This is a genomic window from Aeromonas sp. 600276 (genome assembly GCF_049175815.1).
GTDB classification, from domain to species: Bacteria; Pseudomonadota; Gammaproteobacteria; order Enterobacterales; family Aeromonadaceae; genus Aeromonas; species Aeromonas dhakensis.
The window spans coordinates 1-55983 of record NZ_JAAKVU010000007.1 but is presented as its reverse complement, the minus strand read 5'-3'; the positions used below and the strand labels follow the sequence as shown (position 1 = coordinate 55983).

The window sequence follows — 55983 nt, the reverse complement described above, 5'->3', positions numbered from 1 at the left end:
CTGTGATCGGCATAACGTAGTGCCGGCGCCATCTTGACGGGCGGGGGGCGACTCCGGGATTGGCTTGTGCGACAATGGCGCCGCCCATATTTTGGAAGAGACATCATGTACCAAGAACTGATCCGCAATGAATTGACCGAAGCTGCCGGCGTGCTCCAGGCGTTCCTGGCAGATGAGCAAAATCTGAAGAACATCGAGGCCGCCGCCAAGCTGCTCGCTGACTCCTTCAAGCAGGAAGGCAAGGTACTCTCCTGTGGCAACGGTGGCTCCCACTGTGACGCCATGCACTTTGCCGAAGAGCTGACTGGCCGTTATCGCGAGAACCGTCCCGGCTATGCCGGCATCGCCATCTCCGATCCCAGCCACCTCTCCTGCGTTTCCAACGACTTTGGCTACGACTACGTCTTCTCCCGCTATGTGGAAGCGGTCGGCCGTCGTGGCGACGTGCTGCTCGGCATCTCCACCAGCGGCAACTCCGGCAATATCCTGAAGGCCATCGAGGCGGCCCGTGCCAAGGGCATGAAGGTAATTGCACTGACCGGCAAGGATGGCGGCAAGATGGCCGGTCTGGCCGATGTGGAGATCCGGGTGCCGCACTTCGGTTATGCCGACCGCATTCAGGAAGTGCACATCAAGGTGATCCACATCCTGATCCAGCTGGTCGAAAAAGAGATGGCCAAGTAAGGATGTGATCCCGCGCCGGAACCGCTGAATCCTGCGGGTTTATGTTCCGGCCGGCGTGATCCGGTGCAAGAGGTCGGCCGGCAGAGTTCTGAATCCCCGCCGGGCGACCCCTTGAACGTGCGACGATCAAGTAAGCAAGGAGCCCGCAGCCTATGTGCGAACTGCTCGGCATGAGTGCCAATGTGCCGACCGATATCTGCTTCAGTTTCACCGGCCTGATGCTGCGCGGCGGCAAGACGGGACCCCACAAGGATGGCTGGGGCATCACCTTCTACGAAGGGAAGGGCTTTCGAACCTTCAAGGATCCCGAACCCAGCGCTCAGTCCCCCATCGCCAGGCTGGTGCAGGCGCTGCCCATCAAGAGCCGCGCCGTGGTCAGTCATATCCGCCAGGCCAACCGTGGCTGTGTGTCGCTGGAAAATACCCACCCTTTTACCCGTGAACTGTGGGGCCGTTACTGGACCTTTGCCCACAACGGTCAGTTGACCGGCTACAAGAAGCTGGCCACCGGGCGACACAGGCCGGTGGGGGATACCGACAGCGAGCACGCTTTCTGCTGGTTGCTCGAGCGGCTGGAGCAGAAATACCCCAGGCGCCCTGCCAATTTCCCCGCCATGTTCCGCTATCTGGCGACCCTGTGCGACGAGCTGCGTAGCCTCGGGGTATTCAACATGTTGCTGTCGGATGGGGAGTTCGTGATGACCTATTGCAGCAACAACCTCTACTGGTTGACCCGGCGAGCTCCATTCGGGGAGGCACGTCTGCTGGATGAGGATGTCGCCATCGATTTTCAGAGCGAGACGACCCCGAACGATGTGGTGACCCTGATTGCCACGCGGCCGCTGACCGGCAATGAAGACTGGGTCAGGATGGCGCCTGGCGAGTTCAACCTGTTTCGGCTGGGTGAGCGGGTATCTGCCGATCAGAAGTGATAACACCCTGATCTCAATGTAAAAAAATACCAGGGTAGAATCCTACCCTGGTTCTTCGCAGCAGCCATACAGGCAAAAGGGATGAGAGAGGTGTTGCTGAGTCGCATCATTCTCACGGCCGTCATTGTTATTTAATTGTTAATTTATTGGCAACCATTATGTTGCAATTCGGCCATCTATTGTCTGGTTAGGCGAGCTCGATCACGTTTTTCATCCTATGCCCCGTGCGGGTCTAATTGTTGGTAGGGAAGCAGACGTGACGGTACCATGCCGGGCATCTATAGTATGGTCTGTTTGAATACCACGGGAGGATGATGAAATGGAGTGGCTGGATCAGAAGGTATTGCGACAGTTGGCGGAAGATATCGGCCAGGAGATGATGCCGGTGGTGATCTCGGTGTTTATCGAGGAGGTGGGCGAGCAGCTCACTCAACTACGCCCGCTCTATGAGCGTCAGGACTGGACGGCTCTGGCCCGGCTTGCCCACAGCATGAAGTCTTCTTGCGGCAGTTACGGTGCTCAAGTCAGCTATCAGCAGGTGATGGCGCTGGAGCTCGCCTGCAAGCAAGCGGATGGGGCCGAGGTCGCCCGTCTGCTCAACGAGCTGGAACAATCTCTGCCTCAGGTGCTCTCCCACCTTGCCAACTACCATTGAGCCCGGGAAGCCGGCGCATGGGCGCCGGACTTGCCGGACTCCACCTGCCCGCTAGCGTTGATTGACCAGTTGCTGGATCACCCTGTCCAGGGCCAGTTTCAGTTTCAGGCGATCATGGCGATGGGGCAGCGCGGCTTCACCCAGATCGGCCTGGATCAACCTGCCAGCCAGTTCAGGTTGGTACTCTCCTGCAGGAGCAAGGATGGCATCGAGCCGTCCCGTACCGACCCGTGATTCCAGCCAGCGCCACTGATCGAGCAGGCTGAGCTGGCCAGCCGGGCCATTCTCCGCCACCAGATTGCAGATGAACACCAGCATGGCGTTGCTCTCGTTGATGGCCTGCGCCACTTCCGCCAGCAGCAGCGGGGGCATGATGGAGGTGAGAAAACTGCCGGGCCCCAGAATGATCATGTCGGCCTGCTCCAGCGCCTGTACCGCCTCGCGGGTGGCCGGAACCTCGGGGCTCAGGCTGAGTGAGAGCGGCGGGGTATCGAGCTGATCGATGGAGACTTCCCCCAGGATCTGGTTGCCACAGACGGTGTGGGCACACAGGTCGGTGGGAAATTCAGACATGGGTAACAATTGTGACTCTATTTTCAGCATGTCGCTGATGAGCTTGATAGCATCAAGAGGGCGCACGCAGAGGTTGTCGAGTGCCAGCAGCATCAGGTTGCCGAGGTTGTGGCCGGCCAGTTCACCACGACCGGCGAAGCGATACTCGAACAGCAGGCTGCCGATGCTGGGATCGGTGACCAGTTGATTCAAACAGTTGCGCAGATCACCCCAGGCGATACACTCCTGGCTCTTGCGCAGTCGGCCGGTGGAGCCGCCATCATCCGTGGTGGTGACGATGCCGGTCAGGCGCGATCCCAGGAACGAGAGGGACGAGAGCACGCGGCCCATGCCATGGCCGCCACCGATGGCGACGACCCGGTCAAAATCATTGATGTTCTTTTGCCACATGCGGCTGTCCTGCGGTTGGTCTCGATTGAGAGCATTCTAGTCGATGAAACGGGATAATTGTTTGATTAAGGTATGATTTTTGCTTACCCCCAGCATCATGCACAACTAGGAGATGGTGTTGAACTTTCTGACGGCTCACTCTCTTGAAGAGACCTCCCTGCTGGCTGCCCGACAGATCAGTGAGCGGCTGCTCGCTCAATCACCCGATTCCCCTTCGCTGTTGTTGGTCTATTTTACTCAGGCTCATGATGCCGAGGAACTGCGTCATCACTTCAAACAGCAGTTCCCGTCGTCCCGGCTGATCGGTTGCAGCTCCTGCGGCGGGGTCATGACCCAGACCGGCCACCATGCCCGCCAGGGGCGGGGGGTGGCGGTTGCGGCCATCTACGATGACAAGGGCGCCTACGGTGTGGCGGGTCAGGCGGGGGCTGCCGTCGATGTGCGCCAGCTGCTGCGCAGCGCCATTGCTGACGGGGGTCGCCCCGGTGAATTGCCGCAGCTCATCTTGTTGCATGCAAGCCCGGGCCAGGAGGAGGCGATGCTGGAGAGCATCGAAGCCGAGCTGGGTACAACGGTGCCGGTGGTCGGCGGCTCCGCCGCCGACAACAGCGTGAGCGGGGAGTGGCAGTTGTGCTGGGACGAGGGCAGTACTCGCGAGGGGGTGGTGCTGGCGGTGCTCTATCCCGATTGCCAGCTGGCGTTCCAGTTCCACTCCGGCTATGTCCCCACCGAACAGCGCGGCATCATCACGGCGTTGGCAGGACGTGAGATCCTCACCATTGACGATGAACCGGCCGCCACCGTCTATGCCCGCTGGACTGGACGCACGACGCCCTGGCCGGTGGGGCCCATCCTGCGGGAAACCACCTTGTCTCCGCTGGCCAGGCAGGTTGGCACCCTGGATGACATGCCCTATTACAAGCTCTCCCACCCCGAAGCCGTGACAGAAGGTGGCGGATTGCGCCTCTTTACCGATACTCAGGTCGGGGAGCGGTTGCTGCTGATGTACAGCAGCCAGGAGGGCCTGTTGCAACGCTGTCTGAATGCGACCCGCATCGAGCCAGAGTACGGCATGGCCACCGAGATGCAGCCGTTTGGTGCCCTCGTGATCTTTTGTGCTGGTTGCCGCTTGGCTCTTGGTGATAGCTTATGCCAATTTGTCGATCAATTTCATACCCGGCTGGGGGACATCCCCTTCATCACCCCGTTCACCTTCGGTGAGCAGGGGCGTCTGCCACACGGTGAGCTGGCACACGGCAACCTGATGATATCGAGTGTGATCTTTCTCGACAGCTGACACTGTGCTGGAAACAAGATGATTGGTAATACGGAACTGGAAGCCCTTGGCGACAAGCTGCAGACCACCCTAGTGGAGCTGGTGCGCTGTCGGGAGCGCGAGGCTAAATACCGGCAGGAGTCGCAAACCCTGCTGTGCGGGGTAGCCACCCTGGCCGATGCCCAGACGCTGGAGCAGGTGCTGGACAGCCTCATCCAGGTGCTGAAACCCTTCATCGGCTTCGAACACGCGGATGTGGTGGCCTGGGAGGGCGAGGGGGGGCTGACCCACCTCAGCACCCAGGAGGGGGAGGTGGGTCGCCCCTGGCAGCTGACTCCTATCTTCTCCCGGGCTATCGAGGGGGAGACTCTGGTCATCTATGACCCGACCCAGTTGCCCGAGCTGGCGCCGCTGGCTGATGTGACGGGCTGGGCCAGCGTCATGATGACGGGGCTGCGGGCCCCCGGTTTCTCCGGCGTGCTCATCTGCCGCCACTCCCTGATGGGCACCTTCGATCTCAAGAGCAAGGCCGCCATGCAGCGCTGCCGGCCGCTCATCTCCCAGGCATTGGTCAACATCGCTTATCGGGCCCGCTTGCAGGAGCAGGTTGAACTCAAGACCCTGGCGTTGCAGGCGGGTGAGCTGCGTTTTCGCAGCTTTGCCGGCATGGCCTCCGACTGGTTCTGGGAGACGGATACCGAGCACAGGCTGAGCTACGTCTCGGCCCCTGGCCAGCAGGAAGAGATGCTGGTGCATCAGACTGGCCAGAGTCTCTACGACTACGCCTATGACAGGCGGGATCCCGAATGGGGCAAGTACCGCCGGCTCATCGGCCTGCACCTGCCGGTACGGGCGGTGCGGGTGCAGGTCAGCCTGGCGCGGGGGCCGCGCTGGATGGAGATCAACGCCGAACCCTGTTTCGACGCGGCCGGTGTTTTCATCGGCTATCGGGGCACGGCGCGGGATGTGGGCAACCAGATCCGCCGTGAGCAGGAGCTGGCCAGGGCGCGGGACGAAGCGGAAGCAGCCAACCGTGCCAAGTCGCAGTTTCTGGCCATGATGACCCATGAGATCCGCTCTCCCATGAACGCGGTGCTGGGCATGCTTGATCTGCTGCAACACGCCCAGCTCGAACCCCAGCAGCAGACGCTGCTTGGCCATGCTACCCATGCGGCGCGCCTGCTGCAGACCATCATCGACGACGTACTCGATTTTTCGAAGATTGAGTCTCACACCCTGGAGTTTCACTGCGAGACGCTGCAGCCGGCCCAGCTCTGCAAGTCCCTCATCGAGCCATTGCTGGCGCGGGCTGTCGCCAAGGGCATCGATCTGCGCTGGCAGGTTGATGAGGCCGTGCCGGCCCAGTTGCAAGGGGATCCGGTGCGCCTCTCTCAGGTGATCAGCAACCTGCTTGGCAACGCGGTGAAATTCACCAGCGCGGGTCGGGTGTTGTTGCAGCTGGAGTGGCATGATCAGCAGTTGCGGGTGACGGTGACCGACACCGGGATCGGCATCTCGGCCGAGGATCAGGCCCTGCTGTTTGAGCCCTTCTCCCAGGTGGACAGCTCGGCGACCCGCCGTTTCTCCGGCACCGGACTGGGGCTGGCCATCAGCAAGCGGCTGGTGGAATTGATGGGGGGCAGCATCCATCTGCGCAGTGCCCCCGGCGAGGGCAGCTGTTTCTGGTTCGATTTGCCGGGCATGGCGCTGCCATGCGAGTGCAGCAGCCGACCCGAGCCGGATCAGCAGCCCATTCAGGCTCTGGATGTGCTGGTGGTGGAGGACAGCCCGGTCAATCAGCTGGTGGTCTCGCTCATGCTGCAGAAGCTGGTGAGCCGGGTCAGAGTGGCCGCCAACGGACTGGAGGCGCTGGCGCAGGTCGCGCAGCAACAGCCGGATCTCATTCTGATGGACATGCGGATGCCGCAGATGGATGGACTGGAGGCGACCCGCCGCTTGCGGGAGCTGGGTTACCGCATGCCCATAGTGGCGCTGACGGCCAATGCCATGGCGGAAGACAGGGCCCGTTGCCTGGCGCAGGGCATGGATGACTTTTTGGCCAAGCCCATCAGTCTGATGCGGCTGCGAGAGTGTCTGCAACGCCATTTTCATCCCGCATCAGCGAATCGCAGCTAAAAAAAATGGTCAACCTGGGTGGTTGACCAATTCTTCAGCAAATACTGAAGAGAGCACGGGATAAATCGGGTTGTACGATTCTATATGAAAAAGTCATGCCAACTTTTCAGAACCGGTTTTACAGGGCTTGCAGCGCGATTATCGGTTTTTATTGCGTCCTGAAATTTGCAAAATGCGAAATTGACATTTTCATTATCGGAATGTTTGCATTTTGCAAAGCCCGAATTGACTCACTGTGCGATCAGTCGGCGCAAGAATTGACGAGCCGCTTCGCTATTTTGTTTGGCAATCAACATCTGCTTCTCATAGATCGGCATCGGCAGGATCTCGAGCCAGCGTTGGCAGAGCCAGGCTGCATCGTCAAACCGCTTGTCCGGATAGAGCTCGTCGAGCTCCGGATATTGTTCGAACACTTCCTGCAACCGGGTGACCAGCGGCTTGTCGCTGAAATTGGAGTGGGTGCTCGGCCAGTTGGGCAGGGCCTCGACCTTGGCCCGGCGCAGACCCAGCTCGTCCGTCTCCATCTCGTGGATGCAGAATCGTTCCATGCCGAGCACGGTGACACCGAGCAGGCCGTCATTCAGGGTGTAAAAGTCGGTGACTTTGACCCGGGTGCCGACCGGCAGGATCCGACCCGACTTGCCCGAGGTGGTTGCCTCTTCCATCACGATGCCAAACCCCTGGTCATTGATGAATGACTCTTTGAGCATCTGCAGGTGGCGCGGCTCAAACAAACGCAGAGGAAGCTTGCCACCAGGCAGGATGTGGGAAGGCAAGGGGAACAGTGCCAAAGGTTGAAGTTTCATGTTCCATCCTCCATTCAGTTGTTACTGAACAGGACAATGCAGCGACTGTGCCAGAGGATAAAAAAAGCCACCGGACGGTGGCTTTGGCTGGGTAAAAAGGGGGCTTAGTTACGCTGCTCCAGGTACATGACAGCCGCTTCCACGCGGCTTTGCGCCTCGAGTTTCTTGAGCAGGCTTTTGACGTGAACCTTGACCGTGCCTTCGGAAATATGGAGCACGGAGGCGACCTGTTTGTTGGAGAGGCCCTTTGCAATTTCACGCAGGATTTGCATTTCGCGACGCGTTAAGCTCTCCAGCTTCTGCTGCAGGTGATCCAGCTCGTAGATGTTCTCTAGGTAGGGGCGCAGCGGTTCGCTCAGGATCTGCTTGCCGGTCATCACGTCTGCCAGCTGGGCCAGCAGCATATCGGGTTCGGTGTCCTTGAGCAGGTAGCCGTCGGCGCCGGCCTTGAGCAAGGCCACCACATCCTGACGGGCATCGGAGACGGTCAGGATCACTACCCGGGAGGTCACCTCCTCGGCGCGCAGCGCCTTGAGGGTGTCCAGGCCCGAGAGACCTTTCATGTTGAGGTCGAGCAGGATCAGGTCCGGTTCGGACTCCTTGGCCATGGCGACGGCGTCGGTACCATTGGAAGCTTCACCGACGACCTCGATGTTCTCTTCCAGTGCCAGCAGTTGCACAATCCCTTTGCGCATGAGGGGATGGTCATCCACGACCAGAACACTATATTTCATCTCGTCCATCAGGCGTCTCTTGTTAGGCTGGTGGGAAAGGTCAGATGTACGCAGGTGCCTCTGGGCGGCCTTTCGCTGATGGTCAGCAGGCCATGCAGCTTGTTGGCACGCTCGTTCATGATGCTCAGGCCGTAGTGGTTGACCGCCGAGCTTGCGATCCCTATTCCGACACCATCATCTGAAATCTGAACCTGGATGTTACCATCGGCGAGGGTCTCACAGCTAACATCAATCACTTGTGCGCTGGCATGTTTGATGGCATTGAGGACTGCCTCACGGATCAGCTGCAAAATGTGAATGTGCTGACCCGCCTCTAGGTCGGTATCGGCCAGACCGTAATGGAGCCTTATCTCGGCCTGGGTCTGCGGCTTGAGCTGCTCCAGCATCACCTTGATGGCTTCGCCGAGATTGGCGTCACCAATGCTGAGGCGGAAGGTGCCGAGCAGCTCGCGCAGCTGGGTGTAGGCGCTGCCAAGCCCCTCGTCGATCTGCTGCATGGCGGCTTCGGCCTTGGCGGTATCCCCCTTGGCAAACGAACGCTTGAGCAGGGTAGCCTGGATCTTGAGATAAGAAAGAGCCTGGGCCAGAGAGTCGTGCAGCTCGCGGGCGATGACGGCCCGCTCTTCCATCAGCAGCAGGCGCTGGTGTTGCAGCAGGGTCTGATCCTTGTGCAGCACCTGGGCCAGCAGCATGGAGAAGTTCTTCATCAGCCGCTCGTCGATGGGGTGGCTGCTGATGACGTCGAGCCGGCCATACTCCTGCTCGTCCATCTGCAGATAGAAGCTGACCACCGCCTCCAGATCGCCGGGCCAACCCTTGCGGCCGGTGATGTAGTCCGGCATGGCGTTGTGCTCGAAACGGGTCAGCCGGATGTAGTCGATGTGCTGGTGGGCCGCCGCCCGCTCCAGCAGCTTGAGCAGGGTGCGCCGGCTCAGCGGCGCCGCGTGCAGCTTCTGGGCTGTGCTGTAGAGGAAGGAGAGGGTGTCGTTGGCCTGCTGCAGCTTGGCGGTCTTCTCTTCCACCTTGCTCTCCAGCTCCCGGTAGAGCTTGCCGAGCTCGTCGGCCATGGTGACGAAGGCCCCTGACAGCTCCCCCAGTTCGTTTTCGCAGCGGGGGGGCAGGGTCAGATCGAACTCCTGGCGCTGGATCTGGCGGGCGCAATAGACCAGCTGGTTGAGCGGGGCCACCACCTGCTGGCGGGTAAAGCGCACCGTGAACCAGGCGATGGTGATGATGGAGAGCAGCCCCAGCCCTTCGGCCAGCGCCAGCATGCGCACCTTGAACTCCACGTGATACTGCATCTGGTTGACGAAGTCATCGATGGCGGCGACAAACTGCTCTGTGTTATCCGTATAGCGCCGCGGGGTGGCATTCTCGATGTGCTCGCGCATCACCTGCCACTGCTGCAGCACCTCGCCGTAGGTGCGACGCAGGGAGGCTGGCGTGATCCAGCGCTGGGTCTCCTGCAGCTCGGCGGCGTGCAGGGTCTGCTCGAACTGATCGAGCCGGCTCAGCACCTGCTGGCCCTGCTCAATCTCGTAGGCCATCCGGTAGGCCTGCATCCGCAGGGAGCCGGAGAGGTTGATCGCCTTGGCATCGGGCACCGAATAGAACAGGGTCACCATGGCCACCACGGCGATAAGGCTCGCCATGAACAGGATGAGCACCATGGAGCGCCCGATGGCGCTGCTGACCGAATGTACTTTGAACCACTTTCCCATGCCGGCTCTCTTCCTTCACTGCAGACAATAACCCCACAAAGTAGCATGGGAGTGTACTCCAACTTGTGCTAGCATCGAAAAACTAGATGAACTCCGAGCGGTTTTGCCTAAGTCCTCATGATAGGGGGAAACCGCCGTCAGCCGATGTTCGAGCTGTAAGGGTCAGGAAAGAAATGCCCTGGCCTCCCGTATTTGGAAAGGTGTTTATGTCGCCACTGCAAGATGGTTTTTCCCGTCGTTTTTACTATTTGCGCCTGTCGGTCACCGACGTGTGCAATTTTCGCTGTACCTACTGTTTGCCGGATGGCTATCGGCCACCGGCCGGTGGCAAGGCGGGGCGCCAGCCCTTTCTCTCTCTCGAAGAGATCCGCCGCGTCGTCGGTGGCTTTGCCGCCATGGGCACTCGCAAGGTGCGTCTGACCGGCGGGGAACCCTCCCTGCGCCGGGACTTCACCGCCATCATAGAGACGGTGGCCAATACCCCCGGCATCGAGAAGGTGGCCATGACCACCAATGGGTATCGTTTGAAAGAGCGTGCCAAAGAGTGGTTCGATGCGGGTCTGACCGCCCTCAACGTCAGCGTCGACAGCCTGGATCCGCGCCAGTTCCACCAGATCACCGGCGAGAACAAGTTGGCTGAGGTGATGGAGGGGATCGAAGCTGCGCTGGCCGCCGGCTTCAAGTCGGTCAAGATCAACGCCGTGTTGCTCAAGGGTCTCAACGACCATCAGCTGGATGCCTTCCTGGCCTGGATCCGGCACCAGCCCATCGAGCTGCGTTTCATCGAACTGATGCAGACCGGCGAGATGGATACCCTGTTTCGCGATCATCACGCCAGCGGGGCGCTCATCAAACAGCGTCTGCTCGATGCCGGTTGGTTGCAGCAGCTGCGTGGCGACGACGATGGCCCCGCCCAGGTATTCATGCATCCGGAGTCGATGGGCGGGGTCGGGCTCATCATGCCCTACAGCAAGGATTTCTGTGCCGGTTGCAACCGGCTGCGGGTCTCTTCCCTCGGCAAGCTGCACCTCTGCCTGTTCGGCGACCACGGGGTGGAACTGCGTGATCTGTTGACGGATGACGGCCAGCAGGATGAATTGCAGCAGCGGATCCGCAGCGCCCTTGCCGGCAAGGCGGCGACCCACAGGCTGCACGAAGGCAATGCCGGCATGACCCCGCATCTGGCCTCCATCGGTGGCTGAGCGGCCTCGCTCGAAAAAATAGCCATCGATTAATAAGCAATCCTCAAATGGGGGTATTTTGTCTTGCCCCCGTTGTTCTTTCCTGCGCCAAGGGTTTGATCCAGCGCAAGAATCCCCCCTGTTTATCTCCCTGGTGGTATATCCCTGAACTTGTCAGGGCCGCAATATACACCCACTCTTATAATAGGTATTGAAAATACCTGTCATGGGACTCACTCGTGCGCCATCACCTGCAACAAGGAGCCGTTATGCCGGATGGGGTCAACCTGTCGCGTCGCAGTCTGTTTCGGGGTCGTCTGACATCGAATGAACCTCGGGTGCAACTGCCCTGGTCCGTCGCCTGGTCCGATTTTGCCGCCGACTGCACCCGCTGCGGTGACTGTCTCACGGCCTGCCCGGAGCAGATCCTGGTCAAGGGCGATGGCGGTTTCCCGACCGTGGATTTTCTGCGCGGTGAGTGCACCTTCTGTGGGGAGTGTGTCGCCGCTTGCAAAATGCCGATATTTCGTCCGACCACGGAGGCGCCCTGGCAATACATCGCCCATATTGAAGCCAGCTGTCTGGCTCAGGGTCAGGTGTTCTGCCAGCGCTGCCAGGACAGCTGCGAGCCCCGGGCGATCCATTTCTCCCCCGTGCTGGGCCGGGTGCCGACCCCCAGCATCGAGGCTGCAGCCTGCACCGGTTGCGGTGCCTGTGTGAAGGATTGTCCGGTCGGCAGCATCCGGGTGGGAGCCCCCGCCAGCGAGGAGTCCAGATGAAGCAAGATGTGTGTGAAGCAGGAGCCACAATGAAACAAGAGTTCCATGTATCGAGCCTGGTGGTGCTGACCCAGCCCTCCTTGCGTCATCGGCTCGCAGAGCAGATTGCCACCCTCGAGGGGGCCGAGATCCATGCAGTCAGTGATGAGGGCAAGCTGGTGGTGACCCTGGAAGGCCCAAGCCAGCGGCCCATCATGACGGCCATCGACGCCATCAATGCGATGCCGGGCGTGCTGTCCGCCGCCCTGATTTACCACCAGTTCGATGAGCTCGATGCCCAGTGCAAGGAGTAGTGCCATAAGGCCGAGCCTGCGTGACTCATCATGATGGCCGCCATGGATGCACAGAAAAACGACGCCAGGGTTCTAGTTCGCCGCCCTGAGCCAAAACCAGTTCGATACACTCGACAACTTACGCGATAAGCAATGTGAGGATATGCCATGAAGCTGAGTCGACGCGACTTTATGAAGGCCAACGCGGTGGCGGCAGCCGCTGCCGTGGCTGGTGTCAGTGCCCCCACGCTGGCGGCCAATCTGATCACCAGTACCGACAAGACTGCCATCACCTGGGACAAGGCGCCGTGCCGTTTCTGCGGTACCGGCTGTTCCGTGCTGGTGGGTTCCCAGGATGGGCGTGTCGTGGCGACCCAGGGCGATCCCGATGCACCGGTCAACCGCGGTCTTAACTGCATCAAGGGTTACTTCCTGTCCAAGATCATGTATGGTCAGGACAGGCTGACCCAGCCCATGCTGCGCATGACCAACGGCAAGTTCGACAAGAACGGCAACTTCGCCCCCATCAGCTGGGATCAGGCCTTCGACATCATGGCCGAGAAGTTCAAGGCCACCCTGAAAGAGAAGGGCCCGACCGCCGTCGGCATGTTCGGCTCCGGCCAGTGGACCGTGTGGGAAGGCTATGCCGCCGCCAAGCTGATGAAGGCCGGTCTGCGTACCAACAACCTGGATCCCAATGCCCGTCACTGCATGGCGTCCGCGGTCGTGGGCTTCATGCGTACCTTCGGCATGGATGAACCCATGGGCTGCTACGACGACATCGAGCAGGCCGACGCCTTCGTGCTGTGGGGCTCCAACATGGCCGAGATGCACCCCATCCTCTGGTCGCGTATCTCCGATCGCCGCCTGTCCCACCAGGACGTGCAGGTACACGTGCTCTCCACCTTCGAGCATCGCAGCTTCGAGCTGGCGGACAACGGCATGGTGTTCACCCCGCAGACCGACTTGGCGATCCTCAACTACATCGCCAACTACATCATCCAGAACGACAAGGTGAACTGGGAGTTCGTCAACAAGCACACCCAGTTCCGCAAGGGCACCACGGATATCGGCTACGGCCTGCGTCCCACCAACCCGCTGCAGCAGAAGGCCAAGAACCCGGACAACGGCGACTCCACCCCGATGAGCTTCGACGACTTCGCCAAGTTCGTGGCGGATTACGATCTGGAGTCCGTCTCCAAGCTCTCCGGCGTCTCCAAGGACAAGCTCGAGAAGCTGGCCCAGCTCTATGCCGATCCGAGCAAGAAGGTGGTCTCCTACTGGACCATGGGGTTTAACCAGCACACCCGCGGTGTCTGGGCCAACAACCTCTGCTACAACATTCACCTGCTGACCGGCAAGATCTCCCAGCCGGGTTCCGGTCCCTTCTCCCTGACCGGTCAGCCCTCCGCCTGCGGTACCGCCCGTGAAGTGGGCACCTTCGCTCACCGTCTGCCGGCCGACATGGTGGTGACCGAACCCAAGCACCGCGCCATCGCCGAGAAGATCTGGAAGCTGCCGGAAGGGACCATCCCGGAGCAGGTGGGCTATCACGCCGTGCTGCAAAACCGCATGCTCAAGGATGGCAAGCTCAACGCCTACTGGGTGATGTGCAACAACAACATGCAGGCCGGCCCGAACATGAACGAAGAGGGGCTGCCCGGTTATCGCAACCCGGCCAACTTCATCGTGGTCTCCGACCCTTACCCGACTGTAACTGCCCAGGCGGCCGACCTCATCCTGCCGACCGCCATGTGGGTGGAGAAAGAGGGGGCCTACGGCAACGCCGAGCGTCGCACCCAGTTCTGGCACCAGCAGGTGAAGGCACCGGAAGGGGCCAAGTCCGATCTGTGGCAGCTGATGGAGTTCTCCAAGCGCTTCACCGTGGAAGAGGTGTGGCCGGCGGAGCTCATCGCCAAGATGCCGGAAGTGAAGGGCAAGACCCTGTTCGACGTGCTCTATGCCAACGGTCAGGTCAACCAGTACCCGAAAGAGCAGAGCAAGGGGGCGCTGAACGACGAGGCAGAGCACTTTGGTTTCTACGTCCAGAAGGGGCTGTTCGAAGAGTACGCCACCTTCGGGCGCGGTCATGGCCACGATCTGGCGCCGTTCGATCAGTATCACGAAGCCCGTGGCCTGCGCTGGCCTGTGGTGGACGGCAAAGAGACCCTGTGGCGCTATCGCGAAGGGTTCGACCCTTACGTGAAAGCGGGCGAGGGGGTGCGTTTCTACGGCAAGCCTGACGGCAAGGCGGTGATCTTCGCGCTGCCCTATGAGCCGGCCGCCGAGGCACCGGACAAAGAGTACGACATGTGGCTCTCCACCGGTCGCGTGCTGGAACACTGGCACACCGGCACCATGACCCGCCGGGTCCCCGAGCTCTATCGCGCCTTCCCGGATGCGGTACTGTTCATGCACCCGGAAGATGCCAAGGCTCGCGGCGTGCGCCGTGGTGAAGAGGTGATCGTCTCCTCCCGCCGTGGCGAGGTGAAGACTCGGGTCGAGACCCGCGGTCGCAACCGTCCGCCCAAGGGACTGGTATTCATGCCCTTCTTCGACGCGAGCCAGCTGGTCAACAAGCTGACTCTGGACGCCACCGATCCGCTCTCCAAAGAGACGGATTACAAGAAGTGCGCCGTCAAGGTCGTCAAGGCATAAGGCGGGGAGCGCGAGATGAGTCGTAGTCGGCGCCAGTTTCTGGCCGACATGGCCAAGGGGGCCTGCGGTGTGGGCCTGCTTGGCGTGGGGCTCGGCGGCATGGCGCGTCAGCAGGTGCAGGCCGTGCCTGCCCAGGCGCTGCGCCCGCCGGCCGCCCTCGACGAGGCCGAGTTCCTCGGCGCCTGCGTGCGCTGTGGGCTCTGCGTCGAGGCTTGCCCCTACGACACCCTCAAGCTCGCCCGGCTGTTTGAACCCGTGACCACCGGCACCCCCTACTTCAAGGCGCGCGCCGTGCCGTGCGAGATGTGTGACGACATCCCCTGCGTGGCGGCCTGCCCGAGCGGGGCGCTGGATCAGGCCATGACCGACATCGATCAGGCGCGGATGGGGGTGGCGGTGCTCATCGATCACGAGACCTGCCTCAACTACCTGGGGCTGCGTTGCGATGTCTGCTATCGGATCTGCCCGCTCATCGACAAGGCGATCACCCTGGAGCTGCAGCACAACCAGCGCACCGGCAAGCACGCCATGTTCCTGCCCACGGTGCACAGCGATGTCTGCACCGGCTGCGGCAAGTGCGAGCACGCCTGCGTGCTGGAAGAGGCTGCCATCAAGGTGGTGCCTCGTCAGCTCGCCAAGGGGGAGCTGGGCCACCACTACCGGCTCGGCTGGGAAGAGAAGGCGAAGGCGGGCAAGTCGCTCATCGGCGACAGGCTCACCCTGCCAACCCGCAAACCGGAGGGGCTATGAGTCGTTATCCGGGAGCCGAAGCCACGGCCAGGCTCGGCTGGTGGCGGTCACACCGCTTCCTGCTGTTGCGCCGGCTCAGCCAGTTTGGCGTGCTGGGGTTGTTCCTGCTGGGACCGCTGGCGGGCATCTGGATCCTCGAGGGCAACCTCTCCAGCTCACTGTTGCTGGAGACGGTGCCGCTCACGGATCCGCTGACCCTGCTGCAGTCGTTGGCGGCGGGACATTGGCCTATCCCCACCCTCTGGCTGGGGGCCGGGCTGGTGCTCGCGGGTTACTGGCTGGTCGGGGGGCGGGTGTTCTGCTCCTGGGTCTGTCCGGTCAACCTGGTCACGGATGCCGCCGCCTGGCTCAGGGGAAGGCTAGGTCTCAAGGGCAACGGTCAGTTCAACCGCTCCACCCGCTACTGGCTGCTGGCCATGGTGCTGGTGGCGCCGGCCATCACCGGTGTGCTGGTGTGGGAGCTGGTCAATCCGGTGTCGCTTACCCTGCGCGGCCTGTTGTTCGGCATGGGGGCGGGCTGGGCCTTGCTGACGGTGCTGTTCCTGTTCGACCTCTTCGTGGTGGAGCGGGGCTGGTGTGGTCATCTCTGTCCGGTAGGGGCTTTCTATGCCCTGGTCAACCGGGTCGGGTTCATCAAGATTTCTGCCAAGGGGCGCGAGCGGTGCAGCAACTGCATGGATTGTTATGCGGTCTGCCCGGAACGTCCCATCCTGCGCGGCCCCGTTCACGGTGCCAAGCGTGGTCACGGGCCCTTGATTGCGGCTCAGGAGTGTACCAACTGCGGCCGTTGCATCGATGTCTGCGCGGAGCAAGTTTTTGAAATCACTGTAGGTTTTGCCGTCAAGGCAGAGAAAACGTCGGAGAACAAATAATGAAGAAGCTGATTGGAGCAATGCTGGCCTGTCTGATGGCAGGTTCCTTGATGGCGGCAGTCCCCGAGATCACCAACAGCACGGGGGGCATCAAGTCGGAGCGGGGAAGCACGGATCTGGTGACGGATGCCGACGCGGCCCCCATGAAGAACTTTCGCAAGGATGGTGATCTCTACGATCGCCAGTACATGCATCAGCCCCCGCTGATCCCCCACGACACCCGCAACTATGAAGTGGACAACAAGGTCAACAAGTGCCTGGCCTGTCACAGCTTCAAGAACGCCAGCGCCATGAAGGCCCCCAAGATCAGCCCGACTCACTTCGAGACCCGTGACGGCATGACGTTGGGAGAGGTGTCCCCCCGCCGCTACTTCTGCCTGCAGTGCCACGTGCCGCAAGCGGATGCCAAGCCGCTGGTGGAAAATACGTTTAAACCAGTTGAAGCCTTGAACTGAGGAACCCATAGATGAAATTACCCGGCTTTATCCAGCGTCTGTGGACCACCTTCAAGTCCCCCTCGAAGGCAGCCCTCTGGGTACTGCTGCTGATGGGCTTCTTCGGCGGGGTCATCTTCTGGGGCGGTTTCAACACCGCCATGGAAGCCTCCAACACCGAAAAGTTCTGCACCAGCTGCCACGAGATGAAGGACAACGTGTTCGTGGAGTACCGCGACACCATCCACTATGCCAACCGCTCCGGCGTGCGGGCCAGCTGCCCGGATTGCCACGTGCCGCACGAGTGGACCTACAAGATCATCCGCAAGGTGCAGGCCTCCAAGGAGCTGTGGGGCATGATCACCGGCAAGGTGGACACCCGCGAGAAGTTCGAGTCGCACCGGCGCGAGATGGCCGAGCGGGAGTGGAAGCGGATGAAGGACACGGATTCGAGGGAGTGTCGCAACTGCCACAACTTCGAATACATGGACTTCTCCCTGCAAGGCAAACGGGGTGCCCAGATGCACTCCACCAGCCTCGCCAGCGGCGAGAGCACCTGTATCGACTGCCACAAGGGCATTGCTCACCAGCTGCCCGACATGACAGGGGTGAAGGGCTTCTAAGCCTGCACCAGCAACGAGGCCGGGTTCACCCGGCCTCGTTCATACTTCGCCCGGCCAGGGCAAAAGCACCACTGTGCCTCCTTTAAATCCCCCCTCTGGTGCGAGTTTTGATAGAATCGGCCCGCCGTGAGTCGCAGCGCATGACAGCAAGGTCAAAGGTTCAGCCCGGGCGGGTATGAACCGTGGCACCAGCGAACGCTGTCAGCCGGGATCCTGGCCGCTTTTCTTCTTCTCTTTGCTCACGGTCCTTTGCCATCAGGAGCTGCCCATGGGACAGAAACACAACGCATTCATTCCCCTCAAGATCGCCGTGCTGACGGTCTCCGACAGCCGCACCGCTGCCGATGACAGCTCGGGCGACTATCTGGTTTCCGCCCTCGCTGAATCGGGCCATCAGCTGGCCGACCGGGCGCTCTGCCCCGACAATCTGTTTCGTATTCGCGCCCAGGTGAGCGACTGGATCGCCGATGAGGGAGTGCAGGTGGTGCTCATCAACGGCGGCACCGGCTTCAACGAGCAGAACCGGGTGCCCGAGGCGGTCGGGGTTCTGTTCGAACGCACAGTGCAGGGCTTTGGCGAACTGTTTCGCCAGCTCTCCTTCGCCGACATCAAGGGTGCCGCCATGCAGAGCCGCGCGCTGGCGGGTCTCGCCAATCGCACCCTGATCTGCTGCCTGCCGGGCTCTACCGGTGCCTGCCAGCTGGGGTGGGAGAAACTTATCCGCGATCAGCTTGATGCCCGCACCAAGCCGTGCAACTTTGTCTCCCATCTTTGAGGGCCTCTGATGAACCCGACCGAATCCAAGCAGCCTCAGCCCGGCCTGACCCATCTCAACCAGAGCGGCGAAGCCCACATGGTGGATGTGACCGACAAGCAGGTGACCGAGCGTGAAGCCCGCGCCGAGGCGTTTGTCGCCATGGCTCCCGACACCCTGGCCCTGATCCTGAGCGGTCAGCACCACAAGGGGGACGTGTTCGCCACCGCCCGCATCGCCGGCATCATGGCGGCCAAGAAGACCTCGGATCTCATTCCCCTCTGCCATCCGCTGGCATTGACCCGGGTTGAGGTAGAGATAGAACCCCAGGCGGAGCAAAATAGGGTCCATATTCGCACCCTCTGCAAGCTCTCGGGCAAGACGGGGGTTGAAATGGAAGCGCTGACCGCCGCGTCGGTGGCGGCACTGACCATCTACGACATGTGCAAGGCGGTGCAAAAGGACATGGTGATCGAACAGGTGCGGCTGGTGGAGAAAAAGGGCGGCAAGTCCGGCCATTTTCAGCTGGGTGCGACCAAAGGAGAGCAGGCATGATCAAGGTTCTGTTTTTTGCGCAGGTGCGTGAGTTGGTCGGCTGCGACGAGCTGAGCCTGCCTTGCGACTACGCGACTGCCGAGCAGCTGCGCAGCGCCTTAAGTGAGCGCGGCGACAAGTGGGCGTTGGCGCTGGAGGCGGGCAAACTGCTGGTGGCGGTAAACCAGACCCTGGTGCCGCTGGATACGCCCCTCCATGATGGCGATGAGGTCGCCTTCTTCCCGCCGGTGACCGGAGGCTGATGATGAGCGAGGCAACCATGACCGATCGCATCCTGGTGCAGCGGGAAGACTTCTCGCTGGCCGATGAATATGCCCGTCTCGCCGCCCGGCAGGACACCGGCGCCGTGGTCAGTTTTGTCGGCAAGGTGCGCGACTTCAATCAGGGGGAGCACGTGAAGGGGCTGGCCCTCGAGCACTACCCCGGCATGACAGAGAAGGCGCTGACGGACATAGTGGCCGAGGCCCGCAGCCGCTGGCCCTTGCAGGAGTGCACCCTGATCCACCGCATCGGCGAGCTGCTGCTCGGCGATCAGATCGTGCTGGTGGTGGTGAGCAGCGCTCACCGCGAGGCGGCCTTCGAGGCCTGCCACTTCATCATGGATTTTTTGAAAACCCGGGCGCCGTTCTGGAAAAAAGAGCTGACCGCCGAAGGAGTACAACGCTGGGTCGAGGCCAAGGAGAGCGACAACACTGCCGCCGCCCGCTGGCAAGCTTGACCTGTTCAAGGGGGCTGGCTCATCGGGAGCCGCGGCCCCTGTTTTCGGGGCCGCCCCCTTGGCTGGGGACCGATAGAAGCGGCCCCATTCAGGAGGTAAAGGAATGAAACCGCTGTTATCCGTTGTCATCGCAGGGGTCTGCGCCAGTGCACTGCAGGCAGGTGCCGTGCAGGCCGATGAGGTCAAGGTGGCCGTGGCCGCCAACTTCAAAGGCACCATAGAGCGCATCGGCAAGGCGTTCACCGCCAAGACCGGCCATACCCTGGCCATTTCCTCCGCCGCGACCGGGGTGCTCTACACCCAGATAAGCCACGGTGCCCCGTTCGACCTCTTCCTCTCCGCCGATGTGAAAACCCCGCAGAAGCTGGAGCAGGAGGGCAAGGGCAGCGAACGTTTCACCTACGCCATCGGCCAGCTGGGTCTGTGGCAGAAGGGGGGGCCGGCTCCTGACGAGGCAACCCTGCGCGGCTGGAAGGGCAACCTCGCCATCGCCAACCCGAAAACCGCCCCCTACGGCACCGCCGCCATGGCGACCCTCGACCATCTCAAGATCGATCCCAAGCAGTACCGCCTGTTGACCGGTACCAACATCGGCCAGACCTGGCAGTTCGTCGACACCGGCAACGCCGAGCTGGGCTTCGTCGCCTGGGCCAACCTGGTGGAGGCGGGCAAGACCAGTGAAGCCTGGGCCGTGCCGGCCGACTTCTATCCGCCCATCGAACAGCAAGGGCTGGTATTGAAGAAAGGGGCGGCAGTCGAGGCGCTGGTGGCCTGGCTCAAGGGGCCGGGTCAGGCAGAGATCAAGGCGGCGGGTTATGCGCTGCCCCAGTGATGGCGCAACCACACACCTGCCTGATGAGTGGCCGGCCCTCGGGTCGGCCCACTCTTGCGATAAGGATGCACACCATGCCGTTGCCTGAATTCATCTGGGAATGCGGCTCAATCGATGTGTCTGGTGCTGGATCTGGCGTTGGGAGTGAGTCCGATGAGTGAAGGGGATCTGCTGGCGGTCTGGCTCACCCTGAGGCTGGCAGCCAGCACCACCGCCATCCTGCTGCTGCTCTCGCCGCCGTTGGCCTGGTGGCTGTCGCGCAGCCAGCACAGGCTCAGACCCGTGGTGGAGGCCCTGGTGGCGCTGCCGCTGGTGCTGCCGCCGACGGTGCTCGGCTTCTATCTGCTGCTGGCCTTCTCCCCCTCCTATGGCCTGGGCGCCTGGTGGCGCGACACCTTCGGGGCGCCGCTCGCCTTCAGTTTTACCGGTCTGCTGCTCGCCTCCATCCTCTACTCGCTCCCCTTCGTGGTGCAGCCGCTCACCTCCGCCTTCGTCAACATGGGCAACAAGGAGCTGGAGGCCGCCGCCACCCTGGGGCTCGGCCCGCTGGAGCGCTTCTTTCACATCATCTTGCCGATGACGCTGCCCAGCTTCGTGATGGCGGCGGCGCTCGGCTTTGCCCACACCCTGGGGGAGTTCGGGGTGGTGTTGATGATTGGCGGCAACATCCCGGGTGAGACCCAGGTGCTCTCCATCGCCCTGTTTGATCACGTGGAGACGATGGACTATCAAAACGCCCACCTGCTGGCGGGCGGCCTGATGGGCTTCTCGCTGGTGATGCTGGTGCTGGTGTACGGGGTGCTGCAGCGCCGGCAACGGAGGCTGTTCGGATGAGCGACATCGGCAAGGCGAAACCGCTGCAACTCAAGGCAAGGCGGGCGTTCGGCGCCTTTACCCTCGATTGTGAACTGGCGTTGGAGCTCGGGGGGATCCTCGGTCTGTTCGGCCCCTCCGGCTGCGGCAAGAGCAGCCTGCTGCGCATCATCGCCGGGCTGGACCGTGCACCGGGCGACACGTTGAACTGGCAGGGCAGGGCGCTGAGCGATCTGCTGCCCGAGGCGCGCCGCATCGGCCTGGTGTTTCAGGATTCGCGCCTCTTCCCCCATCTGAGCGTGCTCGGCAACCTGCAACTGGCGGCCCGCAAGGGGCGGGGGCGCTGGCAACCCGAGGCGCTGGCGACCCGGCTCGGTTTTGCCGAACTGCTGCCCCAGCCGGCCCACGGCCTCTCCGGCGGCCAGCGCCAGCGGGTGGCACTGGCCCGGGCCTTGTTGGCCGAGCCCGATCTGCTGCTGCTCGATGAACCTTTCTCTGCGCTGGACAGACGCAGCCGCATCCATCAGGCCCACGTGCTCAAGGGTTTGCAGCAGGAGAGCGGCATTCCGATGATCTTCGTCAGCCACGCCATGGAGGAGGTGAGCCTGCTCTGCGATCAGCTGGTGCTGCTGGCGGATGGCCGGGTGGAGGCACAAGGCCGGCCGAGCGATATCTTTGCACGCACCGATCTCTCGCTTGCCAGTCGCGACGACGCCGGGGTGATGCTGGCGGCGAGCCTCTCTCACTACGATGAAGAGGAGCAGATGGCGACCCTGCAGCTCGGCGAGCAGCAGTTGCGGGTCACCATGACCCAGGTGCCGGACGATGGCGGCCCCTTGCAGATCAAGGTGGCCGGGCGGGACGTGGTAATCGCCACCGCCCCCATCGAACACTCCAGCCTCTCCAACTGCCTCACCACCCGACTGCTGGCCGAACGCGAGGTACGACCCGGTCAGACCCTGTTGCAGTTGGCGCTGGGTCAGCAGATACTGCTGGCCCGGATCACCAGCCGCTCCGCCAGACGGCTGGCGCTCGCCCCTAATCAGCAGATCTACGCCTACATCAAGGCGGTGAGTCTGGTCAGCGAGGGTTGAGCGGATTGCAGAAGAGGCAGAAAATCAGGATGGTTCAGCGGATGAGTCGAGAGGCAATGAACTGATGCGCCGCAATCAGGTGATGAAATCCAACGGTCTTGCCCTGCGCAGCGCGGGGGAGGGCCCCTTGTTGTTGCTGCTGCACGGGCTGGGCTCCTCCAGCCTCGACTGGCAGGCGCAGATCGAACGCTTTTCCGAACACTATCGGGTGGTGGCGCTGGATCTGCGCGGCCACGGCCAGAGCATGCAGGAGGGGCCGTTCGACGTGGCAACCCTGGCGGCGGACGTGGTGAACTGGCTCGACGAACAGCCTGAGCCCGCCTGGGTGGTGGGGCTTTCCTTGGGGGCCATGGTGGCGCTGGAGCTGGCGCTGCAGTTGCCGCACAAGGTGCAGGGGCTGGTGCTGGTCAACGGCTGCAGCGAATTTCTGCTGGAGACCCCAAAAGAGCAGGAGCGCTTTGCCCAGCGCCTCAAGTGGCTGCGCTGGTTCGGCCTGCGGCCACTCGCCTGGTGGCTCGGCCGCGAGCTCTTTCCCGGCCCCGACCTTGCCCAGGTGCGTCACACCTTCCGGCTGCGTTTCGTGCGCAACAAGAAGAAAACCTACAAGGCGCTGCTGGAGGCGCTGCCAGGCTGGTCGGTGCGCGCCCGGCTTGGCAACATCTGGCAGCCGGTGGCCATCATCTCCACCAGCCACGACTATCTGCCGCTCGCCAAACGGGTGGAGCAGTTCGCCTCTCTGCCCAACGCCACCATCCACACGCCCAATGGCCACCACGCCTGGCCGGCGGAAGATCCCTCCGGCTTCAATCATCTGTTGCAGCGGATCCTCTCAACCCATTGAGGTAGGTAGACAGCAAAGATGGATAAAAAAGCCGACCCAAGGGTCGGCTTTTTGTTGGCGTAAAGGCTTGTTGAGGTGATTCACCCGTGCGAGCAGACCGGGCAGTCGGGGCGCTTGGGCAGCTTCATCTCGCGAAAGGTGCCGCCAAGGCCGTCGATCATCAGCAGGCGACCGCTGTAACTGCGGCCCATCCCCGCCAAGAGTTTGATGGCTTCGAGCGCCTGCAGGCTGCCTACCAGACCCACCACAGGTGCCAGCACCCCAGCCTCGACGCAGGTGAGGGCCTGCTCGCCAAACAGGGCACTGAGGCAGGCGTAGCAGGGTTCCCCCTCCTGCCAGGTGAAGCTGCAGACTTGTCCCTCCAGCCGGATGGCGGCGCCGCTGACCAGCGGCACGCCGTGCTGGCGGGCTTTTTGGTTGAGCAGGTTGCGAATGGCCAGGTTGTCGGTGCAATCCAATACCAGCTGGTGGTGGGGCAACAGGGCATCGAGCAGCGCCTCGTCGGCCACGGCGGCGTGGGTCTCCACCTCAAGCCAGGGGTTGAGGGCGCGCAGGGCGTGGGCGGCGGAGTCCACCTTGTCGTGGCCGATGCGCTCATCGGTGTGCAGCACCTGGCGCTGCAGGTTAGAGAGCTCCACCTTGTCGAAATCGACCAGGGTGAGCCGGCCGACCCCGGCCACCGCCAGATACTGGCTGGCGGCGCAGCCGAGGCCGCCAGCGCCGATCACCAGCACATGGGCCTGCTTGAGCGCCTCCTGCCCCTCGAAGTCGAAGGATTTGAGGATGATCTGGCGGTTGTAGCGCAAGAGCTCGGCGTCGCTCAGGATCTCGCTCACAGCAGCAATCCCCCGAACGGTTCGACGGTGACGGTTTCCCCAGTAGCGACACGGCCCCGCTCTCGCTCAAGGACGATGTAGCAGTTGGCCTGCGACAGGGAGCTGAACACGGCGGAGTCTTGGGAGCCGGTGCTGCGCACCTCCAGGCCGTTTGGCCCCTGAGTCAGGATGCCGCGCTGGAAGTCGAGCCGGCCCGGCGCCTTCTTGAGCGGCTCTGCGGCAGTGGCTTGCAGCTGCAGCGGGCGCTCGAAACGCTGACCCGCCAGCTTGGCCAGCGCAGGTTGCACCAGCTGATCGAAGGTGACCATGGCCGAGACCGGGTTGCCTGGCAGGCCGAAGAACCAGGCGTGGGGCAGGCGACCGAAGGCAAACGGCTTGCCCGGCTTGATGGCCAGCTTCCAGAAGCCGATCTCGCCGAGCTCCTCCAGCAGCTGTTTGGTGAAGTCCGCTTCCCCCACCGAGACGCCGCCGGTGGTGATGAGGGCGTCGGCCTCGCGGTCGGCTTTCAGGAAGGCTGCGCGCAGCTGAGCCGGATCGTCTGGGATGATGCCAAGGTCGAGGCAATCGCAGCCCATGCGATCCAGCATGGCCCGCACGCCGTAGCGGTTGGAGTCGTAGATGTCGCCGTGGGCAAGCGGGGTACCGACCGGTTTGAGTTCGTCACCGGTACTGAAGATGGCCACTTTCAGCGGTCGGCGCACCGACACGGTGGCAATGCCGAGGGAGGCCAGCAGCGGCATCTCCCGGGCGGTGAGGCGAGTACCGGCAGCGAGCACGCTGGCGCCCTCGCGGATGTCTTCGCCGCGGCGGCGAATGTTCTGGCCGGGCACCGGGGTGGTCAGAAAGGTGATCCTGTCGCCGTCGGCCTGGGTTTCTTCCTGCATCACCACCGCATCCGTCCCGGCCGGCACCGGGGCGCCGGTCATGATGCGCACGCAGTGGCCGGCGGGCCACTCACCCGGGTAGGGCTGACCGGCGAAGGCCTTGCCCGCCATGATGAGGGGGGCACCGTTGGCGAGATCAGCCAGCCGCACCGCATAACCGTCCATGGCGGAGTTGTCGAACGGGGGCACGCTGAGGGGGGAGGCGATATCCGCGGCGAGTACCCGGCCAAGGGCCTGCGGCAAGGGCAACTGTTCGCTGTCGCAGCAGCCGTCAAGCTGTGCCAGCATGCCCTGCAGGGCGTCGCTCAGGGGGAGTAGTCCGCTGGTATCAAATCCCATGTCATGACCTCATTGTGTGATGGAGGGGGTGTGAAGGGCGGATTATCCCAAAAATCCATGCCGATGGGCAGGTTGCAGCAGGATAAAACCGTTTGGCTGTACAGATAGGCAGCGACCGGGCAGCGCGCCTCCCCCCGTATGGGTAGCGCCGGCGAAGTAAAAGCCGCCAGATTGGCATAAAGTCAGGGAACGGGCTTGAGTTAGCTTGAATTATGACAATAATCGCCGTCTACTATTGCGCCACAACCGAGTGCCGTCATAGCGAGGCGGCCATCATAGTCCCTGAGCGTGGGAGAGGAACAAGATGACGAGCTTAAGTCGGGAAGCCCTGTTGGTCAGGGCCGCCCTCGAGGCCGAGGGCCTCGAAACACCTCTGGTGGCCAATACCCTGGACGGCCAGCAGAAGCGGGAGAAGATCGAGGGCCACATGCGCGCCATCATGGAGACGCTGGGGCTGGATCTGGCCGATGACAGTCTGGCAGAGACACCGCACCGCATCGCCAAGATGTACGTCAACGAGATCTTCTCCGGCCTCGATTACGCCACCTTCCCCAAGGTGACGGTGATCGAGAACAAGATGAAGGTGGACGAGATGATCATGGTGCGGGATATCAGCCTCACCAGCACCTGCGAGCACCACTTCGTCACCATCGACGGGCTGGCCCACGTGGCCTACATCCCCCGCGGCAAGGTGATCGGGCTCTCCAAGATCAACCGCATCGTGCAGTTCTTTGCCCGCCGTCCCCAGGTGCAGGAGCGCCTGACCCAGCAGATCCTGCTGGCGCTGCAGACCCTGCTCGGCACCAAGGATGTGGCCATCAGCATCAAGGCGACCCACTTCTGCGTGAAGGCCCGCGGCGTGATGGACTCCACCTCCTACACCACCACGACTTCCCTAGGTGGCGTCTTCAAGACCCAGCCCGATACCCGTGCCGAGTTTCTGGCCGGTCTGAAAGGCTGATCTGCCAGGAGATGTGTCGCCACTGCGGCATGTCTCCTCGCTTTCCCCTCTTTTTCACTGCCCCTGACGGTCCGCTGGCTGCCGGGTGGTCGCACCGACAATTTTCCTCAAGGGATGGACATCCCCGGTCGATATATCCCGTTATGGCTTGTGCGCATCTTTCGGGAGTGCGTTCAAGTCTTCAAGGTGCCAGGCTTTGGCTGCTCTCTTGGCCGGGTGGGTCTGTCGATAAGAGACCTGCGCTCAGCCGGGCATCTTGTAAAAAATGTCGCCTCGTTCATGCAAGGACATATATTCATCAAGGCTGGATGAGCCGCCATGGAGGCGGTGACAGCGGGCCGTATGCGTACGGTTCAGACGAGCGTTATCTGTTCACTCATATCCAGGACATGCCATGAATACCAGTACCATGACCATTGGCAAGAAACTCACCGCGGGTTTTGCCATGCTCGGCCTGATGATTGCCTTTATCGGCGGCTTCTCGCTGCTGCAGTTTGGCAACATGAACCGGGCCGCCATCGGCTTTACCGACAGCATTTTGCCCGCCGTGGTGCGCACCAGTACCCTGGGCGAGACCATCAATACCCTGCGCCGCTATGAACTGGATGTGTTTCTGGTGGCGGCCGATCCGCAGCAGAAAGCCCACTATCGCGACCTTGGCGAGCAGACCCTGCAAGAGGTCGCCCGGCAGGTCAAGGCGCACGATGCCACCATCTGGGCGGAGGACGTGGAAGAGCGGCGCACCTTCGACATCGTCAAGCAGGACTGGGACAAGTACGTGGCCCTGCACCAGCGCATCCGGCAGATGCAGGATGGCGGCCAGCTGGCCGAGGCCCAGCAGCTGTTCATGAGCGAGGGGATCACCCTCTACACCAACCTGGCCAAGTCGGTGGGGGATCTGATCCGCATCAACCACGGCTACTCAGTGGGCTCCCGTGCCCAGGTGGTGGCTGCGTTTGACAGCGCCAAGCTGAGCATCATAGTGGCGCTGGTACTGGGTCTGCTGCTGGCGGGGGCGCTCTCCACCGTGCTGACCCGCCAGATTCGCGATCCGCTGGTGATGCTGGCCCGCCAGGCCCAGCGCATCGCGAGCGGTGATCTGGGCAAGAGCGAGTTGCAGGAGTGGATCCGCGGCAATCGCTTCAAGCGTGACGAACTGGGTCAGCTCGGCGCCGCCATCGACCGCATGCAGGGTTCGCTTGCTGATCTGGTGAGTGAGATCGCCGGCTCCGTGAGCCAGCTCAGTAGCGCGGTGGAGGAGGTGAGTGCCATCTCCGAGCAGTCCGCTACCGGCATGGCCCGCCAGCAGAGCGAGGTCTCCCAGGTTGCCACCGCCATGAACGAGATGCAGTCCACCGTCAACGAGGTAGCCCGCAACACCACGGACGCCATGAGCGCCGCCAAGGATGCCTCCCGCACCTCGACCCAGGGCAACCAGGTGGTGCGCAGCGCCATCAGCAGCATCGAGGAGGTGTCGGTCAAGATTGAGCAGGCGGGCGCCGTGGTGCAGCAGCTGGAGCAGGACAGCACCAACATCAGCATGGTGCTTGATGTCATTCGCGGCATTGCCGAGCAGACCAACCTGCTGGCCCTCAACGCGGCCATCGAGGCGGCGCGCGCCGGTGAACAGGGGCGCGGCTTTGCGGTCGTGGCCGATGAAGTGCGCTCCCTGGCACAGCGCACCCAGAACTCCACCGCCGAGATCAGCAAGATGATCGAGGTACTGCAGGAGCGCACCGCCGAGGCGGGCAGCGCCATGCAACTGAGCCGCCAGCAGATGCAGGAGAGCGTGGGGCTGGCACGGGAAGCGGGCAACAGCATCGACACCATCAACGGTGCCGTCACCCAGATCACCGACATGAACACCCTGATCGCCACCGCCACCGAGGAGCAGAATGCGGTGACCGAGGAGCTCAATCGCAGCATCGTCAACATCCACAATGCGGCGGACGAGAATGCCCTGGGGGCCCAGCAGACCGCCCAGGCCTGTGTCGAGCTGAGCAAGCTGGCCAATACCCTGCACCATATGACCCAGCGCTTCACCCTCTAAGAGCGTTTGGCTGATAGCAAAAGGCCCCGTCCAGTGACGGGGCCTTGTTGTTTCTGGCGTTTGCAGGGGGCTGCTGGTCAGGCATCAAAGCCGATATCAGCTCAACCCGACGATATCGCCGTTCTCGTCGATATCGATATGGCGGTAGGCTGGCAGGCTGCCAAGGCCCGGCATGGTCATGATGGGGCCCGCCAGGGCATAGACGAAGCCGGCGCCGGCGCAGAGCTTCACCTCCTCGATGGGCACCTCGAAGTCGGTCGGCACCCCCTTGAGGGCCGGGTCATGGCTGATGGAGAGCGGCGTTTTGGCCACGCAGACCGGCAGGTGGCCCCACCCCTCGGCAGAGAGTTGCGCCAGCTGGCGGCGCGCGCGCTCAGAGAGCTGCACGCCACGCCCGCCATAGCCGCACTCCACCAAAGTGGCCAGCTTGGCGTCCAGGCTCGCCTCGTCGGGGTAGAGCAGTTTGACCTGGCCCGGTTGCTCACAGGCGGCCACCACGGCCCGGGCCAGCTCGCTGGCGCCAGCCCCGCCCTGGGTAAAGGCGTGGGAGATGGCGCAGCCAGAGGCGCCGGCTTGCATCGCCTCGCGGGCCAGCAAGGTCAGCTCGGCCTCGCTGTCGGTGGGGAAGCGGTTGATGGCGACCACCACCGGCACGCCGTAACGGCGGGCATTGGCGATGTGCCAGCCGAGGTTGGCGCAGCCCTGCGTCAGGGTCGGCAGATCCTCGCCCAGCAGGCTTTGGGGCAGCGGCTGGCCCGGGCGGATGTCGAGCAGGCCGCTGTTGGCCTTGAGCCCGCGCACCGTCGCCACCAGCACCACGCAGGCCGGGGTCAGGCCGGATTGGCGGCTCTTGATGTTGAAGAACTTCTCCAGCCCCATGTCGGAGCCAAAGCCTGCCTCGGTCACCACGTAGTCGGTGAGGGCGAGGGCCATGCGATCGGCGATCACCGAGGAGTTGCCGTGGGCGATGTTGGCAAAGGGGCCGGCGTGCACCAGCACCGGGGTCTGCTCCGTGGTCTGCATCAGGGTCGGCTGCAGGGCCTCTTTGAGCAGCACCGTCATGGCGCCCGCCACTTCCAGCTGCTCGGCGGTGATGGGTTTGCCGTGCAGATCGCGGGCCAGCTGGATGCGGCCGATGCGCGCACGCAGATCGTTCAGATCGCTCGCCAGCGCCAGAATGGCCATCAGCTCGGAGGCGGCGGTGATGACGAAGCGATCGCTGCGCTCGACGCCGTCGGCGGCGCCCCCCTGGCCGATGGTGAGGTGGCGCAGGGCGCGGTCGTTCATGTCGAGGGTGCGCGGCCAGAGGATGTTGTCTGCATCGATATCGAGCCGAGGCAGGCCGGTTCTGGCGCTGAACTGGTCACCGAGTTTGCGCTCATGGAACAGGCGGGCATCGAGGGCCGCCGCCGCCAGATTGTGGGCGGCGGTGAGGGCGTGAAAGTCACCGGTGAGGTGCAGGTTCATCTCCTCCATCGGCACCACCTGGGCGTGACCACCACCGGCGGCGCCCCCCTTGACCCCGAATACGGGCCCGAGGCTCGGCTGGCGGATGGTGGCGATGCTGGGCTGGCCGATGTGGTTGAGTCCCATGGAGAGGCCCAGGGTGGTCACCGTCTTGCCCTCGCCAAGCGGGGTGGGGGTGATGGCGCTCACCAGCACCAGCTTGCCCGCCGGTTTGGGGAGCGACTTGAGCAGGTCGAGGCTGAGTTTGCCCTTGTAGTGGCCGTATGGGCTCAGCTGGTGCGAAGGGATGGCGAGGCGCTCGGCCAGCGCGTGAATGGAGAGACGGGGGGACTGGCGGGAGATCTCGATATCGCTTAGCATCAGCACCTCGTTGGCATGTCAGGTCAAATATGCGGCGAAGTCTAGTGGAATCAAGAGGGTTATCCAATGAGTAATAATATTTTGTCCGGCAATCGTGAGCTGCATCTAACGCCCATCGAGCTGGATCTCAACGCCCTCTATCACCCGCCCAAGCAGCCGCTCACCGCCCTTGGCATCGTCAGCGCCTTCATTCCGCTGTTTGGCTATGGCTGGCAGGCGATGACCCAGGATCCCGAGACCCACTTTCGCCACGAGCTGGCCAAACGCATCAACAAGCACAAGACCGACGAGGCCAACCTCATCCTGACCCTGCAGCTGGCCGGCATGCTCGACTGCCACTGTCTGCACGTCACCTTGCCCTATGCCTTTGACGAGGCGCAGCTGGCGACCCTGCGCCAGCGCCTGCCGCGCTGGCAGCTGAGCCTGCGCGACTTGCTGCTGGTGGCCGAGCTGCCGCTGCCTGCCGATAACGCCGCCTCATAGCCATCCCGTCACCTCGGTCGCTGCAAAGGTCTTAAGCCTTGCGATCCCAGTAGTGGGGGGCGAGATAGCGCTCCTGCACGAATTCGATGAAACAGCGCACCTTGGCCGAGACGAAACGGCGGTGCGGATAGAGGGCATAGAGCCCCACCTGCCCCTTCTCCCACTCCGGCAGCAGTGACACCAAGGCGCCGGAGCGCAGCGCATCGCCGACGATGAAGGTGGGCTGCAAGATGATGCCCTGATCGTCGCAGGCCGCCCTGGTCAGGGCCACCCCGTTATTGGCCCGCAGCGGCCCCTGCGGGCGCACGCTCAGCTGCTCGCCATCCCGTTTGAACACCCAGTCCGGCTGGGTCAGGGTGTAGAGCAAGCAGTCGTGCTGCTTGAGATCCTCCGGGGTGCTCGGCGTGCCTCGACGGGCCAGATAGGCCGGGCTGGCGCACACCTCCAGCCGCATCATGGCCAGCGGCTTGGCCACCAGGGAGGAGTCCGGCAGGTTGCCGATGCGCAGCGCCAGATCGAACCCCTCTTCCACCAGCGCCACCCGTCGATCGCTGTACTCTATCTCCAGCTTCAGATCCGGGTAGCGTTCGCGAAACAGCGGCAGGGCGGGGGAGAGGTGCAGGTAGCCGAAATCCATCGGTACCGACAGCTTGAGGGTGCCCTGGGGCTGCTGGTTGTTGCGGGTCAGCTGGCTGTGGGTCTCTTCAAGTTCCGCCAGCAGCGCCTGGGAACGCTGGTAGTAGAACTGGCCGGCTTCGGTGGGGTTGACCTGGCGGGTGGTGCGCGACAGCAGCCGGGTGGAGAGCGACTCCTCCAGCTGCTGCATCAGCTTGGAGGTCATGGCGACCGAGATGCCGAGCTGGTTGGCGGCCTTGGTAAAACTCTGACACTCCACCACCTTGATGAAGGTGCGCATGGCGGCAATCTGGTCCATCTTTCACTCTCAGTTGATAATTATTTTAATAAATCGCTGATTATCTATATCCGGTATGGAGGTTAGCATCTTGGCTGTTGTTGTGAACCCCCAATATGAAGGAACGAACGGATGAAGATGACCAAGGCCCTGCTGGCCTCCTGCCTGTTTATGGCGGCGCCCCTGATGGCAGCCGATTACGACGTCGATGCGGCGCATACCACGGTGCAATTCAAGGTGGGACACCTCGGCTTCTCCGAGCTGGTGGGTCGTTTCAACACCTTCAGCGGCACCTTCAGCATGGACGATGCCAACCCGGCAGCGGCCAAGGCGAGCTTCGAGATCGATGCCGCCAGCGTGGACTCCAACCACGAGCCACGCGACAAACACCTGCGCAGCCCCGATTTCCTGGACGTGAAGCAGTATCCCAAGATGACTTTCGTCAGCTCCGGCTACGAGGGCACCAAGGATAAGGGCGTGCTGAAAGGCACCCTGACCCTGCACGGCGTCTCCAAGGAAGTGGCCTTCGATCTGGTTCACATCGGTGAAGGCAAGGATCCCTGGGGCGGCTACCGCAGCGGCTTCAACGCCACCACCACCATCAAGCGCAGCGACTTTGGCGTGAACTACATGGTGCCGAACATTCCGGACGAGATGACCATCGCACTGTTTGTCGAAGGTGTGCGCAAGTAATGGGCGCGGCACTCCTGCTTCAAACCCTGGCGGCTCCTTTGGGGGCCGCTTTGCTGTCGTGGCGCTGGCCGCGGCTGGGGTATCTGTGGGGCGCCCTGGCGCTCTGGCTGGTGGGCTGCCTGCTGGGCGGTGCCTACGGGCTGCCGGTCAAGGCGTGGCAATGGCTGCCACTCACCCTGTTGGTGCCCGCCCTGGCGGCGCAGCTGGCCGACCAGCGGGCCGCGCTTGCGCTGTTTGCCGCACTCGGGACGCTGGTGTGGTGGCAGGGGCTGGCCTCGGTGCTGGCAAGCGAGCCCGCCATCTGGCTGGCGCTGTTGCCCGCCATTGGCTGGCTGGGATGGACCGGACTGCGCGGTGACAGCCGCGAGGGGCTCGGCTTTGCCCTCGGCTTCATCTGGCTGGCACTGGTGATCGGCATCGACGGCAGCCTGCTGATTGCCCAGCTGGCCGGTGCGCTGGCGGCCTTCGCCGGTTTCCGTGCTCTGCTTGGGGCCTTTGCCGGCAGCCAGGTGGCGCCCGCGGCGCTCGGGTTGGCGCTGGCCTTTATGCAGATGCTCGCCTGGCAATACGTGGAAGTGCCGCTGCTGGTGTTGCTACCGGTCTGGCTGCTGCCGCTGCTGGAGTGGGCACTGCGCAACAAACCCTGGTTCCAGCGCTGGGCCCTGCTGATCCTGCTGGCGGGCGTAGGGGCGGGTCTGAGTCTGTGGAAGGTGTGGCCAGAGGCCTCTCTTTACTGATTTTTAGCATAAAAAACAGGCAATTAACCCAAAAGTTGCCGACTTCGTCATAGTCTGTACAGATAAAGATTGAGCCCCATAGTGGTTTCAGATAAAAAGGATTTTCAATTATCTGGACACACACAGAACCCGGTCTGACCGGGTTCTGTTTGCCTGCTTGTTTGCGGCGCGCTAAGGAGGCCACAGTTGCGCAGTCAAGGATCTGAGCATCTGTTTTTTCGCCATTTCACCGAGCAGGGACGTCTCGACGGTCTCTGCATCCTGCTGGTTACCCATCTGCTTCCCGATCGCCCCCAGTTTATCCAGGCCCTCGATCAGATCGGGCGGATCGGCGCCATCCTGCCCAAACCCAAGTCAGTTCACGGACCGACCCTGACCTGGGCCCAGCAGCACTATCCGGTGCTGCCCCTCAACCGTCAGTGGACCAATACCCCGCAGGGGGTGATCGAGCACATAGCCCCGCTGGTGGCGCCCCATGAGCGGCTGATTATTCTCGATATCGGCGGCTATTTCGCCAGAACCCAGGCCACCCTCAGCGAGTATTTCGGCCCCCGTTTCCTCGGGGTGGTGGAGATGACCGAGAACGGCCATCAACGCTACGAGCAGGAGGTGCTGTCCACTCCGGTCATCTCGGTGGCGCGCAGCCCTCTCAAGCAGGCCGAGGATATCCAGATCGGCCTGAGCGTGGTCTACTCCGCCGAATCCCTGGCCCGCACCCTCAACCGCACCTTCAATGTCTGCCAGGCCGCCCTGTTTGGCTACGGCAAGGTGGGGCGCAGCATCGCCCGCGAGCTCAGGTGCCGCAACCTGCATCTGGAGCTGGTGGAGACCGACGTGCTGCGCCAGGTGGAGGCGCTCTCCCACGGCTTCAAGCTGGTGGGCAAGGCCGAGGCCCTCAGCCGGGCCGAGCTGGTGATCTGCTCCACCGGCAACGGTGCGCTGGACCTGGCGGATCTGCAGCGGCTGCGCCCCGGCACCATGGTCGCCTCGGTCACCTCGGCGGACGATGAGTTTGCGTTCTGTCTCGCCCAGCTGCCCTGGCCGAGCGAAGAGGTGTGCCCCCACGTGCTGGCGCTGACCCGCCCCGACGGCAGCACCATCTTCCTGCTCAACCGGGGCGAGGCGGTCAACTTCGTCCACGGCGCCGTCATCGGCGAATATGTCTACCTGGTGCTGGCGGAGATCATCGAAGGGGTGCGCCAGCTGGCGTTGCAGCCGCTGGCCCCCGGTCTGTTCGACCTGCCGCAGTCGACCATGCGCACTATTGCCCGCCACTGGCTGGCCGACTTCCACGGGGTCACCCAGTGAGCCTCTTTTTTATTGTCGCCATTGATGGAGTGACCACATGAGCGAGACGACCTTGTCCACCCCCAAACCCCGCATCGAGATCCGCTACTGCACCCTCTGCCGCTGGATGCTGCGCGCCGCCTGGCTGGCCCAGGAGCTGCTCTCCACCTTCGACAGCGAGCTGGGGGAGGTGGCGCTGGTGCCGGCCAGCAAGGGGGAGTTTCGCATCCTGGTGGACGGGGTGCAGGTGTGGGATCGAGTGACGGACGAGGGCTTCCCCGAGGCCAAGGAGATCAAGCAACGGGTGCGCGATCTCATCGCCCCAGAGCGCGATCTGGGCCACGCCGATCGCAAACCGACTGCAGAGTAAACCGCAGCATCAATGACAAAGAGAGGGAGGCACAGGCCTCCCTCTCTCGTTGTGGCGTCCGCTCAACGGTCGGCAGCTGTGCCCGGCTTATCTTCGGCGGGGAGGCCGATATAGCGGGCCCGCTTGTGGGGCTTGAGGCGGCTCACATCCACCCACACCAGGCCGTCGATGCAGTGGTTGAAGTCGGGGTCGATGCCAAAATCCATGAACTGCACGCCGCCCGGCTCGCACAGCTCGGAGTACTGCTTGTAGAGGGTGGGAATGGCGCAGCCCAGATTGTCGAGGCGGGCCTTGAGCTCCTTGAGATCGGCGCCGTAATCCAGCCCGGCAAACAGGAGCGGTGTGGCCGGGTAGGGGCGGCGGGAGGGGGCAAGCGCCAGTTCGGGGGCAAAGTGCTGGCGATAGAAGCTCACCAGCAGATCCTTGGCCGCCACCGGCAGGCTGCCGGAGAGCGACACCGGGCCAAACAGGTAGCGATAGCGGGGATAGCGGGCCAGATAGGCGCCGATGCCAAACCAGAGGTAATCGAGCCCCCGCTTGCCCCAGTAGGCGGGCTGGATGAAGCTGCGGCCAAGCTCGATGGCAAGCGCCAGCCTGGGCAGTAGTTTCTCTTCAAAGCCAAACAGGGTGTGGCTGTAGAGGCCGCCTAGCCCCTTGCTGGCCAGCAGCTCGGCCACCGGTGCGAAACGGTAGGCGCCGATGATCTCGAGCCGGGCCGGATCCCAGAGGATGAGGTGGTGATAGTCATCGTCGAAGGTGTCGAGATCCCGCCGTCTGCCGGAGCCTTCCCCCACTGCCCGAAAGGCGATCTCCCGCAGGCGTCCCAGTTCGCGCAGGATCACCGAGTGGCTCAGCTCGTGGCGTCGGTAGAGATAGATCCCCTGACCGTCCGGGGTGTGGCCGAGGGCCTCGCAGGATTCGATGGCCTGCTTGAGCTGACGGCGCTCCTCCGGCAGGGCGATGGGGGCCTCGGTGGCCAGCAAGCCCCGCTTGCCGCGCCCGATGCGATAGAGGTGGCTGCGCACCAGCCGGGCCGCGCTCTTGGCGGGCAGCTCCTGCACCCCGCTCACCGGGATGCGGGCACCTATGGTGATGGCGATGCGTTTGCCCTGCTGGCGAAACAGCTGCTTGACCAGCAACAGCCCGGCCCAGTCGTTGTTGAGCCAGGCGGCGAGATAGAAGGAGAGCCCATTGCGCCCATCCAGGTGGATCGGCACCAGCGGGGTACGGGTGCGCTGGGCCAGCTTGATGAAGCCTGATTGCCAGGGGCCGTCCTTGACCCCCTTGGGGCCGAGGCGCGACACCTCGCCGGCGGGAAAGATCACCAGCGCCCCTTCGCTCGCCAGGTGTTCCCCCATCGCCAGGATGGCGCGCCTGTCGGTCTTGCCCCCCAGGTTGTCCACCGGCAGCAGCAGGGGTCGCAGCGGCGTCAGCTGGGCCAGCAACTGGTTGGCCACTATCTTGACGTCCGGCCGGATGCGGCCGAGCAGGCGCAGCAGGGCCAGCCCGTCGAGGGAGCCGATGGGGTGGTTGGCGACTATGATGACCCGGCCGCTGGCCGGAATGTGCTCGAGCTGGGCCTCGCTCACCCGGTAGTCGAAGTCGAGCTCGGTGAGTGCCTGCTCGACGAAGTCGAGTCCGCGCAGATGGGGGTGGCATGCGGCGAAGCGTTGAAACGCCTGCTCGTGCAGCAGCCAGCGCAGCCCTTGTCGAAGCAGGGGGTGCAGCAGGTCGTTGGCCGACAGGCGGGGCAGGTGTTGTTGTAACAGGGCATCGACACTGAACATGGGCTGGGCTCCGATGAGTCGTTGCCCTAGCATGACGCCCTTTTGTTCCCGCCCCATGGCAGCGGGATGACAGTTTGATGGCAAAGAGGGGAGCCGGTTAACCGGCTCCCCTCTTTGGTCATGCTTTGATCATGGCGGTGACGATAGCCGGTTTAGTCGCGCCAGGACGAAGTCAGGCGCACCAGCTCCACCAGGGTGGCGACCGCTTTTTCCATGGATTGCAGCGGGATGAATTCGTGCTTGCCGTGGAAGTTGTGGCCACCGGTAAAGAGGTTGGGACAAGGCAGCCCCATGAAGGAGAGCCGGGCGCCGTCGGTACCGCCGCGAATGGGTTTTATCTTTGGCGCCACGTCGGCGGCCAGCATGGCGGCCTTGGCCAGCTGGACTATGTGCATGTGCGGCTCGATCTGGCTGCGCATGTTGCGATAGCTGTCGGTCAGGGTGAGCTCGATGCGCGCTTTGGGCGCCTCCAGCTGCAACGAGGCGACCCGCTCCTTGAGCTGGGCCTTGCGGGCGGCGAAGCCCTCGTCGTCGAAGTCGCGGATGATGTAGTGCAGGCAGGTCTCCTCCACTGTGCCGTTCATCTGGGCCAGGTGGAAAAAGCCCTGATAGCCGTCGGTGCACTCCGGGGTCTGCTCGGCGGGCATGGCGGCGTGGAAGCGGGCGGCCAGGGTCTGGCTGTTGATCATGCTGCCCTTGGCGGTACCGGGGTGCACGTTGTTGCCGATAAAGCGCACGGTGGCGCCGGCGGCGTTGAAGTTCTCGTATTCGAGCTCACCGAGCTCGCCGCCGTCCACCGTGTAGGCCCAGCGGGCCGGGAAGCGGTCCAGCGGGAAGCGGTCGGCGCCGCGGCCTATCTCCTCGTCCGGGGTGAAACCAAGCCAGACATCGCCGCGGGGGATCTCGGGGTGGGCCAGCAGGTGGTCGATGGCGGTGAGGATCTCGGCGATGCCCGCCTTGTCATCGGCCCCCAGCAGGGTAGTGCCGTCGGTGGTGATGAGAACCTGTCCCAGGTAGTTTTTCAGGAAACGGTAGTCGCGAATGGCCAGCACCTCGTCACCCTTGCCCAGGCAGATGTCCCCACCCTGATAGTTTTCGATGATCTGGGGCACCACCTGCTCGGCCTCGTAGTCGGCGGTATCCATGTGGGCGATGAGGCCGATGGCCGGCGCGTCCGGCTGGTTGCCCGGCAGGCAGGCGGTGAGGTAGCCGTGCTCGTCCAGGGTGACCCGGCTCAGCCCCATCTGCGTCATTTCGTCACAGAGGGCGCGGGCGAAGACCAGCTGTCCCTCGCTGCTGGGACAGACGGGATTGGTCGCATCGGAGCGGGTATGAAAAGTCACGTAACGCAGAAAACGCTCAAGCAAGGTATCCATTGGCAAGCCTCAAACCTGTGGTGGAGGGTCATTGTGGCCAATCTGGCGGCGGGGCTTTTTGCGTCAGCTCAGTTTTTGCCACATTTTTTGGCGAAGATCGGGTTGGAAAGGTGTAAGGTGGTTTAGGCTGTGGTTGTTGATATCAATAACAGCATAAAATGGTCCATCAACCGCATTTTTAAGCGGCTTGTGATAGGACTCATTTTTCCGTCAATGCCCTTGGTGGCGGGGGAGGGGCGAGGACGGGCCAGACGGGGTTATTTTCAGGGTGAAAAAGGGCGCGTGGCGGGACTTCTTCCCCCGCTTGCCAAGCCCGCTGGCGGCAAGATTTGATCGCCTTATGAAAAGCTGTTTTTGAACACTATTTTTTATTGTCACCGCTGGCGGTAAGTGTGTACACTCCGCGCCGATCCAAGGGTAACCCTGAGCAGGCAGAGGCCGCCAGACTCCCGCAGGATCATACGCCTATAGGGCGAGGCACGCAGAAACGACAGACACTGCTAGGGTATGGTTTCTTTAATACCGGTTAGGCTCCGGTATCAGGGAGAACAACGGACTCTCATTTTCCGGCTGACCGAGTGAGCCATCGGCTCATCATCTTCCCTTGTCATGGGCGGTCACTGGCGGTGAGCTGGCTGTGGTTGTTGTCGTCTATCAACACGCTTGCGTGCTGACGCCTTCGCATCTCTTCCTTGAAACCCTCCCCTGCTGTCGTGACGGCTGCCGAATGATGAACGAACGACGTGGCTGATGTCGTTTGTCATCAAAGTACCGCGGCGCTGATTGCAGCACCGCATACCGTTGAGCTTGATGTAAAGCCACCAGCCCCACATCAAGACTCGTTACTTCCCCAAGATCCACCAGGCAGCCTAGGCTTGCCGCGATGAACCAGGGAGGTGGCGACAGGTGAACGTTCAGGTCAACCCGCGGCGTCAGCGCCCGGTGCCGGACGTCTTGCCTTGCTCGCCCGCAGGCCGCTTCGGCGCGCCGCACCTGCTCATCGATGGTCTGGATGTGATTGAGGGTAACGAAGGCGGCCACCGGCCGCTCATTTGCGAGGCATAGCCCATGACTAACTGGTCCAGCAAGGACTCCTTGAAGGTCTACAACGTTCCCTACTGGGGTGCGGGTTTTTTCAACATCAATGACGCCGGTCATGTGACCGTCGCTCCCGACAAGTCACGCCCTGACGCACAGATCGTGCTCTCCGATGCCATCGAACAACTGCGTCAATCCGGGCTGACCACTCCGGTACTGCTGCGTTTCCCCGACATCCTCAAGAGCCGGGTCGATGCGTTGTTCAACGCCTTCGGTCAGGCCATCGAGAAGTCAGGCTATGAAGGGGACTACCTGTGCGTTTACCCGATCAAGGTAAACCAGCAGCGTCGCGTCATCGAGACCATCAGCCAGTCCTACAGCGACAAGCCCCGGCTTGGCCTGGAAGCTGGTTCCAAACCGGAACTGCTGGCCGTGCTGTCCCATCACCATGAGCAAGGCTCGGTGATCGTCTGCAACGGTTACAAAGACCGCGAATATATCCGCCACGCCCTCTTGGGCAACCTGATGGGCCACAAGGTCTACATCGTGGTGGAGAAGCCCTCCGAGCTGGAAATGGTGCTGGACGAGTCAGCTCGCCTCAACATCAAGCCCAACATCGGGGTGCGTGCCAAGCTCGCTTCCACCGGCTCCGGCATGTGGGAATCGAGCGGCGGCTCCATGTCCAAATTCGGTCTGTCCGCCTCCCAGATCCTGGCGCTGATCGAGCGTCTGCGTGGCCTGGGCAAGCTGGACTGCCTGCAGCTGCTGCACTTCCACCTGGGTTCCCAGATCGCCAACATCCGCGACATCCAGGGCGGTATCCGCGAGTGCGGCCGTTTCTACGCCGAACTGCGTCGCCTCGGTGCCAACATCGAAGTGGTTGACGTGGGTGGCGGCCTGGGCGTGGACTACGAGGGAACCCGTTCCCAGAGCCACTGCTCCGCCAACTACAGCCTCTCCGAGTACGCCAACAACGTGGTGTGGGGCATCGGCGACGTGTGCCGCGAGTTCGACCTGCCGCACCCGACCATCATCAGCGAGTCCGGCCGTGCCCTGACCGCTCACCACGCCGTGCTGGTCACCAACATCATTGGTGCCGAAGGGGTGGAGATGAACGACATCAGCGCGCCGGACGAGGATGCGCCCACCATTCTGCAGAACATGTGGAAAGGCTGGCTGGACCTGCGCGGCGAAGATCCCTCCCTGCTGGAGATCTTCCACGACTCGGTGGCAGATCTGGGTGACGTCAACACCCAGTACACCATGGGTCTGCTCAACCTCGAGCAACGCGCCTGGGCCGAGATGCTGCACCAGAACACCTGTCTGGCGCTCAAAGAGATGCTCAACCCGGTCAACCGCAACCACCGCGCGCTGGCCGACGAGCTCTCCGAGAAACTGGCCGACAAGTGCTTTGCCAACTTCTCCCTGTTCCAGTCCCTGCCGGATGCCTGGGGTATCGGTCAGGTGTTCCCGGTGATGCCGCTCTCCGGCCTTGAGCGTCCGCTTACCCGCCGCGGCATCCTGATGGACATCACCTGCGACTCCGACGGTCAGGTCGAGCACTACGTCGACGGTCTGGGTGTGGAAAGCACCCTGCCGATGCCGGTCTACGGTGAAAATGAAGAGTGCCATGTCGGCTTCTTCCTGGTGGGCGCCTATCAGGAGATCCTCGGCGATCTGCACAACCTGTTCGGTGACACCCACTGCGCAGAAGTGTGGCTGGACGAGGAAGGCAAGATGGACATCCGCAACGTGGTGCGCGGCGACACCGTCGACCAGCTGCTGCGTTACGTCAACATCGACCCGTCCGTCATTCGCGAGAACTACCAGCGGATCGTCTCCCACCCGGCGCTGGACGACGCGGCTCGCAAGGCCCTGCTCGAAGAGCTGGAGCTGGGTCTGCAAGGCTACGCCTATCTGGAAGACGAATAAGCGCCCGCGCTGGTTCGTTGCCCCGATGGCAGCAAAGAAAAGGGAGGCAGATGCCTCCCTTTTTTCATGTCTGAACGGTCATGAGCCCAGGGCCAGGTGCAAGTCGTGCTGCAATTGCCGGCCCTCCTCGCCCGGCAAGGCAACCACGCCCAGCCGCAGCGCCTCCTCTATGGTGAGGGTGCCGGCCAGCAGGGCGTCGAGGGCCACCTCGCTCAGCAGCATCATCCGATCCCTGGGGTGCGGGCCGGCAGTATGGAGCTGGAGCAGCAGTGACTCCTTGCCCCGCAGCCTCGACCAGAGCCCGGAATCGACCAGCAGGATGGAGACGCCGCCCCTGACGCTGGCCTGCTGGAAGCGGCTCTTCAGGGTCTGCAGCCAGGCCTGGCTGCGGGCAAACCCCGCCTCGCCGGTGAGGCCAGGCAGACGGGCCACCCTGTCATTATTGACCGCTGCCGCGGTCGCCATGGCAACGTCGAGTGCGCCGGGCCAGCTCTGTTCAAACGGATTGGGATAGAGTGCGTCATAACCGCAGGTCTGCCCCATCCCCGGGATGAGGCAGAGCAGGGTCATGCACACGTGCAGGGTGCGTCGCATCATGGGGTCACTATGTTGAACCAGAAGTTGAACTTGTCGAGCAGGCCGACGAAGTCGCTGAAGGTCTGTTGGTTCCCCTGAACCTTGATCTCGCCGCTGGCGATCTTCTGCTCCAGCGTGCCCTGACCCAGCTGGATGTCGTCCAGGGTCTGCTTGCTCAGGGTGAGGGTGACATCCGGCTTGGCGGCATAGTGGGTGCTGTGGTTGAGCACGGCGTTCTCCAGGCTCAGGGTGTGTTTCTCCCCGATGTCGGTGAAGTCCATGTTGATGACCATCTTCTTGCCGGCCGCTTTCTCCGGATTGATCCGCACCGCCAGATAGTCGAACAGCATGCTGGGGCTCATGGCGCGAATGGTGTCCGGCGAGGCGGTGACGGTACCGCCAGCGGTGGGCACGCCGTTGCGCAGCTCATAGGCCCCCTGCAGATAGACGGAGCGCCATGGGCCGGACTCGGCCTGATAACCCAGCTGCTCGAGCGCATCGGCCAGCAGCAGCTTGCCCTCCTGGTTGTTCGGGTTGGCGAACACCAGATGCTTGAGCACTTCCGCTACCCAGCGATATTCCCCCTTGTCGAACGACGCCTTGGCTTTCTTCAGGAGCGCCTGCTCACCGCCCATGAACTCGACGTATTTGGGGCCGACCATCTCGGGTGGCAGGTTGTCCAGATCGGAGGGGTTGCCGGAGTACCAGCCCATGTAGCGCTGATAGACGGCCCGGCTGTTGTGGCGCAGGGTGCCGTAGTAACCGCGGTTCGGCCAGAAGTCGTTGAGCTCGGGGGGCAGAGCTATCTTCTCCGAAATCTCCTCACCCGTGTAGCCCATGTTCATCAGCCGCACCGACTGATCGTGGATGTACTTGTAGAGATCCCGCTGCTTCTTGAAGTAGTCGACGATGCTGGCATTGCCCCAGCGTGGCCAGTGGTGGCTCTGGAACTTGACCTGGGCCTGGTTGCCCCAGGTCTCGATGGTCTCGTTGAGGTAGCTGGACCACTTGAGGGCATCGCGCACCTGGGCGCCGCGCAAGGTGAGGATGTTGTGCATGGTGTTGGTGGTGTTCTCGGCCATCCAGAGCGCCTTGCTGTCCGGGAACCAGGTGTTCATCTCGGCCGGAGCTTCGGTGCCCGGGGTCATCTGGAAGACCATCCGTACGCCGTCCAGAGTAACCTCTTCCCCGCTCTTGGTGATGAAGCGGGTCGGCAGCAGCAGGGAGGGAACGCCAGCGGAGACGGTCTGCCCCAGGCCGCCATTCACGCCTCCCTGGGCATTGCGCGGCAGCAGGGCGCCATACATGTAGACGGCGCGGCGGGCCATGGCGTTGCCGGCGATGACGTTTTCCGAGACCGCATGCTCGGTGAACCCTTCGGGGGCGATGATCTGAACCCCGTTCTTTTTCACCTCGTCCGGCGAGTTGAACAGACCGGCGGCCCCGCCGTAGTGATCCACGTGGGAGTGGCTGTAGACCACGGCAGTGACCGGTCGCTCGCCCAGGGTCTGGTTGATGAAGGAGAGGGCCGCCTTGGCGGTCTGCGGCGAGATCAGCGGGTCGAAGACGATCCATCCCTTGTCGCCCTGGATGAAGGTGATGTTGGAGAGATCGAAGCCGCGGATCTGGTAAATCTTGTCGGTCACCTTGAACAGCCCGTACTCCATGTTCAGCTGGGCATTGCGCCACAGGCTCGGGTTGACGGTATCCGGCGCCGTCTTGTCCAGGCCGATGTAGGTCTTGTATTGCTCCAGATCCCACACCACGTTGCCCTGCTCATCCTTGATGGTGAGGGTATCCGGTTTGGCGATGAAGCCGCGCCGGGCGTCCTCGAAATCCTGCTTGTCGTTGAATGGCAGGGTGTGCAGCACATTCTGGTTGGCCTGGATGGTAAATTCGCTGGCCGGCTTGGGGTTGATGACGGCCCAGGCCGGCTGCAACAGCAGGGAGCCACAGAGGCATAGGGTGACAATGGTGTGCGTCGAGAACTTGAGCTTCATCTGTTTTCTCCAGATTGTGGTGGGCAGGCCGGACCAAGTGCAGTCAGACTCTGATGCCCCCAGTAAACAGGGTGAGTGACGGGTAACCGAGATGGCGCCTGACGACATGTCCCATGAACATGGTCAGCATCGATTGGTTAGTCGGGCGTTGCGGCATTGCGCCGAGGGCACGGCAACGGGGTCGGCACCAGAGTAGTCAAGCCGGCCGCAACAATCATGGCAGCCGGCAATAAACGACAGTTAAGCGGTGGTTAAATGAGGGGGACGCCGGCGCTGATGAGGTGCAGTTGGCGGATAAACCATTGGAGGGCGGGATCCCGGCCCTGCGCCTGGTGCCAGCTGATGTAGACGGGGCAGTGGCTGGAGGCCCAGGGCAGCGGAAAATCCTTGAGCCGCAGGGTGTCGCGCATCTGCTCGACATGCCACTGGCTGACCACGCAGAGCCACTCGGTCTGGCTGACCAGGGAGAGGGCGGTGAGCAGGGCGTTGCTCTCATAGGCAATCTTGCGGGGAGGCAGGGCCTGGTCGCTGAGGCTGCGGATGACCCAGTCGTCCTTGCGGCGCACATCCCAGACCACGTGCTCCTCGGCAAAGAAGGTTTCGAAGTCGAGGCTCTCCTCAATGCGCGGATGATCGGCGCGACAGGCCACCCTGAGCTCCAGGGTCAGCAGGGATTCGTTGCAAAAGCCGGTCTCTTCCAGCGCCGTGCTGGCCAGCACCAGGTCGATGTTTCGAAGGCGCAGCGCCTGCTGACGCAGATGCTCTTCAAACATGCCGGGCACCGACTCCACCCGACAGTGGGGCGCCACCCTGGCCAGATGGGCGAGCAGCGCCGGCAACAGCAGGAGATCGAGGTCCGGGTGGCTGGCGATGCGAAAGATACGCTGGCTGGTGAGGGGATCGAACGCCTGATTGAGCAGCAGGGAGCGTTCCATGGTATGCAGGGCGGTGCGGATCTCCCGGTGCAGGGCGAGGGCACGGCTGGTGGGGATGATCCCGCGGCCATCGCGGCGAAACAGGGGCTCGCCGATGAGGTCGCTGAGCCTGCGAATGGCCTGACTGATGGCGGCCGGGGTCATCTCCAGGCTGGCGGCCGCGGCCGATACCCCCTTCTCGGTCATGACGCGATCGAAGATGCGAAACAGGTTCAGATCTATGTGGGAGTGGCTCATATCTGCCTCCTCTGTGGGCCTGGTCGTGTGGCGCCAGGCGCTGGCTGTCGCCGGGCCCCGCCATGGGGTGAAGGGCGCCTGAGGGGCTGCGCAGGATCCGCTGCCCCAGCTCACATTGTGGCGGGCGTGGCTGACTGAGAACTTAACGAGCAGCATATGACCATCGCTAAGGCAGAAGAAGCGCCTTTCGGGGCTCTTTTACCGAGAAATGGTGGCGTCGGCAACCTGGCTTGATCTGCATCAAGTTTGTAACGCTCTGGTTACTTTACGGTCGAAAAAGGATGTGGGTAGTAGGTAACAGAAGGATGGATGTATGGAGCTTGAAAGGGACCCGAGATGTTATACCGACGTCTGTATCGACGGTAAGTGGTATCACTATGACCACTGCAGCACGCACGTTTACATGCTGATGGGAGGGGCGGCGCCGAGCATGACGCTGGCTTATGAGCCCAGCAGCGAGGAGGAGCTTATCGAGATGCTCCGCCAGCTCGCCTGCGGTTGAACCATATTGCTGCAGCCATCGGCAGCTTGCCGATGGCCGCATTTCGTCTATCTGCTCAATTTACTCAACTTTCTTGGCGCTGTCCCCGCAGTGCCTTGCCGAGCGCCTGCACGGCGATGGCCGCGGCGTAACCGGCGTCTGACTTGCCCATCTCGTCGGCCACGTAGAGGAAGTTGGAGCCATACTTCTCCACCGCCTCGCGCGCGTTGGCCGCGTCGATGAAATCCTCTTCTACCTCGAACCCCTGCGCCAGCAGCGCGGCTTTCTCGGGCAGGAAGGTGGGGGAGGCCATGTCGATAAAGGTGTACTGCTGCCGGTTGGAGGCCGGGATAGAGAAAAACTGGTACTTCGCCATTTGCGATACCTCGCCTGAACTTGTGTGTCGTAATGCGAGCTTCCTCTCGCCGAACTTTCGTCGAACTGCCTCTCGGGCGTAGAACTGATCCCCGGGCCTGTTGCAGGCAAAAGGGTAACGTTCGAATCTTGTTGTGGCTGCAGATTACCCCGCTTTCATCTCATTGCACAATGGGCAGTCGATACTTTTTTCGCCAAGAAAAACAATGCAGCCTGACGGTCTGAATTTGCAAAAAAAACCAGCCCCGGCAAGGGGCTGGCGTGGGTGACGGGCGCCGGCTCAGAGCACGAAGCTTTGCACCATGGCACGCAGCTGCTCGGTGAGCTGGTGGATCTGGCGGGCGGCGTCGCGGGCGGCGTTGGCTACCTGCAGCGCCTCGTCGCTGCCATCGGAGATGCGCACCACGTTGCGCTCTATCTCGTTGACCACGGCCCCCTGCTGCTCGATGGCGCTGGCAATGACCGAGTTGGTGTCGACCATGCTGCCCACCCGCTCGGTGATGGCGCCAAAGGCCTGCTGGGCCTCCTGGGCCAGACCGACCCCCTCCTGCGCCTCGCGGCTGGCGGCGGACATGGCGCTGACCGAGGCGCGGGCGCCGGTTTGCAACTGCTCGATCATCTGCTGGATCTCGACCGTGGCCCCCTGGGTGCGACTGGCCAGCGAGCGCACCTCGTCGGCCACCACCGCGAAGCCGCGCCCCTGCTCGCCGGCGCGGGCCGCCTCGATGGCGGCATTGAGCGCCAGCAGGTTGGTCTGCTCGGCGATGCCGCGGATCACCCCGATGACGCCACCAATCTGGCTGCACTGCTGCTCCAGCTGGCCGATGGCCTCGGCGGTGCGCAGCACCTCGCGGTTGATGTGGTCGATGGCGGTGATGGTGCGCTCGACTACTGCCTCGCCCTGACCCACCACGGCCTGCGCCTCCTGGGTCATGCGGGCGGCCTGCTGGGCGTTGCCCGCCATGTCGTGGGAGGTGGCGGCCAGCTCCTTGATGGCGGTGGCCACCTGATGGGTCTCCCCTTGCTGATCGGCGATCACCTCCTGGGAGCGGCAGGTCCGCGCTTCGATGTCGGTGGCGCTCTCCACCACGCTGACACCGTTCTCCCGCACCCGCAGCATCAGGGTGCGCAGGGTCTGCAGGGTCACGTTGTAATCCCGGCTGATGGCGGCCAGCTCATCCTGGCCGACGATCTCGATCTGCTGGCCGAGATCCTGGGCGTTGACCCGGGCGGCGATCTCCCGCACCCGACCCACGGTGGCGCGCAAGGAGAGGTAGGCGCCGATCATCAGGTAGAGATAGACCAGCAGGATGGCGGTCAGCGGCCCGGTCACCCACCAGAAATGGCGCTGGTTGGCGGTCATGCGCTGGTGCAGGTCTGCCTCCAGCCGCTGGCGCACCTGACCGGCCAGCGTCGTGATGGCGGCATCCAGCCCATCCCCCAGCGCCAGCACCTCCTGGCTGGAGAGCTGCACCTGCTGATCCTTCATCATCTTGTTTTCTAGGGTGTCGACCCCCTGATGGGCCTGCTGCAACAGGGCGTCGGTCTGCTGGCCCAGCTCGCTGCGATAGGTGGGCGCCATCTCGTAGAGCAGGGTCAGGTCGGCCTCCAGCTCCTGCAGGGTGGCGTTGATGAGGTCGAGGCGAAAGCGCAGGGCGCTATACCCTTGCGCCTGAAACAGGCCGAAGTCGGCGATGGTGGCGGCTCTGTCCCGCACCTGGGCCAGCAGATCGCGCAGTTGCGGCAGTCGCTCGCTGGCGAGCACCACCATGTAGTAGGTGCCGAGCGCGGGATCCTGCACCAGGCTGCTGGCGGCGGTAATGCTCTTGTTGAGGTGGCGCACCTCGGTCAGCAGCTTGTCGTGGCGCAGGTTGCTCTGATCCACCTCGAGCCCGAGCGCCTCGTTTTGCAGGCCGGCCCAGCCCTGGGCGAGGGCATCGAAGGTGGGGTTTTGCTGTCCACTGGCGGCAAAGGCGGCCAGGCTCGCATCGACGGCCCGGGCCGCGGCCTTGACCTCCTCCTCGCCGACCGGGTTCTGTTCATAGCCGTGCCGGGTGACCAGGTTGCGGTGGGTCAGCAAGGCTTGTTCGATAGCGGGCAGAGGCGCCAGCTTGACCACACCGGCCAGCTCCTTGCGGGCCTGGGCATTGTCGTCCTGCAGCCGACCCAGCAGGTTGGTCATGCTGTAGGCGAGCGGCAGCAGCATCAGGCAGGACCAGAGCAAAAACTTGTACTTGAAGGAGAGCTGATTGCCGAGCCGGATGGCGGGCATGAATATCCATTTCATATGAAGCCTCGGGCCCCGAGGGGGGCATGTAGCGGGATGGCTGGATATTACTCCTCGCCGGGGAGGCTCGGTTGGAAGGGCGGTGGAAGTTGTGATCCTCTTGGCTTTTTCACTCTGGAAGGGGGCTGAATGGGTCAAACAGACGGGCCACCCTCAGGGTGGCCCGTCGCCGATGACACAGGGTGCCGGCAGATCAGTTGAAGGCGAGGAAGGGCGAGACGCAGAGCAGCAGACCGGTGACGATGATGATGTAGAGGGAGACCCCCTTGTACTTGTGCAGCGCCGGCACCTGATAGACCAGGTAGGCCGGGATGAGGCAACCCACCATGCCGAAGATGGGGCTGCAGATGGAGGTGAAGCTCAGTACCGGGGCGTTGAGCACGATGGCCCCCCAGGAGAGCTGCACGGTGAACACCATGATGCCCTTGCCTACCAGCCCTTTGTTGATGCGATCTTCCGGCATCACCCGGCGCAGCAGGTTCATTGCCAGTCCCTGGCAAGCCTCGCGAAAGCCCAGATAGACGCCGAAGTAGGCGGTCATCACAGCGAAGATGTTGAGGGTGAGGCTGAGCAGCTTGAGGGTCTGGCCCGGCATGCCCTGGGCCACCATGGCCAGCGCCGAGATGTTCTCCTCGGAGGCCTTGACCGCCTGCTCGTGGCCCATGGCCAGGGTGAAGGAGACGGCGTAGAAGAACACCACCACGAACAGGATGCCGAAGGCGATGTTCATGGCGCGCATCGCCTTGAAGCGGGCCACTTCCAGGGATTTTTCCCGGGAGCGGTAGGAGATCACCATGGGGCTCAGGCTCTGGATGAAGAGAATGGAGGTGAGGGTGAAGGGGAGCATGACGATGGCATCCTTCAGCCAGTCACCGCTGGCCGGCATGGCGGTGATGTTGGCGGCATCCCACTTGCCCACCATCATCAGGCCGAGCACTGCCACCACGCTGATCTTGGTCAGCACCATGAAGGTGGAGATCTTGAACAGCAGGTTCTCGCCGCGCGAGGCCAGCGCCACCAGGGCGCAGATCAGCACCAGCCCGTAGAAGGGATTCTCGGAGAGCAGTTGCTGGGTGACCCCGAAGCTTTGCAGGAAGGAGGCGCTGTCATTGGTGATGGCGGTGGAGTAGACGAATACCCAGATCACCAGCATCACGAAGTAGAGGGCGCCGAGCAGCACGCCCCAGTTCTTGCCGAGGTAGCCGCTGATGACACTGGGGTAGTCCTTGCATTCGGGCGAGGTGGCCAGGGTATTGATGAAGAGGCGCTGGAACATGTACATGGCCGGGTAGCCGATCACCGCCGACAGCAGAAACACCCACAGCCCCATCAGTCCCACCTGCACCGGCAGGAAGACGATCCCCGCCCCGATGGCCATGCCGATGCTCATGATGACCCAGCCCCAGTCGGTGCTGTCAAAACGAACCGCTTCTTTCCATTCCAGCGTGCCCATCACGGGCCGGGTGAGTGTCGTACTGTGCGCGTCCATAAAATACCTTGTTTTTGTAGGGGTAAAATCAGGCGCAAATATAGTTGAATAAAAAGCGGCAAAACAATGCTTTTTATCGCTCTTCTACCTAAAGAGGGAGACAGATCACGCTTTCAATTTGCGCCTGCTACCGAATTTATCGCTGTTTTTGCAGGTTTTAGTTGAATGGAATGCCTAATAAGCAAATAATGTTGAACAAGACGAGACTATTGATTGCAAAAATAATTGCATTTTAAGGAGTGGCGATATGAAAAAGATCATAGTGGCGGATGCCGCACCCGATGCCATCGGTCCCTACAGCCATGGCACAGCCTATGGCGACCTCATTTTTACCTCTGGCCAGCTGCCGGTGTGCAAACAGCAGGGTGGCGTGGTGGAAGGGGGCATCGAAGCCCAGAGCAGTCAGGCGCTGGAGAACCTCAAGCATGTCTTGGAGGCCGCCGGCGGCAACCTGGATACCGTGCTCAAGACCACCTGCTATCTCGCCGAGATCAGTGATTTTGCCGCGTTCAACGAGGTTTATAAACGCTATTTCCTGAAAGATTGCCCGGCCCGCAGCTGCTTTGCGGTGAAGGATCTGCCGATGGGTGTCAGGGTGGAAGTGGAAGCGATCGCTCACATCGCTGGTTAATGTTGATAGAAAGGGTGTTCTGATGAAGCAAGCGTGGCAGCAGTATCTGCAGATTATTCAACAGGTTGTCAAACCGGCGCTGGGCTGTACCGAGCCCATCGCCGCCGCTTATGCCGCCGCCGTCGCCGCCCGGCAACTGGGCTGCAAGCCCGTCCGGCTGGAGGTGGTGGTGTCGGACAACCTCTACAAGAACTCCATGGGGGTCTATGTGCCGGGCACCGGCAAGATCGGGCTGGCCATCGCGGCGGCTGCCGGCGCCATCGGCGGTAACGCCGAGGCCGGGCTGGAGGTGCTGGCCGCCATCACGCCGGCCCAGGTCGCAGAGGCGCAGGAGCTGATCGATGCAGGCCAGGTGCAGGTGAGCCGCACCTCGGCCCCCGAGTTCATCTATTGCCGGGTCCGGCTGCTGGGCCTTGATGCAGAGGGCACCGAGCACAGCGCCGAGGTGACCCTGTGCGGCGGCCATACCCGCATCGTCGAGCAGCGCCGCAATGATGAAGTGACCTTCACGGCCGAGCAGGGCCAGGGCGGTGCCACCGGCGCCATCTGCGACGGGGTCGACATCAGCATCGCCGCCATTCATGAATTCGCCACCCAGGTGGAGTTCGAGCAGATCCGCTTTATCCTGCAGGCCTCCGAGCTCAACGGCAAACTCTCCGACGAGGGGATGAACAACCCCTATGGCCTCGAAATTGGCCGCACCATGCAGCAGAACATCCAGGCCGGCCTCATCGGCGAGGACGTGATGAACCGCATCGTGATGCGCACCGCGGCGGCCTCCGATGCCCGCATGGGGGGCGCCAGCCTGCCGGCCATGAGCAACTTTGGCAGCGGCAACCAGGGCATCGCTGCCACCATCCCGGTGGTGGTCATCGCCGAGCGCTTTGGCGCCAGCGAAGAGCAGCTGGCCCGCGCCCTCATCATGAGCCACCTGGGGGCCATCTATATCAAGTCCCACTATCCGCCGCTGTCGGCCTTTTGTGGTAACACGGTCACCAGCGCGGCGGCCGCCATGGCCATGGTCTATCTGGCGGGCGGCAGTTTCGAGCAATCCTGCCACGCCATCCAGAACGTGCTGAGCGACAGCGCCGGCATGGTGTGCGACGGCGCCAAGGCCTCCTGCGCCATGAAGGTGAGCACCTCCTCCGGGGCGGCGGTGCGCGGCTTCCTGATGGCACTCAACAGCCATGCAGTGTCGGGGCAGGGGATCGTGGCGGGCAACGTGGAGCAGACCATTCGCAACGTGGGCCAGATGGTCAAAGACGGCATGTCTGCCACAGACAGCACCATTATTGATATCATGTCCGCCTGAGTGTCCCTGTCGGCTGCCGCCCTTGCCCGGGTCGGCGGCCCTTTTATAAGGTTTCAATGTGAAGCTGCAAGAGCTGAGTCAGACCGATTTCGAGATCCTCAAGGCGATGGAGATCATCGTGGACGGCATCGCCGCCATGTATGGTCAGCACACCGAGGTGCTGCTGCACAGCCTGGATGCGCGCAATCCGTCGATCATCAAGATTGCCAACGGCCATATCACGGGGCGCAGCGTCGGAGCCCCCATCACCAACCTGGCGATGATGAAACTCAAGAGCGGGCAGGATATCTCCAGCCCCTACATGACCAAGTGCGCCACCGGCAAGACGCTGCGCTCGCTCACCACCGTCATTCGCAATGGCGAGGGGCAGGCCATCGGTCTGCTCTGCATCAACACCGACATGGACGCCCCGCTGCAATCCGTGCTGCGCACCATGATGCCGGAGTGCCTGCACGGCCACGATGGTCATGCCACCCCGGAGGTGTTTGCCCGCAACATCGACGAGGCCCTCAACAGCACCATTGACACCGTCAGTGCCGAGGTGCGCGGCAACGAGGCGGTGCCCCCGTCCCAGAAGACCCGGGTCATGGTCAACCAGCTGCACGAGCTCGGCATCTTCGAACTCAAGGACAGCGCCCAGATAGCGGCTCGCCAGCTCGGCATCTCGGTTCACTCCATCTACCGCTATCTGCGGGAGATCAAGAAGGGCTGAGCACGGAGCCTGCCGGCATAAACGGGTCACCATTGACCCGTTTTGTTTTTTTCTTTCCCCCGTCTGTGCCTTGGCTGCCCCGGCACATCTGCTACCATGCCTCTTCAGTTTTTGTTATCTCGTTGAACCTGCTGGAGAAACCATGTCCCGTACCCTCTATCTGCTGCGCCACGGCCAGACCCGTTACAACGCCGAACTGCGACTGCAGGGGCGCTGCAACTCCGAACTGACCGCCAAGGGCGAAGCCCAAGCCCTCGCCATGGGGGCCCGTCTGGCCAAGCTCCTGGTCGAGCCCGCCGACTGGACCCTTTACGCCAGCCCCCTCGGCCGGGCGCGCCAGACCGCGGAGCGGGTGTGCCAGCAGCTTGGCCTGGACCAAGCGCGTATCGTCTGGGACGAGCGGCTGATGGAGTTGGGGATGGGAGAGTGGGAGAGTCGCCGGGTGCCCGAGCTGCTGGCGGCCCACCCCGAACTCGATCTGGAGCAGCCAGACTGGTATCTGCAAGCCCCCGAGGGGGAGAGTTTTCAGAGCATTCAAGGCCGGGCCCTGAACTGGCTGCAGGATGAGCAGATCGCCGAGCGCGCCATCGTGGTCTCCCACGGCCTGTTCGGCGCCATGCTGCGCGGCGCCTATGCGGATCTGGACTACACCACCACCTGGCTGCAGGAGCTGCCGCAAGATGCCTTCTTCAAACTGAGCGATGGCCGCATCGAGCGGATCCCCTGCTGATCCCGGCCAAAACGGCTCGCCATTGGCGAGCCGTTTTTTTATGAGCGCAGCAGGCGCGTTATTCTCGTACCAGCCTGGGCAGCGCCTGGTAAAGAGCTTCACGCTTTTGTGCCTGGTTGACGCCATAGTGCAGCTCACGGTGGCAATTAGGGCAGAGCGCCACCGTGTTGCTGATGGTATCCGAACCCCCTTCGGCGAGTGTGCGCAGATGATGCACCTCTAAGAAGGCGTCTCCCGTGGTGGCATGAAAAGGGGCCGGCTGTGCGCAGCTTTCGCAGTGGCCCGCCGCCGTCATCAATACCCAAGCCTTCACCTTTGGATCCCGCCCATAGCCAGGGTTGGCTCCATAACGCTGCTGTAGTTCTTGGATGCCTGTGGGCGTGGGGAGTACTGGCTTGATCTTGTAGCGGCTCACTTGATGCTCAAAGGCAGCCTTGCCGGTATAAGGTTGGCCATCGAGTTCACAGAGCAGGCGCTCTATGATGGGGGCATTGTGAGGGCCCACGTTTTTAGCTGGCTTGAGACCTGATACCCAGGTCCGCCCTAGCAGGGCGCAGATATAGGAGATGTTCTGCATTCGATACTCGAATGCCTTCTCGGTGCGGCCAAACTGGTTAGCAAGTTCGGTGTAATAGCGCTTTTTGACGAAGGGGATGCCATTTTGCTCCATGGTGCGCATCGCCAGGTAGGCGCCGACAGTCGCCCTTAATTCCTCTTCTGTCCATGTCCCGTGCAAAACTGGCTCCTCAGCCCTGTTTCTCGGTCGTCTCGCCCCCCGACATGATCGGGATGGCCCCATCCGAGTTACCTGATATGGCGCGCATCTTAATCCAATCGACACCTTATTTCAGCTGTGTTGGTACAATAATGTGTTAATCATCAAACAATTACGTTAGTTATGGCCTGCAAGAGGCTTATCAGACGCAGTGATGCAGGCCAACGCCGCCTTCACTCAGCTAGCGGCTTTGCTCGGCCATCTTTGCGCCATTCGGCACAGATGCTGGGTGTGCAATTGGGTATGATGAGGGGGCCCACATGCCAGTCTGTCGGGCCAGCACTATCGACACACATCAGCCAGGAGGGGACATGATCAGCCATATCGACCATCTGGTATTGACGGTCAGTGATATCGAGCGGGCCGTCGCGTTTTACAGCTCGGTGCTCAACATGGAAGCCATCACCTTTGGGGCGGGGCGCCGGGCCCTGCGCTTTGGCAACCAGAAGATCAATCTGCAACTGCTGGGGCAGGAGCCGCGCAACCGGGCGCAGGTGGGCTCGGGGGATCTCTGCCTCATCACCCGCTGGCCGCTGGAACAGGTCATCGCCCAGCTCCATTGCCACGGGGTGGAGATAGTAGAGGGGCCGGCAACCAAGAGCGGGGCCTGCGGCCCCATCGAGTCGGTCTACTGCCTGGATCCGGATCAGAACCTGATTGAAATCAGCCGCTATCCCTGATGGCGCTTGGCATCGGGTGACGGCCATTGATGCCGCACTGCCGGAGCAAGTGCTGAGGGGCCCGCACGTCGGCTCCATACTGCTGCACCGCCGCAACGGGCTCTAGGCTGAGTTCCTAAAGTGGTTGAAAAGCAGTCTCACCACTTTGTAGAGCCCTATCCCTCCAAAAACACAGCATTTATTCACTTCAAGACCACGTAAATCAGGCCTCTTTAGAGGCCCAGTTCATGGCTTGAAATTGCTCTGCATCTGAAATATGAACACGTTAAGAACACAGCCTAGGAACGCGCAGCTGATACAGTCTTCGTAATGCCAGTTCTAATAAGGTTCTGACATATTAGTCTCATTCGAAAACATCCAGCATGAAAATCAAGCCCCAAATGGGCACTGTCATTATCCATGCAGATACAAATGATAATGAATTCTATTGGCATGTGGGAAGCGTTATCATATGAGTGTGGCTATCGAAGACCTAATCGTAATATCCCCTAAAACACTAACAATAATAACAACTTACCAGTGCACAGCCGCTTGTGCTGAGTGCTGTTTTGAGTGTACCCCCAAGATCACACATCGACTTAGTCTTAAAGAGATACTGGGAGCCATTGACTCTGCAATAGAAATGTATCCTGACATTGAAATTGTTGTATTCACCGGAGGTGAGTGCTTCATGCTCAAAGAGGATCTTTTTACCGCCATTAAGCATTGTACAAGTTATGGACGACAGACTCGCTGCGTTACAAATGCATACTGGGCGAAGAACGTTGACATGGCAGTCCGTTATGCACGGAAGCTGCATGACTCTGGAATCAGTGAAATAAATATCAGTACTGGCCTCGATCATCAACGTTGGGTTTCGGAAAAAACAGTACTTAATGCAGTAGAGGCATTAACTGAAAATAATATTTTCACACTGGTTACAGTCGAGAAAGATACCGAATCATCAAGTTGCTTAGAAAGCATGCAGAAGAATGATTTAATAAAAAAACTACAAGCAGACGATACTAAATTTAAGTTGCAGTCTAATGCGTGGATGACATTTTTTGAGGATAGTACAGCGAGAGGATATATAGACAGAGATGCTATTGATAAAGGCTGTGACCAAGTATTCGAAAACATTGTCATAACACCCAAGAAAAAAATATCAGCATGCTGTGGCCTTACTTTGGAACACATCAATGAAATGAAAGTGGGTGAAATCCATGACTTAAGTGGATATGTAGAACACCAAAAAAATGATTTCTTAAAATTATGGATTAAAGTCGATGGCCCAATAAAAATAATAGATAGTCTACTCGGGGAGGGAAACAATAAAACAAAAAACGTAAGCCACCAATGCGAGGCTTGTGTAATGCTCCATAAAGATCCTGAAATTATTATAAGCCTTAAAAAACGCTACCAGCACTATATTCCATACGTGCTGAATAAATACTTATTAACTAAGTCTGCGACTACAAACCAGCGGTAAGCTAGAGGATACAATGAAAAAATACGTGGAATATGGCCTTATTGGTCTTGTTGGACTGAATGCGAACACTGTATTGGCTGAAGACAACGACAATACACTAAAGAAAAGAAAGTTTGGCGAACCTGAAAGTGTGAAACTCAGCAATAACGCTGTGACTACACCGCTACGGCTCTCTATGAGCAGAGTTCATCTTCCACCCGAAATATGGGAAGACGTTGAAAACCTATCAAATACCTGGAGCGTTCTCATTGGGGCAAAGCTCACACCAAAGGAATATACCAAAGCGGTTAAGTCGTTGAAGATATCTGATAAAAGTAAAAAGCACATTACCAGTTCTAAAGAATATAAAATATTAACATCTCTAGCTTCAGAGAATAATATTGCTCTGGCAAAAAAGGGAGACTATGAACAACTTATAAATAATTTAATGGCTGAGGGAATATTAGATAGTAATGCAGAATCGCACTTAACCAATAAAATTGAAAGTCTAATTACTAAAAACAAAGTTATCAGATCGACAATTGAGGATGGTTTCAATACAAACCAAACATTAAATGATGTTTCTCAAACAGACATGGAGCAACTGGTCTCAGTATTTAGTGCCAGCCGAGTTGAGCCTAGGGTGTACAGATCTAGTTATCACCTGACACCGGCCTCAAACCGGTGTCTTGTTTACGCTACTTTAGTGCGCACTTCCTT

At 61.7% G+C, this 55983-nt stretch carries 54 protein-coding genes and 1 riboswitch; of the genes, 37 read left to right on the top strand and 17 right to left on the bottom strand.

The genetic code is table 11. From position 1 onward, the window contains the following. Nucleotides 1-105: 105 nt before the first annotated feature. The 3 genes from lpcA to G5134_RS08910 all read left to right on the top strand — a co-directional run bounded on the left by lpcA (nt 106) and on the right by G5134_RS08910 (nt 2271). Nucleotides 106-684: a D-sedoheptulose 7-phosphate isomerase gene (gene lpcA, locus G5134_RS08920; RefSeq protein ID WP_005299294.1), complete on the top strand. Its 579-nt coding sequence runs from the start codon at nt 106-108 to the stop codon at nt 682-684. 152 nt (nt 685-836) lie between these two features. Further along, nucleotides 837-1616, top strand: a complete 780-nt coding sequence (locus G5134_RS08915; RefSeq protein ID WP_005299296.1) for a class II glutamine amidotransferase — start codon at nt 837-839, stop codon at nt 1614-1616. 319 nt (nt 1617-1935) lie between these two features. Continuing rightward, nucleotides 1936-2271 carry an Hpt domain-containing protein gene (locus G5134_RS08910; RefSeq protein WP_005299299.1) on the top strand — a complete coding sequence of 112 codons (336 nt, stop codon included), beginning with the start codon at nt 1936-1938 and terminating at the stop codon, nt 2269-2271. Between the two features lie 51 nt (nt 2272-2322). Here the strand turns inward: G5134_RS08910 and G5134_RS08905 are convergent, their stop codons facing one another. Next, complete coding sequence (locus G5134_RS08905; RefSeq protein ID WP_005299302.1) at nt 2323-3234, bottom strand: gluconeogenesis factor YvcK family protein; 912 nt, start codon at nt 3232-3234, stop codon at nt 2323-2325. 112 nt (nt 3235-3346) lie between these two features. Here G5134_RS08905 and G5134_RS08900 point away from each other — a divergent pair, with 112 nt between their 5' ends. After that, entirely contained in the window at nt 3347-4531 is a 1185-nt protein-coding gene (locus G5134_RS08900; protein WP_017786584.1) for an FIST signal transduction protein, read from the top strand. A gap of 18 nt (nt 4532-4549) precedes the next feature. Then, nucleotides 4550-6646, top strand: coding sequence for an ATP-binding protein (locus G5134_RS08895; protein ID WP_065018702.1), 2097 nt, complete (start codon nt 4550-4552; stop codon nt 6644-6646). A gap of 230 nt (nt 6647-6876) precedes the next feature. Here G5134_RS08895 and G5134_RS08890 read toward each other — a convergent pair whose 3' ends face one another. The 3 genes from G5134_RS08890 to narQ form a co-directional block, all read right to left on the bottom strand. Next, nucleotides 6877-7452, bottom strand: a complete 576-nt coding sequence (locus tag G5134_RS08890; protein WP_005299312.1) for an LON peptidase substrate-binding domain-containing protein — start codon at nt 7450-7452, stop codon at nt 6877-6879. Nucleotides 7453-7556: 104 nt separating this feature from the next. Continuing rightward, entirely contained in the window at nt 7557-8195 is a 639-nt protein-coding gene (narL, locus tag G5134_RS08885) for a two-component system response regulator NarL (protein WP_005299317.1), read from the bottom strand. Beyond that, complete coding sequence (gene narQ / locus G5134_RS08880) at nt 8195-9907, bottom strand: nitrate/nitrite two-component system sensor histidine kinase NarQ (protein WP_005299320.1); 1713 nt, start codon at nt 9905-9907, stop codon at nt 8195-8197. Before narQ ends, narL begins: the two co-directional genes overlap by 1 nt. A 79-nt stretch (nt 9908-9986) precedes the next feature. Beyond that, nucleotides 9987-10126: riboswitch (molybdenum cofactor riboswitch) on the top strand. Here narQ and moaA point away from each other — a divergent pair. The 16 genes from moaA to G5134_RS08800 all read left to right on the top strand — a co-directional run bounded on the left by moaA (nt 10114) and on the right by G5134_RS08800 (nt 23083). Further along, nucleotides 10114-11109, top strand: coding sequence for a GTP 3',8-cyclase MoaA (gene moaA, locus G5134_RS08875; RefSeq protein ID WP_041203111.1), 996 nt, complete (start codon nt 10114-10116; stop codon nt 11107-11109). (Overlaps the previous riboswitch by 13 nt.) Nucleotides 11110-11357: 248 nt before the next feature. Continuing rightward, complete coding sequence (gene napF, locus G5134_RS08870) at nt 11358-11867, top strand: ferredoxin-type protein NapF (protein ID WP_065018703.1); 510 nt, start codon at nt 11358-11360, stop codon at nt 11865-11867. A 29-nt stretch (nt 11868-11896) separates the two neighbouring features. Next, nucleotides 11897-12160 (top strand): chaperone NapD, encoded by a 264-nt coding sequence (locus tag G5134_RS08865; protein WP_017779249.1) that lies wholly within the window; start codon nt 11897-11899, stop codon nt 12158-12160. Between the two features lie 147 nt (nt 12161-12307). Next, complete coding sequence (napA, locus tag G5134_RS08860; protein WP_065018704.1) at nt 12308-14797, top strand: nitrate reductase catalytic subunit NapA; 2490 nt, start codon at nt 12308-12310, stop codon at nt 14795-14797. 15 nt (nt 14798-14812) lie between these two features. Further along, nucleotides 14813-15547 carry a ferredoxin-type protein NapG gene (napG, locus tag G5134_RS08855; RefSeq protein ID WP_065018705.1) on the top strand — a complete coding sequence of 245 codons (735 nt, stop codon included), beginning with the start codon at nt 14813-14815 and terminating at the stop codon, nt 15545-15547. Next, nucleotides 15544-16419, top strand: coding sequence for a quinol dehydrogenase ferredoxin subunit NapH (napH, locus tag G5134_RS08850; protein WP_065018706.1), 876 nt, complete (start codon nt 15544-15546; stop codon nt 16417-16419). Before napG ends, napH begins: the two co-directional genes overlap by 4 nt. After that, nucleotides 16419-16874: a nitrate reductase cytochrome c-type subunit gene (locus G5134_RS08845; protein WP_005299342.1), complete on the top strand. Its 456-nt coding sequence runs from the start codon at nt 16419-16421 to the stop codon at nt 16872-16874. The genes napH and G5134_RS08845 overlap by 1 nt, the downstream gene beginning before the upstream one ends. Nucleotides 16875-16885: 11 nt before the next feature. Further along, nucleotides 16886-17476 (top strand): cytochrome c3 family protein, encoded by a 591-nt coding sequence (locus G5134_RS08840; RefSeq protein ID WP_005299345.1) that lies wholly within the window; start codon nt 16886-16888, stop codon nt 17474-17476. Nucleotides 17477-17744: 268 nt separating this feature from the next. After that, on the top strand, nt 17745-18251 hold the full coding sequence (gene moaB, locus G5134_RS08835; RefSeq protein WP_005299347.1) for a molybdenum cofactor biosynthesis protein B: 507 nt from the start codon (nt 17745-17747) through the stop codon (nt 18249-18251). A gap of 9 nt (nt 18252-18260) precedes the next feature. Next, entirely contained in the window at nt 18261-18785 is a 525-nt protein-coding gene (gene moaC, locus G5134_RS08830) for a cyclic pyranopterin monophosphate synthase MoaC (RefSeq protein WP_065018707.1), read from the top strand. Further along, nucleotides 18782-19027: a molybdopterin synthase sulfur carrier subunit gene (gene moaD, locus G5134_RS08825; RefSeq protein ID WP_065018708.1), complete on the top strand. Its 246-nt coding sequence runs from the start codon at nt 18782-18784 to the stop codon at nt 19025-19027. Before moaC ends, moaD begins: the two co-directional genes overlap by 4 nt. 2 nt (nt 19028-19029) lie before the next feature. Beyond that, on the top strand, nt 19030-19503 hold the full coding sequence (moaE, locus tag G5134_RS08820; protein WP_026141294.1) for a molybdopterin synthase catalytic subunit MoaE: 474 nt from the start codon (nt 19030-19032) through the stop codon (nt 19501-19503). Between the two features lie 103 nt (nt 19504-19606). Beyond that, entirely contained in the window at nt 19607-20335 is a 729-nt protein-coding gene (modA, locus tag G5134_RS08815) for a molybdate ABC transporter substrate-binding protein (protein ID WP_042050781.1), read from the top strand. A 153-nt stretch (nt 20336-20488) separates the two neighbouring features. After that, the gene (modB, locus tag G5134_RS08810; protein WP_011705491.1) at nt 20489-21169 is read left to right on the top strand and encodes a molybdate ABC transporter permease subunit; all 681 of its coding nucleotides are present in this window, start codon (nt 20489-20491) and stop codon (nt 21167-21169) included. Next, nucleotides 21166-22242: a molybdenum ABC transporter ATP-binding protein gene (gene modC, locus G5134_RS08805; protein WP_065018709.1), complete on the top strand. Its 1077-nt coding sequence runs from the start codon at nt 21166-21168 to the stop codon at nt 22240-22242. The genes modB and modC overlap by 4 nt, the downstream gene beginning before the upstream one ends. A gap of 64 nt (nt 22243-22306) precedes the next feature. Beyond that, complete coding sequence (locus G5134_RS08800) at nt 22307-23083, top strand: alpha/beta fold hydrolase (RefSeq protein WP_017766042.1); 777 nt, start codon at nt 22307-22309, stop codon at nt 23081-23083. Between the two features lie 80 nt (nt 23084-23163). On the opposite strand, the gene moeB is transcribed toward G5134_RS08800, so the two are convergent. Together moeB and moeA are read right to left on the bottom strand one after the other, a co-directional pair. Then, complete coding sequence (gene moeB / locus G5134_RS08795; RefSeq protein WP_195878340.1) at nt 23164-23919, bottom strand: molybdopterin-synthase adenylyltransferase MoeB; 756 nt, start codon at nt 23917-23919, stop codon at nt 23164-23166. Beyond that, nucleotides 23916-25142, bottom strand: coding sequence for a molybdopterin molybdotransferase MoeA (moeA, locus tag G5134_RS08790; RefSeq protein WP_065018711.1), 1227 nt, complete (start codon nt 25140-25142; stop codon nt 23916-23918). Before moeA ends, moeB begins: the two co-directional genes overlap by 4 nt. Before the next feature lie 304 nt (nt 25143-25446). Here moeA and folE point away from each other — a divergent pair, with 304 nt between their 5' ends. Together folE and G5134_RS08780 are read left to right on the top strand one after the other, a co-directional pair. Then, the gene (gene folE / locus G5134_RS08785) at nt 25447-26103 is read left to right on the top strand and encodes a GTP cyclohydrolase I FolE (protein ID WP_005299391.1); all 657 of its coding nucleotides are present in this window, start codon (nt 25447-25449) and stop codon (nt 26101-26103) included. Between the two features lie 394 nt (nt 26104-26497). After that, on the top strand, nt 26498-28153 hold the full coding sequence (locus tag G5134_RS08780; RefSeq protein ID WP_065018712.1) for a methyl-accepting chemotaxis protein: 1656 nt from the start codon (nt 26498-26500) through the stop codon (nt 28151-28153). Nucleotides 28154-28249: 96 nt separating this feature from the next. Here the strand turns inward: G5134_RS08780 and G5134_RS08775 are convergent, their stop codons facing one another. After that, nucleotides 28250-29980 (bottom strand): formate--tetrahydrofolate ligase, encoded by a 1731-nt coding sequence (locus tag G5134_RS08775; RefSeq protein WP_065018713.1) that lies wholly within the window; start codon nt 29978-29980, stop codon nt 28250-28252. 66 nt (nt 29981-30046) lie between these two features. On the opposite strand from G5134_RS08775, the gene G5134_RS08770 reads away from it, so the two are divergent. Next, complete coding sequence (locus tag G5134_RS08770; RefSeq protein WP_065018714.1) at nt 30047-30463, top strand: hypothetical protein; 417 nt, start codon at nt 30047-30049, stop codon at nt 30461-30463. A gap of 31 nt (nt 30464-30494) precedes the next feature. On the opposite strand, the gene G5134_RS08765 is transcribed toward G5134_RS08770, so the two are convergent. Beyond that, nucleotides 30495-31397: a LysR family transcriptional regulator gene (locus G5134_RS08765; protein WP_017409884.1), complete on the bottom strand. Its 903-nt coding sequence runs from the start codon at nt 31395-31397 to the stop codon at nt 30495-30497. A 111-nt stretch (nt 31398-31508) separates the two neighbouring features. Between G5134_RS08765 and G5134_RS08760 the strand changes: the two genes are divergently transcribed. The 4 genes from G5134_RS08760 to G5134_RS08745 all read left to right on the top strand — a co-directional run bounded on the left by G5134_RS08760 (nt 31509) and on the right by G5134_RS08745 (nt 34463). After that, entirely contained in the window at nt 31509-32069 is a 561-nt protein-coding gene (locus G5134_RS08760) for a YceI family protein (RefSeq protein ID WP_010634427.1), read from the top strand. After that, nucleotides 32069-32806 carry a hypothetical protein gene (locus G5134_RS08755; RefSeq protein ID WP_065018715.1) on the top strand — a complete coding sequence of 246 codons (738 nt, stop codon included), beginning with the start codon at nt 32069-32071 and terminating at the stop codon, nt 32804-32806. The genes G5134_RS08760 and G5134_RS08755 overlap by 1 nt, the downstream gene beginning before the upstream one ends. Before the next feature lie 186 nt (nt 32807-32992). Then, nucleotides 32993-34114, top strand: a complete 1122-nt coding sequence (locus tag G5134_RS08750; RefSeq protein ID WP_025201906.1) for an adenosylhomocysteinase — start codon at nt 32993-32995, stop codon at nt 34112-34114. Between the two features lie 37 nt (nt 34115-34151). After that, nucleotides 34152-34463: a SelT/SelW/SelH family protein gene (locus tag G5134_RS08745; RefSeq protein ID WP_065018717.1), complete on the top strand. Its 312-nt coding sequence runs from the start codon at nt 34152-34154 to the stop codon at nt 34461-34463. A 62-nt stretch (nt 34464-34525) separates the two neighbouring features. Here the strand turns inward: G5134_RS08745 and G5134_RS08740 are convergent, their stop codons facing one another. Both G5134_RS08740 and pepT read right to left on the bottom strand, forming a co-directional pair. Further along, nucleotides 34526-36250, bottom strand: coding sequence for a lysophospholipid acyltransferase family protein (locus G5134_RS08740; RefSeq protein WP_065018718.1), 1725 nt, complete (start codon nt 36248-36250; stop codon nt 34526-34528). A 152-nt stretch (nt 36251-36402) separates the two neighbouring features. Then, nucleotides 36403-37626 carry a peptidase T gene (pepT, locus tag G5134_RS08735; protein WP_065018719.1) on the bottom strand — a complete coding sequence of 408 codons (1224 nt, stop codon included), beginning with the start codon at nt 37624-37626 and terminating at the stop codon, nt 36403-36405. A gap of 1068 nt (nt 37627-38694) precedes the next feature. Between pepT and speA the strand changes: the two genes are divergently transcribed. Beyond that, nucleotides 38695-40596 carry a biosynthetic arginine decarboxylase gene (gene speA, locus G5134_RS08730; protein ID WP_017766029.1) on the top strand — a complete coding sequence of 634 codons (1902 nt, stop codon included), beginning with the start codon at nt 38695-38697 and terminating at the stop codon, nt 40594-40596. A gap of 78 nt (nt 40597-40674) precedes the next feature. Here the strand turns inward: speA and G5134_RS08725 are convergent, their stop codons facing one another. The 3 genes from G5134_RS08725 to G5134_RS08715 all read right to left on the bottom strand — a co-directional run bounded on the left by G5134_RS08725 (nt 40675) and on the right by G5134_RS08715 (nt 44344). Continuing rightward, complete coding sequence (locus tag G5134_RS08725; RefSeq protein WP_065018720.1) at nt 40675-41193, bottom strand: hypothetical protein; 519 nt, start codon at nt 41191-41193, stop codon at nt 40675-40677. Next, on the bottom strand, nt 41190-43172 hold the full coding sequence (locus tag G5134_RS08720; RefSeq protein WP_065018721.1) for an alkyl/aryl-sulfatase: 1983 nt from the start codon (nt 43170-43172) through the stop codon (nt 41190-41192). The genes G5134_RS08725 and G5134_RS08720 overlap by 4 nt, the downstream gene beginning before the upstream one ends. A 251-nt stretch (nt 43173-43423) precedes the next feature. Continuing rightward, on the bottom strand, nt 43424-44344 hold the full coding sequence (locus G5134_RS08715; protein ID WP_279450434.1) for a LysR substrate-binding domain-containing protein: 921 nt from the start codon (nt 44342-44344) through the stop codon (nt 43424-43426). A gap of 313 nt (nt 44345-44657) precedes the next feature. On the opposite strand from G5134_RS08715, the gene G5134_RS08710 reads away from it, so the two are divergent. After that, on the top strand, nt 44658-44846 hold the full coding sequence (locus tag G5134_RS08710; protein ID WP_010634417.1) for a hypothetical protein: 189 nt from the start codon (nt 44658-44660) through the stop codon (nt 44844-44846). Nucleotides 44847-44910: 64 nt separating this feature from the next. Here G5134_RS08710 and G5134_RS08705 read toward each other — a convergent pair whose 3' ends face one another. The 3 genes from G5134_RS08705 to G5134_RS08695 all read right to left on the bottom strand — a co-directional run bounded on the left by G5134_RS08705 (nt 44911) and on the right by G5134_RS08695 (nt 48976). Next, entirely contained in the window at nt 44911-45201 is a 291-nt protein-coding gene (locus tag G5134_RS08705; protein ID WP_065018723.1) for a hypothetical protein, read from the bottom strand. 279 nt (nt 45202-45480) lie between these two features. Further along, nucleotides 45481-47487 (bottom strand): methyl-accepting chemotaxis protein, encoded by a 2007-nt coding sequence (locus G5134_RS08700; protein WP_065018724.1) that lies wholly within the window; start codon nt 47485-47487, stop codon nt 45481-45483. A 193-nt stretch (nt 47488-47680) separates the two neighbouring features. Beyond that, complete coding sequence (locus G5134_RS08695) at nt 47681-48976, bottom strand: hypothetical protein (RefSeq protein ID WP_421231970.1); 1296 nt, start codon at nt 48974-48976, stop codon at nt 47681-47683. A gap of 247 nt (nt 48977-49223) precedes the next feature. Between G5134_RS08695 and G5134_RS08690 the strand changes: the two genes are divergently transcribed. The 4 genes from G5134_RS08690 to G5134_RS08675 all read left to right on the top strand — a co-directional run bounded on the left by G5134_RS08690 (nt 49224) and on the right by G5134_RS08675 (nt 52361). Beyond that, nucleotides 49224-49607, top strand: coding sequence for a Rid family detoxifying hydrolase (locus G5134_RS08690; RefSeq protein WP_065018725.1), 384 nt, complete (start codon nt 49224-49226; stop codon nt 49605-49607). Nucleotides 49608-49629: 22 nt separating this feature from the next. Further along, complete coding sequence (locus tag G5134_RS08685) at nt 49630-50919, top strand: serine dehydratase subunit alpha family protein (RefSeq protein ID WP_043166427.1); 1290 nt, start codon at nt 49630-49632, stop codon at nt 50917-50919. Nucleotides 50920-50977: 58 nt separating this feature from the next. Next, a complete protein-coding gene (locus G5134_RS08680) occupies nt 50978-51631 on the top strand; it encodes a helix-turn-helix transcriptional regulator (protein WP_005299461.1) in 654 nt (217 codons plus the stop codon). 142 nt (nt 51632-51773) lie between these two features. Further along, complete coding sequence (locus tag G5134_RS08675) at nt 51774-52361, top strand: histidine phosphatase family protein (RefSeq protein WP_065018726.1); 588 nt, start codon at nt 51774-51776, stop codon at nt 52359-52361. Nucleotides 52362-52419: 58 nt separating this feature from the next. On the opposite strand, the gene G5134_RS08670 is transcribed toward G5134_RS08675, so the two are convergent. Beyond that, nucleotides 52420-53097 carry an HNH endonuclease gene (locus G5134_RS08670; protein ID WP_231939817.1) on the bottom strand — a complete coding sequence of 226 codons (678 nt, stop codon included), beginning with the start codon at nt 53095-53097 and terminating at the stop codon, nt 52420-52422. A gap of 350 nt (nt 53098-53447) precedes the next feature. Between G5134_RS08670 and G5134_RS08665 the strand changes: the two genes are divergently transcribed. The 3 genes from G5134_RS08665 to G5134_RS08655 form a co-directional block, all read left to right on the top strand. After that, nucleotides 53448-53816 carry a VOC family protein gene (locus G5134_RS08665; RefSeq protein WP_065018728.1) on the top strand — a complete coding sequence of 123 codons (369 nt, stop codon included), beginning with the start codon at nt 53448-53450 and terminating at the stop codon, nt 53814-53816. A 670-nt stretch (nt 53817-54486) separates the two neighbouring features. Further along, complete coding sequence (locus tag G5134_RS08660) at nt 54487-55284, top strand: hypothetical protein (RefSeq protein WP_156559991.1); 798 nt, start codon at nt 54487-54489, stop codon at nt 55282-55284. Between the two features lie 13 nt (nt 55285-55297). Further along, a partial coding sequence (locus tag G5134_RS08655) for a hypothetical protein (RefSeq protein ID WP_421231969.1) occupies nt 55298-55983 on the top strand: 686 nt, incomplete at its 3' end.

What these genes read in the sequence shown, in the direction of transcription:
- lpcA (WP_005299294.1), top strand. Translation starts at nt 106, where the DNA reads ATGTACCAAGAACTGATCCGCAATGAATTGACCGAAGCTGCCGGCGTG.
- G5134_RS08915 (WP_005299296.1), top strand. Translation starts at nt 837, where the DNA reads ATGTGCGAACTGCTCGGCATGAGTGCCAATGTGCCGACCGATATCTGC.
- G5134_RS08910 (WP_005299299.1), top strand. Translation starts at nt 1,936, where the DNA reads ATGGAGTGGCTGGATCAGAAGGTATTGCGACAGTTGGCGGAAGATATC.
- G5134_RS08905 (WP_005299302.1), bottom strand. Translation starts at nt 3,234, where the DNA reads ATGTGGCAAAAGAACATCAATGATTTTGACCGGGTCGTCGCCATCGGT.
- G5134_RS08900 (WP_017786584.1), top strand. Translation starts at nt 3,347, where the DNA reads ATGGTGTTGAACTTTCTGACGGCTCACTCTCTTGAAGAGACCTCCCTG.
- G5134_RS08895 (WP_065018702.1), top strand. Translation starts at nt 4,550, where the DNA reads ATGATTGGTAATACGGAACTGGAAGCCCTTGGCGACAAGCTGCAGACC.
- G5134_RS08890 (WP_005299312.1), bottom strand. Translation starts at nt 7,452, where the DNA reads ATGAAACTTCAACCTTTGGCACTGTTCCCCTTGCCTTCCCACATCCTG.
- narL (WP_005299317.1), bottom strand. Translation starts at nt 8,195, where the DNA reads ATGGACGAGATGAAATATAGTGTTCTGGTCGTGGATGACCATCCCCTC.
- narQ (WP_005299320.1), bottom strand. Translation starts at nt 9,907, where the DNA reads ATGGGAAAGTGGTTCAAAGTACATTCGGTCAGCAGCGCCATCGGGCGC.
- moaA (WP_041203111.1), top strand. Translation starts at nt 10,114, where the DNA reads ATGTCGCCACTGCAAGATGGTTTTTCCCGTCGTTTTTACTATTTGCGC.
- napF (WP_065018703.1), top strand. Translation starts at nt 11,358, where the DNA reads ATGCCGGATGGGGTCAACCTGTCGCGTCGCAGTCTGTTTCGGGGTCGT.
- G5134_RS08865 (WP_017779249.1), top strand. Translation starts at nt 11,897, where the DNA reads ATGAAACAAGAGTTCCATGTATCGAGCCTGGTGGTGCTGACCCAGCCC.
- napA (WP_065018704.1), top strand. Translation starts at nt 12,308, where the DNA reads ATGAAGCTGAGTCGACGCGACTTTATGAAGGCCAACGCGGTGGCGGCA.
- napG (WP_065018705.1), top strand. Translation starts at nt 14,813, where the DNA reads ATGAGTCGTAGTCGGCGCCAGTTTCTGGCCGACATGGCCAAGGGGGCC.
- napH (WP_065018706.1), top strand. Translation starts at nt 15,544, where the DNA reads ATGAGTCGTTATCCGGGAGCCGAAGCCACGGCCAGGCTCGGCTGGTGG.
- G5134_RS08845 (WP_005299342.1), top strand. Translation starts at nt 16,419, where the DNA reads ATGAAGAAGCTGATTGGAGCAATGCTGGCCTGTCTGATGGCAGGTTCC.
- G5134_RS08840 (WP_005299345.1), top strand. Translation starts at nt 16,886, where the DNA reads ATGAAATTACCCGGCTTTATCCAGCGTCTGTGGACCACCTTCAAGTCC.
- moaB (WP_005299347.1), top strand. Translation starts at nt 17,745, where the DNA reads ATGGGACAGAAACACAACGCATTCATTCCCCTCAAGATCGCCGTGCTG.
- moaC (WP_065018707.1), top strand. Translation starts at nt 18,261, where the DNA reads ATGAACCCGACCGAATCCAAGCAGCCTCAGCCCGGCCTGACCCATCTC.
- moaD (WP_065018708.1), top strand. Translation starts at nt 18,782, where the DNA reads ATGATCAAGGTTCTGTTTTTTGCGCAGGTGCGTGAGTTGGTCGGCTGC.
- moaE (WP_026141294.1), top strand. Translation starts at nt 19,030, where the DNA reads ATGAGCGAGGCAACCATGACCGATCGCATCCTGGTGCAGCGGGAAGAC.
- modA (WP_042050781.1), top strand. Translation starts at nt 19,607, where the DNA reads ATGAAACCGCTGTTATCCGTTGTCATCGCAGGGGTCTGCGCCAGTGCA.
- modB (WP_011705491.1), top strand. Translation starts at nt 20,489, where the DNA reads ATGAGTGAAGGGGATCTGCTGGCGGTCTGGCTCACCCTGAGGCTGGCA.
- modC (WP_065018709.1), top strand. Translation starts at nt 21,166, where the DNA reads ATGAGCGACATCGGCAAGGCGAAACCGCTGCAACTCAAGGCAAGGCGG.
- G5134_RS08800 (WP_017766042.1), top strand. Translation starts at nt 22,307, where the DNA reads ATGCGCCGCAATCAGGTGATGAAATCCAACGGTCTTGCCCTGCGCAGC.
- moeA (WP_065018711.1), bottom strand. Translation starts at nt 25,142, where the DNA reads ATGGGATTTGATACCAGCGGACTACTCCCCCTGAGCGACGCCCTGCAG.
- folE (WP_005299391.1), top strand. Translation starts at nt 25,447, where the DNA reads ATGACGAGCTTAAGTCGGGAAGCCCTGTTGGTCAGGGCCGCCCTCGAG.
- G5134_RS08780 (WP_065018712.1), top strand. Translation starts at nt 26,498, where the DNA reads ATGAATACCAGTACCATGACCATTGGCAAGAAACTCACCGCGGGTTTT.
- G5134_RS08775 (WP_065018713.1), bottom strand. Translation starts at nt 29,980, where the DNA reads ATGCTAAGCGATATCGAGATCTCCCGCCAGTCCCCCCGTCTCTCCATT.
- G5134_RS08770 (WP_065018714.1), top strand. Translation starts at nt 30,047, where the DNA reads ATGAGTAATAATATTTTGTCCGGCAATCGTGAGCTGCATCTAACGCCC.
- G5134_RS08765 (WP_017409884.1), bottom strand. Translation starts at nt 31,397, where the DNA reads ATGGACCAGATTGCCGCCATGCGCACCTTCATCAAGGTGGTGGAGTGT.
- G5134_RS08760 (WP_010634427.1), top strand. Translation starts at nt 31,509, where the DNA reads ATGAAGATGACCAAGGCCCTGCTGGCCTCCTGCCTGTTTATGGCGGCG.
- G5134_RS08755 (WP_065018715.1), top strand. Translation starts at nt 32,069, where the DNA reads ATGGGCGCGGCACTCCTGCTTCAAACCCTGGCGGCTCCTTTGGGGGCC.
- G5134_RS08745 (WP_065018717.1), top strand. Translation starts at nt 34,152, where the DNA reads ATGAGCGAGACGACCTTGTCCACCCCCAAACCCCGCATCGAGATCCGC.
- G5134_RS08740 (WP_065018718.1), bottom strand. Translation starts at nt 36,250, where the DNA reads ATGTTCAGTGTCGATGCCCTGTTACAACAACACCTGCCCCGCCTGTCG.
- pepT (WP_065018719.1), bottom strand. Translation starts at nt 37,626, where the DNA reads ATGGATACCTTGCTTGAGCGTTTTCTGCGTTACGTGACTTTTCATACC.
- speA (WP_017766029.1), top strand. Translation starts at nt 38,695, where the DNA reads ATGACTAACTGGTCCAGCAAGGACTCCTTGAAGGTCTACAACGTTCCC.
- G5134_RS08725 (WP_065018720.1), bottom strand. Translation starts at nt 41,193, where the DNA reads ATGATGCGACGCACCCTGCACGTGTGCATGACCCTGCTCTGCCTCATC.
- G5134_RS08720 (WP_065018721.1), bottom strand. Translation starts at nt 43,172, where the DNA reads ATGAAGCTCAAGTTCTCGACGCACACCATTGTCACCCTATGCCTCTGT.
- G5134_RS08715 (WP_279450434.1), bottom strand. Translation starts at nt 44,344, where the DNA reads ATGAGCCACTCCCACATAGATCTGAACCTGTTTCGCATCTTCGATCGC.
- G5134_RS08710 (WP_010634417.1), top strand. Translation starts at nt 44,658, where the DNA reads ATGGAGCTTGAAAGGGACCCGAGATGTTATACCGACGTCTGTATCGAC.
- G5134_RS08705 (WP_065018723.1), bottom strand. Translation starts at nt 45,201, where the DNA reads ATGGCGAAGTACCAGTTTTTCTCTATCCCGGCCTCCAACCGGCAGCAG.
- G5134_RS08700 (WP_065018724.1), bottom strand. Translation starts at nt 47,487, where the DNA reads ATGAAATGGATATTCATGCCCGCCATCCGGCTCGGCAATCAGCTCTCC.
- G5134_RS08695 (WP_421231970.1), bottom strand. Translation starts at nt 48,976, where the DNA reads ATGGACGCGCACAGTACGACACTCACCCGGCCCGTGATGGGCACGCTG.
- G5134_RS08690 (WP_065018725.1), top strand. Translation starts at nt 49,224, where the DNA reads ATGAAAAAGATCATAGTGGCGGATGCCGCACCCGATGCCATCGGTCCC.
- G5134_RS08685 (WP_043166427.1), top strand. Translation starts at nt 49,630, where the DNA reads ATGAAGCAAGCGTGGCAGCAGTATCTGCAGATTATTCAACAGGTTGTC.
- G5134_RS08675 (WP_065018726.1), top strand. Translation starts at nt 51,774, where the DNA reads ATGTCCCGTACCCTCTATCTGCTGCGCCACGGCCAGACCCGTTACAAC.
- G5134_RS08665 (WP_065018728.1), top strand. Translation starts at nt 53,448, where the DNA reads ATGATCAGCCATATCGACCATCTGGTATTGACGGTCAGTGATATCGAG.
- G5134_RS08660 (WP_156559991.1), top strand. Translation starts at nt 54,487, where the DNA reads ATGCTCAAAGAGGATCTTTTTACCGCCATTAAGCATTGTACAAGTTAT.